The sequence below is a fragment of the Micrococcaceae bacterium Sec5.8 genome (assembly GCA_039636775.1).
Taxonomy (GTDB): domain Bacteria; phylum Actinomycetota; class Actinomycetes; order Actinomycetales; family Micrococcaceae; genus Arthrobacter.
In genome coordinates, this window is the sequence record CP143429.1 from 514,722 (window position 1) to 572,392 (window position 57,671).

42 protein-coding genes, 2 tRNA genes and 3 rRNA genes (2 of these 47 cut by a window edge) are annotated in these 57,671 nt (G+C 65.9%); 29 read left to right on the top strand and 18 right to left on the bottom strand.

The features are described 5' to 3' along the window. The 3 genes from VUN84_02470 to VUN84_02480 form a co-directional block, all read right to left on the bottom strand. Positions 1–3,948, bottom strand: partial view of an ExeM/NucH family extracellular endonuclease gene (locus VUN84_02470; GenBank protein ID XAS64566.1) — the 5' portion only. 639 nt of this gene lie to the left of the window's left edge; 3,948 of the gene's 4,587 nt are visible here — the first part of the coding sequence; the start codon lies at positions 3,946–3,948; its stop codon lies off the left edge, out of view. 391 nt (positions 3,949–4,339) lie between these two features. Continuing rightward, complete coding sequence (locus VUN84_02475) at positions 4,340–5,128, bottom strand: VOC family protein (GenBank protein XAS64567.1); 789 nt, start codon at positions 5,126–5,128, stop codon at positions 4,340–4,342. 589 nt (positions 5,129–5,717) lie between these two features. Further along, positions 5,718–5,805: transfer RNA gene (locus VUN84_02480), tRNA-Ser, on the bottom strand. Positions 5,806–5,976: 171 nt separating this feature from the next. Between VUN84_02480 and VUN84_02485 the strand changes: the two genes are divergently transcribed. The 7 genes from VUN84_02485 (at position 5,977) to VUN84_02515 (ending at position 12,407) form a co-directional block, all read left to right on the top strand. After that, positions 5,977–6,960 carry an NAD(P)H-quinone oxidoreductase gene (locus tag VUN84_02485; protein XAS64568.1) on the top strand — a complete coding sequence of 328 codons (984 nt, stop codon included), beginning with the start codon at positions 5,977–5,979 and terminating at the stop codon, positions 6,958–6,960. Positions 6,961–7,105: 145 nt separating this feature from the next. Continuing rightward, the gene (locus tag VUN84_02490) at positions 7,106–7,642 is read left to right on the top strand and encodes a PadR family transcriptional regulator (protein XAS64569.1); all 537 of its coding nucleotides are present in this window, start codon (positions 7,106–7,108) and stop codon (positions 7,640–7,642) included. A 135-nt stretch (positions 7,643–7,777) separates the two neighbouring features. Continuing rightward, positions 7,778–10,078: a carbon starvation CstA family protein gene (locus VUN84_02495; protein ID XAS64570.1), complete on the top strand. Its 2,301-nt coding sequence runs from the start codon at positions 7,778–7,780 to the stop codon at positions 10,076–10,078. Positions 10,079–10,092: 14 nt separating this feature from the next. Next, complete coding sequence (locus tag VUN84_02500; protein XAS64571.1) at positions 10,093–10,284, top strand: YbdD/YjiX family protein; 192 nt, start codon at positions 10,093–10,095, stop codon at positions 10,282–10,284. 117 nt (positions 10,285–10,401) lie between these two features. Then, positions 10,402–10,980: a bacterial proteasome activator family protein gene (locus VUN84_02505; protein XAS64572.1), complete on the top strand. Its 579-nt coding sequence runs from the start codon at positions 10,402–10,404 to the stop codon at positions 10,978–10,980. 7 nt (positions 10,981–10,987) lie between these two features. After that, positions 10,988–11,443 (top strand): hypothetical protein, encoded by a 456-nt coding sequence (locus tag VUN84_02510; protein ID XAS64573.1) that lies wholly within the window; start codon positions 10,988–10,990, stop codon positions 11,441–11,443. 118 nt (positions 11,444–11,561) lie between these two features. After that, a complete protein-coding gene (locus tag VUN84_02515; protein ID XAS64574.1) occupies positions 11,562–12,407 on the top strand; it encodes an aldo/keto reductase in 846 nt (281 codons plus the stop codon). A gap of 177 nt (positions 12,408–12,584) precedes the next feature. On the opposite strand, the gene VUN84_02520 is transcribed toward VUN84_02515, so the two are convergent. Both VUN84_02520 and VUN84_02525 read right to left on the bottom strand, forming a co-directional pair. Then, positions 12,585–12,764, bottom strand: coding sequence for a hypothetical protein (locus VUN84_02520; GenBank protein ID XAS64575.1), 180 nt, complete (start codon positions 12,762–12,764; stop codon positions 12,585–12,587). A 36-nt stretch (positions 12,765–12,800) separates the two neighbouring features. Then, on the bottom strand, positions 12,801–13,733 hold the full coding sequence (locus VUN84_02525; protein ID XAS64576.1) for a hypothetical protein: 933 nt from the start codon (positions 13,731–13,733) through the stop codon (positions 12,801–12,803). A gap of 72 nt (positions 13,734–13,805) precedes the next feature. Here VUN84_02525 and VUN84_02530 point away from each other — a divergent pair, with 72 nt between their 5' ends. Continuing rightward, positions 13,806–14,279 carry a hypothetical protein gene (locus VUN84_02530; GenBank protein XAS64577.1) on the top strand — a complete coding sequence of 158 codons (474 nt, stop codon included), beginning with the start codon at positions 13,806–13,808 and terminating at the stop codon, positions 14,277–14,279. A gap of 40 nt (positions 14,280–14,319) precedes the next feature. On the opposite strand, the gene VUN84_02535 is transcribed toward VUN84_02530, so the two are convergent. The 6 genes from VUN84_02535 to tmk all read right to left on the bottom strand — a co-directional run bounded on the left by VUN84_02535 (position 14,320) and on the right by tmk (position 20,603). Further along, positions 14,320–15,606, bottom strand: coding sequence for an MFS transporter (locus VUN84_02535; protein XAS64578.1), 1,287 nt, complete (start codon positions 15,604–15,606; stop codon positions 14,320–14,322). 135 nt (positions 15,607–15,741) lie between these two features. Continuing rightward, positions 15,742–16,758 (bottom strand): glycoside hydrolase family 16 protein, encoded by a 1,017-nt coding sequence (locus tag VUN84_02540; protein XAS64579.1) that lies wholly within the window; start codon positions 16,756–16,758, stop codon positions 15,742–15,744. Positions 16,759–17,003: 245 nt separating this feature from the next. Then, positions 17,004–17,076: transfer RNA gene (locus VUN84_02545), tRNA-Thr, on the bottom strand. Between the two features lie 94 nt (positions 17,077–17,170). After that, on the bottom strand, positions 17,171–18,751 hold the full coding sequence (locus VUN84_02550) for an alpha/beta hydrolase (protein ID XAS64580.1): 1,581 nt from the start codon (positions 18,749–18,751) through the stop codon (positions 17,171–17,173). 56 nt (positions 18,752–18,807) lie between these two features. Then, positions 18,808–19,950: a DNA polymerase III subunit delta' gene (locus tag VUN84_02555; protein XAS64581.1), complete on the bottom strand. Its 1,143-nt coding sequence runs from the start codon at positions 19,948–19,950 to the stop codon at positions 18,808–18,810. Continuing rightward, positions 19,947–20,603, bottom strand: coding sequence for a dTMP kinase (tmk, locus tag VUN84_02560; GenBank protein XAS64582.1), 657 nt, complete (start codon positions 20,601–20,603; stop codon positions 19,947–19,949). Before tmk ends, VUN84_02555 begins: the two co-directional genes overlap by 4 nt. A gap of 88 nt (positions 20,604–20,691) precedes the next feature. Between tmk and VUN84_02565 the strand changes: the two genes are divergently transcribed. Then, entirely contained in the window at positions 20,692–21,888 is a 1,197-nt protein-coding gene (locus VUN84_02565) for a PLP-dependent transferase (GenBank protein ID XAS64583.1), read from the top strand. A 9-nt stretch (positions 21,889–21,897) separates the two neighbouring features. Beyond that, the gene (locus VUN84_02570) at positions 21,898–22,254 is read left to right on the top strand and encodes a DUF2516 family protein (protein XAS64584.1); all 357 of its coding nucleotides are present in this window, start codon (positions 21,898–21,900) and stop codon (positions 22,252–22,254) included. Here VUN84_02570 and VUN84_02575 read toward each other — a convergent pair. Continuing rightward, entirely contained in the window at positions 22,239–23,063 is an 825-nt protein-coding gene (locus VUN84_02575) for a class I SAM-dependent methyltransferase (GenBank protein ID XAS65736.1), read from the bottom strand. The genes VUN84_02570 and VUN84_02575 overlap by 16 nt on opposite strands. Before the next feature lie 203 nt (positions 23,064–23,266). Here VUN84_02575 and VUN84_02580 point away from each other — a divergent pair, with 203 nt between their 5' ends. Beyond that, the gene (locus VUN84_02580; GenBank protein XAS64585.1) at positions 23,267–24,013 is read left to right on the top strand and encodes a phosphoglyceromutase; all 747 of its coding nucleotides are present in this window, start codon (positions 23,267–23,269) and stop codon (positions 24,011–24,013) included. 97 nt (positions 24,014–24,110) lie between these two features. Here VUN84_02580 and phoU read toward each other — a convergent pair whose 3' ends face one another. Then, positions 24,111–24,773, bottom strand: a complete 663-nt coding sequence (gene phoU, locus VUN84_02585; GenBank protein ID XAS64586.1) for a phosphate signaling complex protein PhoU — start codon at positions 24,771–24,773, stop codon at positions 24,111–24,113. 206 nt (positions 24,774–24,979) lie between these two features. On the opposite strand from phoU, the gene VUN84_02590 reads away from it, so the two are divergent. Continuing rightward, complete coding sequence (locus VUN84_02590) at positions 24,980–26,236, top strand: ATP-binding protein (GenBank protein XAS65737.1); 1,257 nt, start codon at positions 24,980–24,982, stop codon at positions 26,234–26,236. After that, positions 26,233–26,913: a response regulator transcription factor gene (locus VUN84_02595; protein ID XAS64587.1), complete on the top strand. Its 681-nt coding sequence runs from the start codon at positions 26,233–26,235 to the stop codon at positions 26,911–26,913. Before VUN84_02590 ends, VUN84_02595 begins: the two co-directional genes overlap by 4 nt. Positions 26,914–27,086: 173 nt before the next feature. On the opposite strand, the gene VUN84_02600 is transcribed toward VUN84_02595, so the two are convergent. Further along, positions 27,087–27,644 (bottom strand): hypothetical protein, encoded by a 558-nt coding sequence (locus tag VUN84_02600; protein XAS64588.1) that lies wholly within the window; start codon positions 27,642–27,644, stop codon positions 27,087–27,089. A 301-nt stretch (positions 27,645–27,945) separates the two neighbouring features. Here VUN84_02600 and VUN84_02605 point away from each other — a divergent pair, with 301 nt between their 5' ends. From VUN84_02605 to rlmB, 6 genes are all read left to right on the top strand, one after another. Further along, positions 27,946–28,428, top strand: a complete 483-nt coding sequence (locus VUN84_02605) for a CarD family transcriptional regulator (protein XAS64589.1) — start codon at positions 27,946–27,948, stop codon at positions 28,426–28,428. Between the two features lie 174 nt (positions 28,429–28,602). Next, complete coding sequence (locus VUN84_02610) at positions 28,603–29,421, top strand: 2-C-methyl-D-erythritol 4-phosphate cytidylyltransferase (protein XAS64590.1); 819 nt, start codon at positions 28,603–28,605, stop codon at positions 29,419–29,421. A gap of 2 nt (positions 29,422–29,423) precedes the next feature. Beyond that, entirely contained in the window at positions 29,424–29,960 is a 537-nt protein-coding gene (ispF, locus tag VUN84_02615; protein ID XAS64591.1) for a 2-C-methyl-D-erythritol 2,4-cyclodiphosphate synthase, read from the top strand. A gap of 41 nt (positions 29,961–30,001) precedes the next feature. Continuing rightward, complete coding sequence (locus VUN84_02620; protein ID XAS64592.1) at positions 30,002–30,352, top strand: hypothetical protein; 351 nt, start codon at positions 30,002–30,004, stop codon at positions 30,350–30,352. Between the two features lie 53 nt (positions 30,353–30,405). Continuing rightward, positions 30,406–31,863 carry a cysteine--tRNA ligase gene (gene cysS / locus VUN84_02625; protein XAS64593.1) on the top strand — a complete coding sequence of 486 codons (1,458 nt, stop codon included), beginning with the start codon at positions 30,406–30,408 and terminating at the stop codon, positions 31,861–31,863. 122 nt (positions 31,864–31,985) lie between these two features. After that, positions 31,986–32,972: a 23S rRNA (guanosine(2251)-2'-O)-methyltransferase RlmB gene (gene rlmB, locus VUN84_02630; protein ID XAS64594.1), complete on the top strand. Its 987-nt coding sequence runs from the start codon at positions 31,986–31,988 to the stop codon at positions 32,970–32,972. A gap of 236 nt (positions 32,973–33,208) precedes the next feature. Here the strand turns inward: rlmB and VUN84_02635 are convergent, their stop codons facing one another. Then, positions 33,209–34,012, bottom strand: a complete 804-nt coding sequence (locus tag VUN84_02635; protein ID XAS64595.1) for a carbon-nitrogen hydrolase family protein — start codon at positions 34,010–34,012, stop codon at positions 33,209–33,211. Positions 34,013–34,129: 117 nt separating this feature from the next. On the opposite strand from VUN84_02635, the gene glgX reads away from it, so the two are divergent. Then, on the top strand, positions 34,130–36,244 hold the full coding sequence (gene glgX, locus VUN84_02640; protein ID XAS64596.1) for a glycogen debranching protein GlgX: 2,115 nt from the start codon (positions 34,130–34,132) through the stop codon (positions 36,242–36,244). 21 nt (positions 36,245–36,265) lie between these two features. On the opposite strand, the gene glgP is transcribed toward glgX, so the two are convergent. Then, a complete protein-coding gene (glgP, locus tag VUN84_02645; protein ID XAS64597.1) occupies positions 36,266–38,884 on the bottom strand; it encodes an alpha-glucan family phosphorylase in 2,619 nt (872 codons plus the stop codon). A gap of 199 nt (positions 38,885–39,083) precedes the next feature. On the opposite strand from glgP, the gene VUN84_02650 reads away from it, so the two are divergent. The 8 genes from VUN84_02650 to VUN84_02685 all read left to right on the top strand — a co-directional run bounded on the left by VUN84_02650 (position 39,084) and on the right by VUN84_02685 (position 53,312). Continuing rightward, entirely contained in the window at positions 39,084–41,108 is a 2,025-nt protein-coding gene (locus tag VUN84_02650) for an alpha-1,4-glucan--maltose-1-phosphate maltosyltransferase (protein XAS65738.1), read from the top strand. After that, positions 41,105–42,901 (top strand): maltose alpha-D-glucosyltransferase, encoded by a 1,797-nt coding sequence (treS, locus tag VUN84_02655; protein XAS64598.1) that lies wholly within the window; start codon positions 41,105–41,107, stop codon positions 42,899–42,901. Before VUN84_02650 ends, treS begins: the two co-directional genes overlap by 4 nt. 1 nt (position 42,902) lies before the next feature. Further along, positions 42,903–46,607, top strand: a complete 3,705-nt coding sequence (locus tag VUN84_02660) for a 1,4-alpha-glucan branching enzyme (GenBank protein ID XAS64599.1) — start codon at positions 42,903–42,905, stop codon at positions 46,605–46,607. Positions 46,608–47,091: 484 nt separating this feature from the next. After that, positions 47,092–48,615: ribosomal RNA gene (locus tag VUN84_02665) — 16S ribosomal RNA — on the top strand. Positions 48,616–49,006: 391 nt separating this feature from the next. Then, a complete protein-coding gene (locus VUN84_02670; GenBank protein XAS64600.1) occupies positions 49,007–49,138 on the top strand; it encodes a hypothetical protein in 132 nt (43 codons plus the stop codon). A gap of 17 nt (positions 49,139–49,155) precedes the next feature. Then, positions 49,156–52,281: ribosomal RNA gene (locus VUN84_02675) — 23S ribosomal RNA — on the top strand. A 203-nt stretch (positions 52,282–52,484) separates the two neighbouring features. After that, positions 52,485–52,601, top strand: a 5S ribosomal RNA gene (gene rrf, locus VUN84_02680). The 16S, 23S and 5S rRNA genes sit together here, the layout of an rRNA operon. A 210-nt stretch (positions 52,602–52,811) precedes the next feature. Further along, the gene (locus tag VUN84_02685) at positions 52,812–53,312 is read left to right on the top strand and encodes an SRPBCC domain-containing protein (GenBank protein ID XAS64601.1); all 501 of its coding nucleotides are present in this window, start codon (positions 52,812–52,814) and stop codon (positions 53,310–53,312) included. 161 nt (positions 53,313–53,473) lie between these two features. Here the strand turns inward: VUN84_02685 and VUN84_02690 are convergent, their stop codons facing one another. Further along, entirely contained in the window at positions 53,474–54,505 is a 1,032-nt protein-coding gene (locus tag VUN84_02690) for a LacI family DNA-binding transcriptional regulator (protein ID XAS64602.1), read from the bottom strand. Positions 54,506–54,507: 2 nt separating this feature from the next. After that, entirely contained in the window at positions 54,508–56,301 is a 1,794-nt protein-coding gene (locus VUN84_02695) for an alpha-amylase family glycosyl hydrolase (protein XAS64603.1), read from the bottom strand. Between the two features lie 338 nt (positions 56,302–56,639). Between VUN84_02695 and VUN84_02700 the strand changes: the two genes are divergently transcribed. Continuing rightward, positions 56,640–57,671 carry the 5' portion of a maltose ABC transporter substrate-binding protein gene (locus tag VUN84_02700; protein XAS65739.1) on the top strand. Its footprint extends 267 nt past the window's final position, so 1,032 of the gene's 1,299 nt are visible here — the first part of the coding sequence; the start codon lies at positions 56,640–56,642; the stop codon falls past the right edge of the window.

A 57,671-nucleotide genomic window follows, 5' to 3' on the forward strand; every position in this document is an offset into this window, starting at 1 on the left:
GGCAGCGTCGTAGGTGTAGTTGACGTTCTTGGACAGGCCGAGCTGCTGGTAGGCGCGGCTGGGAACCGTGCCGTCCGGGTTGGTCTGCCATTGCTGTTCCAGGAGCGTCTTGAACTGCCCGCCGGTCAGCGAGGTGGTCCACAGGTTGTTCACGAACGGCAGGACCGCGTTGGCCTCGGCGTAGGTGATGGTGCCGTCCGGCGCGTAGTAGAGCTCGTTGCGCAGGCCGCCCGGGTTGACGACGCCTATCTCGGCGCCGCCCAGTTCCGTCGCCTTGAGCGAGTCGACCAGGGAGTCGGCGACGAGGTTGCCCAGAGTGGACTCGCTGCCGCGGTCATCGCGTGTTGCCGGGGTGGTGGCGGTGGCAGTGGTAAAAGCGGTGGTGATATCCGCGCTCACCTTGCCAACCGGCTGGTTACCGACGACCGCCGCGTCGGCCAGGGCCTTGTCAACAATGGTCTTGACGGCTGCGACCCGGGGATACGTGGCCACGAGGTCGGTGGCCGGCTGGTCCGCGGTGGTGGTGCGCTTGACGTTGCCGGCCTTGTAGCCGGTCACCGACATGCTCTTCGTGTCGATGGTCAGCTGGATCTGGCCGATGAACTCGCCGTAGTTGCCGGTCTGGACGATCGGGCGGGTCTTGCCCTCAACTCCGGGGACCGGTGCGTCCCAGGAGTACTGCTTGTGGGTGTGGCCGTTGAAGATTGCCGCAACGTCCGGGGTGACCTCGGTGACCAGCTTGGCGAAGGGGCCGCCGGCGGCGACTTCCTGTGCCAGGGTGGAGCCCTCGGGCGTGCCGGAGCCGGCGCCGTCGTGGTTTTCCACGATGATCACGTCGGCCAGTTTGTCCGCCTTGATCGTCGCGGCGACGCGGTTGATGGCCGCGACAGGGTCACCGAACTCAAGGTCGGCGATGCCGGCGGGGGTGACCAGTGAGGGCACTTCCTGCGTGACAGTTCCGATCACGGCGACCTTGATGCCGTTCAGCTCGAGCACCGTGTATTCCGGCAGAACCGGCTCGGTGGTGCCCTTCTTGTAAACGTTGGCGCCCAGGTACGGGAACGTGGCGTTGGTTCCGCCCGCGATGACGCGGTCGCGCAGATCAGCCCAGCCGCCGTCGAACTCGTGGTTGCCCACGGCCGAGGTGCGCAGCTCAAGGGCGTTCAGGACGTCGATGGTCGGCTGGTCCTTGGCGATCGCGGAGGCGAACAGGGAGGCGCCGATGTTGTCTCCTGCGGAGAGGAACGCCGTGGCGCCGGGAGCGGCAGCCGCCCGCAGCTTCTCGACGGTTCCCGCGAAGAACACCGTGTTCGAATCAATCCGGCCGTGGAAATCGTTGATGTTGAGGAGGTTCAGCTCCACACTGGCCGGCAGGGCCGGGGTAACAGGCAGATCCAGCCCCACCACCACCGGATCGTGGTCGCTCGCCCGGAACTGGTCCGGGACGTAGTAGTTGGTGACGTTGCTGTTGTAACGGCTGTACTCCAGCGCCACGGATTCCACGGAGTTGATGTTCCAGATGTCCGCGCCGGTGGCGATGGCGTTGGCGCCCGGTGAGGCGAGGATGTGGTCGAGTGAGCCCACCAGGCCGCCGAAGAGGTAGGAGTGCTTGGCGGATCCGTCGGCGTTCTTGGCTTTCTCGTCCTGGTTCACGTATCCGGCGCCCGTGAGGACGTTGATCGGGTCTTCCTTGGCGTAGGAGTTGAAGTCGCCAATCAGGAAGACCTTGTCGGTGCCCTTGGATTTCTGCAGTTCATCGGAGAACGCCAGCAGGGACTGGGCCTGGGCGGTGCGGGCGAGGTTTGAGGCGCCCTGTCCCTTGTCCGTGTCGGCGGGGGTCGCGGCTGAGCCCTTGGACTTGAAGTGGTTGGCGATCGCGATGAACTTTTTGTCCTCGCTTGCGCCGACCGGCTTGAAGACCTGGGCCAGCGGCTTGCGGGCGCTGGCGAAGGCGGCAGTGTCGTTGTGGATGATGGATTCGCCCACCGGCTCTGCTGCTGCTTTTTTGAAGATGAAAGCGGTGCGGATCATGTCTTCATCAGACAGCGGGGGTGCGTTGGCGGGGGTGCGGACGTAATCCCAGATGCCGGGCGTCGCGATGTTCAGCGAATCCACGAGCTTCGCGAGGGCATCGTCACGGTTCTTGCCGAACTGTGCCGAGTTCTCGACCTCCATCAGGGTCACGATGTCGGCGCCGGACTTGGTGATGGCGGTGACGATCTTGTCCTGCTGGCGCTTGAAGTTTTCCGCATTGGCGGCCCCGCGGAGGTTGCAGCCGTCCTTGACGGTGATGGGGTTGCCTTCACGGTCGGTGTAGAACTTGCAGCTCGCAATCTGGTCCCCCGTAGTGGGGAAGTAGTTCAGCACATTGAAGGATGCGAGCTTGAGGTTGCCGCCCACGGCCGCCGGGGCGTCCGTGCGGGTGGTGGCACCGAAACTGATTGGCTGGACCGTGTCCGCGTTGGCGGGGGTCAGCTGGGTCAGCGGCTGGAACTTCCAGGAGTTGTTCGTGTAGCTGAGCACCACATTGGTCTTGAAGCTCACCGGTGATCCGACGCGGACGGGTTCCGCGGGCGTCAGATACGGCAGCGGCAGGGCCTTGGTGGTGGCGTCCTTGAGGAAGTTGGTGGTGGCGCCGTCGTCGAGCTTGATGCCGCGGGCGGCGTTGGCGGCGACGGTGGCGGTGTACCCGGCTGAACCAAAGGGCGCGACGGCGGTGGGCTGCTCCAGCGGGGTGGTTCCGCCGGCCAGGCCGATTTCGCCGTACTGGTTCAGGGAGAAGTTGTCCGCAACCGTGACGGGCCCCTGCGGGGTAAGCAGCATGCCTTCGAGGGATTCCCGGAAGGCTTCCTCAGCCGGGAGCGCAAAGCCGGTGGCCTTGACTTCCGGCGCGGCCTCGGTGAGCTTTTTCAGATCTGCCGCGGCGGCAACGGTCACCTGGGTCATGCCGAAATATTCGCTGACCGCGCCTGTTACCTCGACGTAGTCGCCGATCTGGACGGATCCGGCCGTTGCGGACGAGAAGACGAAGACGGCGTCCGACGCCGAGTGGCTGGCCGGGGTCAGGTCGCCGCCGGTGCCGGGGGTCTGGATGTAGTAGCCGGCGAACCCTCCGGTGGGGAATGCCGCGGTGACCTTGCCTCGCGTGGTGACGGAGCTCCCGACGAGGGGACTGGCAGCGCCGTTGCCCTGGATCTCGGCGATGGTCTTGACCGTCGGGGGAGTGGCGGGGCCGGGATCGACGGGCGGATCAACCGGCGGATCGACAGGGGCGGCCACGCCGTTGGCGGCCTTGGGGGTGATGGTCGTGTTCAGGGCGAAATCTGCGGAGTTGTTGTTGCTGTCCACGCCGTTGCTGCGGTTCAGGCTCTTGACGTCGGAGTTGCCCGACGGCGCCGCTGCGGCCTGCGTTTCAAAGGTGTTGGACGTTCCATAGCCGAGCAGATCAGCGACATTGGCCGGTTCGATCACTGAGCCGGTGCCCAGGGGGTTCAACGCCGCCGTTTGTGTGGCGAGGACGATCGTCCCGGTGGTTCCGCTCGGGTTGAAGCCGGTGGCCGTGAGATCGGCCGCCGGCAGGTCAGCGGCCGTCGATGCGCTGGCGTTGGTTCCGCCCTTAATCAGGAAGTAGCCCTTGGCCGGGATGCTGCCGCTCAGTGGAACGGGGCCGCTCGGTGCCGTGCTGCCGGTTCCGGGGCGGTACTGCAGGGACCAGCCGTCCAGGGCGACCGGTGCATCCGAGGTGTTGTACAGCTCAATGAACTTGTTCTTGTAGGCTGCTCCGGCGCTGCCGCCGCTGAGGTATGCCTCGTTGATAATGACTGGCGAGGTGCCGGCCGCTGCCGGGGAGACCTCCGCGGCGAACGCCGGCACAGCGGCCAGCGGTGCTGCGATGAGCCCCGCTGACAGCGCTGTGCCCAGCGCGGTTTTCCAAGGTAAGTGTTTCATCCGCTCTAACTCTCATTGGGGCGCCCGGGTAAGGGCTGGGTGGAGGGTGTCCGGGTGATGCCACGGACCGGTCGGTCCTGCTCCTGGTCAAGCAGTTACCGGCACATCAAAACAGGAGTGAATGAACACGATGTGTCTTGCACGTGCATTCGGCGAGACGTCCCCCAGCGGAACGCGTCACAGCCGGAACCGGGGCACCAACGGTGCATCCCGGCAACGGAATGGGTGCAGCACCGGCTCAAACCGGGTTTACCGTGCCGGGCCCCATGCCCGGCCGGGCACTCCAAAAGAATACCGGCCGGTAGCCCCGGGGGAAGGGCCCGGCCGGTAATTTTTTTGCGCATTTTTTCCCAAGGCTGCCGGGGTTCCGGCGGCCTTGAGGGACGGTATATCAGGGGGCTTCCGGTACCGTCTCGGCGATGATTTTGAGCATGGCTCCAGTGGGGTCAACAAGGCTAGCAAGCCGCCCGTGCGGCGTATCAGCGGGGGCCTCGATCACCTGGCCACCCATGGCCACAGCCGCTTCGGTGGCGGCATCTGTGTCTTCCACGGCGAAGTAGACCTGCCAATGGGACGGTACCTCCGCAGGCAGGTAGCCGGCGGCGTCCATGATCCCGGCCTTCGCCGCCTCCCCGGCTCCCAGCATGGTGTAACGGAACTCAGGAGTGTCGCTCAGAACGGACGTGCCCCACCCGAACACGTCCTGGTAGAACTTCACGGCGGCGGCGTAATCCCTGGCGGAAAGTTCGTGCCACGCCGGGGCGCCGGGTTCCGCGGCGAGGCCGTAGCCCTTCATGGCGCCAGGTTGCCACAGCCCGATTGCCGCGCCGGTGGCGTCGCCGATCATCGCCATGGTGCCTTGGCCGGGCACGTCCATGGGCTCAAGGTAGACCTGTCCGCCGTGCTCGGCGGCGCTCTTGACAGCCGTCCGGGCGTCATCCGTGCGCAGGTAGGTGGACCATACGTCCGGGAACCCGGCCTGGCCCTCCTGCTTCTGCATAATGCCGGCGATCGGCTGGCCGTTCTTCAGTGCCGTGATGTATCCGCCATATTTCTCCTGGTCCCCGGTCTCAAACGTCCAGCCAAACAGTGTCCCGTAGAAGGCTTTAGCTCTTTCCGTGTCGGAGGTCATCAGGTCGATCCAGCACGGCGCTCCATTGGCGTGCTCAGGGGTTGGCATTGCGGGCTCCTTCGCTCTGCTGCGGCGGCCCGGCGGCTGACGGTCCGCACGGAGTGGGTTCTCGAGGAAACACCGGAAGCGTAGGCCGGAGCGGCCGCGGTTTCAAGGGGTCCGGGCCGCCGCACCCGCCGGCGCGTCCTTTTCGCGGCCATGAGCGAGCATGTGCGCTACCACTACCCCAGACCGCCCGCCTGACCCTTGGGGCATTCCTGGAATACGCCGCGCGTCAACGGCACTGTGGCTGGTCTTCGCTTGTTGCGGGCCTCTCTGGGGCATGTCCGCGTCGGGGGTGGTTCGCCCCCGGAAACCAGGCTCGGCCTGCTCTTCGAGCGTTCCGGCCTGCCGGCCTTTAAACCCAACTACGTGCTGTTGGACGAACAAGGCCGTCCACTGTGGATCGATCGGGCGTGCCCGCAATACCGGCTCGCGGTGGAGTACGACGGCGGTCATCACCTCACGCCCAGGCAGCAGCTCGCCGACGCTTTGCGAAACGAGCGCACGGCCGGCGCGGGCTGGAGACCGCTGGTCTGCTTTGCCCGCAAAAATGCCCCCGGTTCCGCGCTGAGCGCTGGCCCGGGGGCATTATTCGCGGAAGGTAAGAGATTCGAACTCTTGGTACGGGGTCACCGCACACTGGTTTTCAAGACCAGCTCCATCGGCCGCTCGGACAACCTTCCCTACCGAGTAGTGTTTCATAGGCAGTCGGCAGCGACAAAAACCGCGGCCGCGCCCGCGGACCGGGGTTCCTGCTTTCGCATACTGTGGAAGGAAGCGTTGCGGATTCCGGGTGCCACAGGCGCCCCCCTGCCGCAGGCTGCAACACGTTCGCTAGAAATCGGGAGTTCTCCATGAAGGCCGTCTACATCGCAAAGCCGGGCGGACCCGAGGTCCTGGAGGTCCGCGAGGTTCCGCCCCCGGTGCCCGGTCCCGGTGAAGTGCTGATCGACGTCGTCGCCGCCGGCCTCAACCGCGCCGACGTCCAGCAGCGGAAGGGATACTACCCGCCCCCGCCCGGCGCTTCGGAGGTTCCCGGGCTGGAAGTCTCCGGCCGGATCGCCGGCTTTGGCCCCAATGTCAGCAAGCCCTTCTCCGTGGGTGACAAAGTGGTGGCCCTGCTGGCCGGCGGCGGCTACGCCCAGCAGGTGGCCGTTGCTGCGGGTCAGGTCCTGAGGATTCCCGACGGCGTGGACCTCGTCACGGCAGCATCGCTGCCGGAAGTGGCGGCGACGGTGTACTCCAACCTGATCATGACGGCGCAGCTGCAGCCGGGGGAGACGGTCCTGATTCACGGGGCCACCGGCGGCATCGGCACCATGGCCATCCAGCTGGCCAAGGCCTACGGTGCCACGGTGGCCACCACGGCGGGCACCGTGGAGAAGGTCAGCACCGCCAAGGCGTTCCTCGGCGCGGACATTGCGATCAATTACGTCGAGGAAGACTTCCCGGAAAGCCTGCGCGCACAGAACGGGGGTAAGGGCGCCGACGTCATTCTCGACGTCGTCGGCGCCAAATACCTGGCGCAGAACGTGGACGCCCTGGCAGTCTATGGGCGCCTCGTGGTGATCGGGTTGCAGGGCGGCGCCACAGGTGAGCTGGACCTCGGCAAACTCCTGGCCAAGCGCGCGGCGATCATTGCCACTGCCTTGCGCCCGCGGCCCGTGGAGGAGAAGGCCGTAATCATGGACGCCGTCCGGGACGCAGTCTGGCCGATGCTGGCAGACGGCCGGATCCGCCCGCTCGTGGCCAAAACGTTTCCGCTGGACCAGGTCGCGGCCGCGCACACCTACTTCGATTCAGGGGACCACGTGGGCAAGGTCTTGCTGGTCCTGTAGTCCGCCCGGCGGCGTCGGCGTCGTCCATCGGCGGCATACCGAAATTACCCGGCGATGGAGAACGACGGTAGTGTCATTACATACGCCGTATACACGCGTCTTGGGGCGCGTGTATGCTGGCGTTCCGCCACCCTCCGGGAGCAGCATGTCCATCCGTCACAGCCTTCTGGCCCTCCTGCAGGACCGGCCGCGCTACGGCTACCAGCTCAGGCTCGAATTCGAAGACCGTACCGGATCCTCCTGGCCACTGAACATCGGGCAGGTCTACACCACGCTCGACCGCCTTGAACGCGACGGGCTGGTCAGCAAGGACGGTGCGGACGGCGAGGGCCACGTGATCTACAGCATCACGTCCGCCGGCCGGGAAGAAGTCGGCACCTGGTTCGGCTCCCCGGTGCCGCGGGCCAGCCCGCCGCGCAATGAACTGGCCATCAAACTTGCCCTGGGGCTGACGCTGCCCGGCGTGAACGTCGGCGCCGCGATCCACGTCCAGCGTGCCGTGTCCATCCGGGCCCTGCAGGAGTACACCAAGGCCCGCCGTGACATGGCGTCCCAGCAGCACCCGACTGACACCGCCCGGCTTTTGGTGCTGGATTCACTGATTTTTCAAACCGAGGCCGAGGTGCGCTGGCTGGACCTTTGCGAGGCACGGCTCATGCAGTTGACCGGTCCGCCCGCCTGAATTTCCCGCGCCGTTCGTCGCCACTTCCAGGCCGCCCGGCGCAAGGCCATACCCAGGCCTCGCCGTGCTTGGTAGGGTGCCTTGGGGCACTTCTGTTCGTGGACTTGCCCCGCTGGGGTTTCTCAAGGAGGAGACATGGGCACAATGCCGGATAGCACGCCAAAGAATGTACTGGTCGACGACGGCATCACGCCGGACCCGGCCCTTCCGCCCACCGCGGTGGATGCGACGGTGCTCGACACCGAGGACCGCAAATGGACGCCCGCGAAAATTGCGCTCTGGGCGGCGATTTCCCTGCTGGGTGCCGTTGCCTGGTTCATGCTGGCAATCGTCCGCGGCGAAACGGTCAACGCCATCTGGTTCGTGTTCGCCGCGGTGTGCACTTACCTGATCGGCTACCGCTTCTACTCGAAGGTCATCGAGCGGTATTTACTCAAGCCCAATGACCGCCGGGCCACGCCCGCGGAGTACAAAGCCGACGGCAAGGACTATGTCCGCACGGACCGCAACGTCCTGTTCGGCCACCACTTCGCCGCCATCGCCGGCGCCGGGCCCCTCGTCGGCCCGATCCTCGCCGCCCAGATGGGTTACCTCCCGGGCACCATCTGGATCATCTTCGGCGTCGTGTTCGCCGGCGCCGTCCAGGACTACGTGGTCCTGTTCTTCTCCATGCGCCGCGGCGGACGGTCCTTGGGCCAGATGGCCCGGGAGGAACTCGGCGTCATCGGCGGCACCGCCGCGCTGATCGCCACCCTGCTGATCATGGTGATCATCGTCGCCATCCTGGCCCTCGTCGTCGTCAACGCCCTGGCCGAGAGCCCGTGGGGCGTCTTCTCCGTCGGCATGACCATCCCGATCGCCCTCTTCATGGGCATCTACCTGCGCTTCCTCCGCCCCGGCAAGATCCTGGAAGTCTCCCTGATCGGCTTCGTGCTGCTGATGGCGGCCATCATTGGCGGCGGTGCCGTCGCCGCCACCGAGTGGGGCGACGCCTTCTTCACCCTGGATAAGGTCACCATCGCCTGGGCCCTCATCGTCTACGGGTTCATCGCCGCCATCCTGCCGGTCTGGCTGCTGTTGGCTCCGCGTGATTACCTCTCCACCTTCATGAAGATCGGCGTCATCGTGATGCTCGCCCTCGCCGTGATCGTGGTCCGGCCGGAAATCTCCGTCCCGGCCTTCAGCGAATTCGCCAGCCGCGACAACGGTCCGGTCTTCCCGGGTGCCGTGTTCCCGTTCCTCTTCGTCACCATCGCCTGCGGTGCACTGTCCGGGTTCCACGCCCTGATCGCCTCCGGCACGACCCCGAAGCTGATCGAAAAGGAACGCCAGTCCCGCTACATCGGCTACGGCGGAATGCTGATGGAGTCCTTCGTGGCCATCATGGCCCTCGTGGCAGCGATCTCCATCGACCGCGGGCTTTACTTCGCCATGAACGCTCCGGCCGCCCTCACCGGCACCACGGTCGAAACGGCGGCCGCCTGGGTCAACAGCCTGGGACTGTCCGGCGTCAACATCAGCCCGAGCCTGCTGTCCGAGACGGCCGCGAACGTCGGCGAAAACACTGTCGTGTCCCGCACCGGCGGGGCGCCCACCCTCGCCGTCGGTCTCGCCCACATCATGCAGCAATTCATCGGCGGCACAGCCTTGATGGGCTTCTGGTACCACTTCGCCATCATGTTCGAGGCCCTGTTTATCCTGACCGCGGTCGACGCCGGCACCCGGGTGGCGCGCTTCATGCTGCAGGACTCGATCGGGAACTTCATCCCGAAGTTCAAAGAGCACTCCTGGCGTCCCGGCGCCTGGCTCGCCACCGCCGTGATGGTCGCGGCCTGGGGGGCCGTGCTGATCATGGGCGTCACGGACCCGCTGGGCGGCATCAATACGCTGTTCCCGTTGTTCGGCATCGCCAACCAGCTGCTCGCCGCCATCGCCCTTTCCGTCTGCCTTGCGATCGCGGCCAAGAAGGGATCCTTCAAGTACCTCTGGATCATCGCCCTGCCGATGGCGTTCGCGGCCGTCGTCACCATCACGGCCAGCTACCAGAAGATCTTCTCGTCCACTCCGGCGGTCGGCTACTTCGCCAACAACGCGGCCTTCTCCAAGGCGCTCGCGGACGGCAAGACCTCCTTCGGCACAGCCAAGACCGTCCCGGCCATGGAGGCAGTGATCCGCAATACCGCCATCCAGGGCTGGCTCTCGGTGATCTTCGTGGTGCTCAGCATCATCGTCATCGCCGCATCACTCATCGCCACGTACAAGGCGTTCCGCAACGTCAAGGCCGGAGTAGTCAACAGCGACAATGAGGATCCTGCCCTGCCGTCCCGCGTCTTCGCTCCGGCCGGACCGATCCCCACCGCGGCAGAGCGTGAGCTCAAGTCAACGTGGGACCAGCTGCCGGCGGAGAAGCGGACCGCCAAGGCCGCCCACCACTGATGCGCGGGGCTCCGATGAATGCCGTCCTGGCGGGCTTCCGGGGATTCGCCCGGTACCTGGGTGGGGTGATGGGCGAGGATGCGTACGCAAAGTACCTGGCCCACCACGCCGACGCCGGGCACGGTTCCGCGCCGATGACTGAAAAGGAGTTCTGGCGGGACCAGACGGACCGCCAGGAAGCCAATCCGCAGGGCAGGTGCTGCTGATCAGTTCAAGCTGATTGGCGAGGCCTTTACCGGAGGGCGCCGCGGGGTACGAAAGTGCCCGGCGGCGCCCTCCGCGGTGTGCGGCCGATGGCTCGGGGCACGTGAGAGTATGAACCCATGAGCGATCCGCACCCAACTGACCCCGACGGCGGTGTTCCCCTGGAAGGCACTGCGCGGCCCAGGTCCGGCCAGCTCCAGGACCTCGTGGACCAGCCTGCGAAGGTCATGCGGATCGGGACCATGATGAAGCAGCTCCTTGATGAAGTTAAGACAGCCCCGCTCGACGACGCAGCGCGCATCCGGCTGGCGGAGATCCACGAACGCTCCATCAAGGAACTCGAGGACGGTCTCGCGCCGGAACTGGTTGAGGAGCTGGAACGGATCACCCTTCCCTTTCCTGCAGACGGCACCCCGTCGGACGCGGAACTGCGGATCGCCCAGGCCCAGCTGGTCGGTTGGCTGGAAGGCCTCTTCCACGGCATCCAGACTGCCCTCGCGGCCCAGCATGCCTCCCGGGAGCACGCCGCGGCCCAGGCGCAGCTCCGCCAGCTGCCACCCGGAACGGTGATCGCCCCCGGGGTGATTATCGGAGAGAACGGCGAGCCGCAACGCGCCGAAGCGCCCAGGCCCGGCGCGAAGACGCCGCGGTCTCCCGCCCTCGCGGACCCGGACCACGGTCCCGGCCAGTACCTTTAGGGCGCTTGTGGGATTCTTCAGCGCTGCCCGCCAGGGCCGCAAAGACGACGTTGAGCTCGGCAAGGGTCTCTGGCGGCGCGCCCACGACCGCTTCATCCGGGGCCTCGACCGCTACCACCAGATTCTCGAGGGAGTGGAGGACGAGGCACTCTATGTTGACCTCCTGGCCATTGCCGATGATCTCTCCGCCCTCTCGGGCCGGGTCCGGGACATCTGCGTGGAGGCCCAGCGGCGATCGCCCAGCGACGGCCTCGATATCCCGGGACGCCTGGCCGGAGTCCACCGGGCCCTGTCCACGGCCGGGAACTCCCTGGCGACGACGGCCGAGGCAGCAGCTATGCTCCGACTCGCGCTCCCCCCGGCTCCGGCGGGGGCGGAATCGGTGCGGCGCCGTGCCCAGACCGTGGCGGAGCACGTCAACGACGCGGAGCGCCGGCTCGCCGAGACCGGTGTCAATGACTAATCTGCTGCGGCCAGGGGCCTCGGTGTCCAGGGGCGGGGCTAAAATTCCCGGTTAAGCGCCTAGCTTAGCTGCGCCGTTTGCACTGGCGGTATGCCGGAGCGGTTGCAAGGATAGTTAGATGACTTTTTCACCGGTACTGACTTTCAATGACGGCAACACCATCCCCCAGCTGGGCTACGGAGTGTGGCAGGTCGAAGACGACGTCGCCGAAAAGGTGGTTGTCCAGGCTTTTGAGGCCGGATACCGCCACATCGACACCGCCAAGATCTACGGCAACGAAGCCGGGGTGGGCCGGGCGATCAAGCGCTCCGGGCTCAAGCCTGAAGAAATCTTCATCACCACCAAACTGTGGAACGCGGACCAGGGCTACGAGTCCACGCTGAAGGCGTTTGACGAATCCATGGAGCGCCTGGGCCTGGAGACCCTGGATCTGTACCTGATCCACTGGATGCAGCCGAAGCAGGACAAATACGTGGACACCTGGAAGGCCCTGATCGAGCTGCAGAAGCAGGGACGGGTCAAGACCATCGGCGTCTCCAACTTCACCAAGGAAGGACTGCAACGCCTGATCGATGAGACCGGCGTGGTCCCGGCCATCAACCAAGTGGAACTGCACCCCTTCTTCAACCAGGCTGACCTGCGCGAGTTCAACGCCTCCAAGGGCATCCTCACCCAGGCCTGGTCCCCACTGGGGCAGGGTGGCGAGCTGCTGGAAAGCGCTGTCATCGGCCAGGTCGCGGCCAAGCACAACGCCACCCCGGCGCAGGTGGTCATCGCCTGGCACCTGGCCGTCGGCAACGTGGTCATCCCCAAGTCCGTGACTGAATCACGCATCCGCGAGAACTACGCCGCGCTGGGTGTCAGCCTGGACGAGACCGACGTGCAGGCCATCAACGGCCTTGACAACTCAGCGGAAGGTGCCGGCCGCATCGGCGCGGACCCGGCAGTCTCCGACTTCGCCTAGGCCACCCCGGCTGGACCGCCGCGCCTGCCCGGTCCAACGGCCGGCGGAGCAGGCATAGACCGCGACTGGGCCTTCACCCGACATGGGTGGGGGCCCAGTCTGCTGCCCACTGACCGTCATCAGGCCGACCGGTCCAAAGTTGACTGTCGCAAGGTGTGACGGTCAAAAGAGTCCGGGCTAGGCAGCCTTGCGGTCTTCCTTCACTGGCACCGGGTCCACAATGGCCCAACCGTGCTCCTCCGCGGTTTGGCGGCTGGCGAAGCGCTCAGCCGCGGCCAGGTCATCGAACGTCTCAGTGCGGATGCGGCCGCAGTCGGTGTCCAGATACGTGACTTCGAAGTACTGGGTGGTTTCCATACTTCAAGTGTGCCGCCGGGCTCTGACACTCTGAGGTCAGCACCCCGGCGTGTTGCCAAGCCGCAGCACGCGCTCCCGCGCCAGGTCCTCGGCGCGGCTGGTTTTGTCGGCGGCCCGCGCGGTCTGCTGCGCCCGCGCGCCAGCCAGTTCCCGCCTCTTCCGGGCCGTTTTGAGTTCCTGCTCACAGCGGGCCAGCTGTTCGCGCAGATTCCGCACCGTTTCGGAGAGTTCCGTGGCCAGGGCGGTGGACTCGGCCAGCTCCTCCTGCTGCTGCCGTGCTTCCTCCGCCGCTGCCCGGGCGGCGCTCTCGGCGTCTGCGAGAGCTGCACGTGCCCGCTCCGAGGCGGAGGGCGGGACTTTGCGCGGTTCCTGCCGTACTGCGCGCAGCCGGGGTTGCTCTGCTGTACCGCCGGCATCCGGCCGGCGCGCCGGTGCCGGCGCAGGGCCGCCCGCACCGGCCACGGCCACGGCACCGGAAAGATCCACCACGTCAACGCCGTCGGCAGACAGTCCCCGGAGCAGGCGGCCGGACTGTACGGCCGCCGCGGCGCCCTCATCCGCCGTCGCTGCACGCAGTGTCGCTTCCACCTCCGTGGCGATGGCAGCGCTGATTTTCCGCCCTTGCTGTGCCGCCGCAGCCGCAGCTGCGCGGACCGCTTCGCCCAGGAGCTGGCGGCGTTCCTGCCCCAGCCGGCGCAGTTGCGCAGCGTCGAGGGAAGCCTGCGCGTCGCGCATCGACCTGCCGAGTTCGACGACGTCCCGGAGGGTCTCCGGCTGCCGGGCGGCGAGCATGTTCACAGTCCACGCCGCCACGGATGGTTTGGGCAGCGACCGTACTTCTGCGGCGAGAGAGGGCTGGTCCTTCGCGGCAGCGGCCTCCTTGACGGCAGCCGTCCTGGCGGGGATGAAGTCATCGAACGGGAGGGCGTAGAGCCGTGCCGCAACGTCCGCCAGCGTTTGCTCTCCCATGCAAGAATCATAGAAGCCCGGCGCGGCCAAGCTGCCGCCACAGGGCGGTTCGCACGCAGAAAAAGGGCACTCATGATCGAAATAGCGGGTCTACCGGCCCACATCCTGCTCGTCCACGCCGTCGTGGTCCTGGCACCCATCGCTGGCCTCGGTGCGATCGTCTACGCCGCGGCGCCACGCTGGCGGCGCTACCTGGCCTGGCCGCTGGGGGTGCTTTCGCTGCTCCTCGTTCCGGTTTCCCTGCTGACCGCTGAGGCCGGGGAACAGCTGGAGAAGGCCCGTCCGGCATCGGCCCTGGTCCGGGAGCATGCGGAACAAGGTGGCGTGCTGAAGGCCGCCTCGGTGGTGTTTTTCGCTGTCATCGCGGTGGCGCTGGTGGTGAGCTATGAGCCCATCGGCCGGCGCTTCGCGTTCCTGGGCCGGCTCCGGACCCACCCCGCAATCCGGGTGGCCGTGCTGGTCCTCGCAGCGGTGGCGGGTGCCGTCTTCATCTACCAGAGCATCATCACCGGCCACTCGGGCGCTGCGTCCGTCTGGGCCCGTTGACCGGGAGTTAAGTTGGCCCGCAGAGGTGTGCCCGGGTCCGCTACGGTTTCTCGGTCCTGCGAACCGCCACCACTAGCACCGCGAACGCCAGCACCTGCAGCAACACCACCGCCGGGATCAGCAGTTCACGTGCGTCATAGAGGGACCCGTACAGAGCCCCGCCCGCCAGCGCTCCGGCGCCCTCAAAGGCCGCGAAAACGCCGTACGCCGTGCCTTGCCGCAGTTCCGGCACCAGATCCGCGATCAACGCCTTGACGGTGGAATCCTGGATGCCTGTGGCGGCACCCCAGACGAGGACGCCGGCCAACGCCAGTCCACCCGCCGGCGATAAGGCCAGCACGGGGACAGCCGCAATCAGCGGAGGCAGTGCCAGGAGCACCCAGGCGCCCGACCGGTCGTAGAGGACGCCGGTGGCAAGGGCACCCAGCGCCGCCGCCGCCATGGCGCCCGCGTACAGCAGCGGTACGGCCGCGACCGGTACGGCCGCCGCGGTGGTGAGATGAAAAGAAATGACGCCGAAAGCTACCAGCCCGGCGCTCCACAAGAAGGCAGCGACGGCGAACAGCGCAAAGGCCCCGGTGAGCAGCGGCGGAGGATGCCCGGTAACGCCCGGAGGGCCTGCGCCCGCGGGGGCAGAGCCTGTGCCGGGAACGAAGCCGGCGGCCGCTGCTCCGGGCGGAGGGGGTCCGCCCGGTTCCGCGATGCGGCGGCGCAGCCAGGTCAGCAGGACCATGGCAGCCGCTGCCGGAACTGCCAGGACCGCGAAGGCCGCCGTCAGATTTCCGCTGACCGCAAGTACCGCGGCCACCAGGACGGGCCCAAGCAGGGCGCCGGCGAGGTCGAGGGACTTGTGGACAGCGAAGCCGCGGCCCCTGCCCACCGGGCTGGCGACCCTGGCCAGCAGCACCGTCTTGGCCGGACTGCGGACGGCCTTGCCGACGCGGTCCCCGATAATCAGTACAGACGCCACCAGCAATCCGGCTGCCCCGGCCAGGGGTGCGACGGCGAGCAGGGGCACGCAGACCGCCGTGAGCCCGTATCCGGTGATCGTGAACGTCCAGTAGCGGCGGGTGCGGTCCGCCCAGGGGCCAAACAACAACCGGAGTCCCTGCGCTGCGGCCTCCGCCGCGCCGGTCACGAGTCCGACGAGCAGTGCAGAGGCGCCGAGTTGGGCGAGCAGGGGTCCAGCCAAGGGCCGGGCGCCGTCGGAAACGGCATCGGCAGCCAGGCTGACAAGCCCAAACCCGATCACCGGCCCCCAACCAACGCGTCCCGTCCCGCCCGGTACAGGCTGGCTGGCCGCCGTCGTCCGACCCCGCCGTTCCATGAGCCCATGGTTCACCGGGACCAGGGCAAAGACAAGGGCCCGCAGCACCAGCCCGTGAACCCACCAGCCCGGGCAGCAAAAAGGACCCCACCCGGCGTGTGCCGGATGGGGTCCTCGGGCAGGACCCGTTGCCTGTTACCGCCAGGCCCGGACGTAGTCGACCTTCATTTCGGAGGCCGCTCCGTAGGCAGTGCTGGTACTCGCTTTGCCTACGTTCAGCACCAGGTACTGGGAGGCATTGCCGTCGTCGGTGGCGAAGGACTTGACCTTGACGCCGTCGACATAGACCTCGGAGACGTTGCCCTTACGCCACAGTCCGTAGGTGTGGTACGCGTTGCCCCAGCTGCCGGCAATGGTTCCTTGATTGTGGGTTCCGGACGCCGAGTGGTAATTGGACGTCAACTTTCCCTTGAGCACCTCAGCGATGTCGTTCTCACCGTTGGCCGGCCAGGACTGTCCGGTGGTCCACCATGCCGGCCAGTTGTGCAGGACGGTTCCATTGCCGGGGAAGGAGATGCGGGCCTCGGTGTAGCCGGTCCGGAATTCGTAACCGGTGGTGGCGGCGTCCTTCGGGTTTGAGGACACGAGGGCGCCGGTGCCGGCGTCCGAGAGCTTGAGCGAGAGGTTGCCGCCGCCGACCGAAACGTTGGCCGGGCTGGTCTTGACCTTGTTCATGGTGCCGCCGCCGAACCAGGAACTTGACCACTTGGTGGTGTCGAGCTTGGTTCCGTTGAAGTCGTCACTGAAGGTCGGCGACCAGGCACCGGGTACACCCAACGGTTTCAGGGACGAGACGGATGCGGCCGGCACGATCGCGGCGGCGGGTGCGGCGGCGGGTGCGGCGGCGGGTGCGGCCGCGGCTGCTGCTGCGGGGACGGGAACGGGGGCAGGCGCCGCCGCGGGGGCGGGGGCTGCTGCCGGGGCGGCTGCCACCGCGGCGGCCGGGACAGCCACCGCCGCCGGCGCGGGTGCCGGCTGGAATGTGCAGGGCGGCACGCCGTCGCTGACTCTCAGCGAGCAGGTGTACGTGCCTGCGGGGGCTGAGGGCGCCGCAGGCGCTGCCCCGGGTGCCGCCACGGCGCCGAGGGACGCTGTGAGGGACAGTACGGCTGCCGCGGCCGCACCGGTAAACAAGGTCGTGCTTATCTTCATTACTCTCCTGGAGCTCACGCTCTGTTGGTGGCGCTGTTCCACGCAGCGCTGAGGGCGCGCGCGAAACAGGAGACGCCGATTCATAGCGGCACCGAGGGTGTTCACCGGCGCACCAGACGGCTGGCCGGGTAATCCATCCAGGCAGCGACGTGCCGTCCCGGACGCCTTAAGGGCAGGCGTCACCCACAACGGGGCAAAAAAGATCGGCCCCGGCGACTGTGCCGGGGCCGTTAGATGGAGACCAGAGCTTCCTGCCAGAATCGAACTGGCGACCTTCTCATTACGAGTGAGACGCTCTACCAACTGAGCTAAGGAAGCAACCGCCTGACGCGTCCGGGTGACCCGGAGGCATCATGCCAGAGATAACTGTAATAGAGTCTTCCGGCCCGGGTCAAAGTGAGTGGTCAACGCCTCAGCAGACGGTGTTGTCGGCAGGGGCCGCGCCGTCCAGCAGGTAGCCGTCCACGGCGTTGCCGATGCAGTCATTGGACCGGCCGTAAGCTGTATGGCCCTCGCCCTTCCATGTCAGCAAAGTGGCTGTTCCGAGCTGCTTGCGCAGCGCACTGGCCCATTCCACCGGGGTTGCCGGGTCTCCGGTGGTGCCGACCACGACGATGGTGGCCGGACCCGTGTAATCCACGGGTGCCGGGGTCCGGAGGTTCCGGTAAAGCCAGTCCTTGCAGTTGACGCCGCCATAAGCGAAGTAGTAGCCGAGCGTGGGGGAGAGCTCACGCAAATTCTGTTCCTCCGCGCGCATGCTCGCGGTGTCCGAGGACATCGGGTAGTCGAGGCAGTTGATGGCGCTGAAGGCGAACGTCGAGTTCGAGGAGTAGGTGCCGTCCGGTTCCCGGTCCGCTCCGAAGTCCGAGAGCCGGAGCATCGGCGCCACATCCCCTTTCATCGCGCTGCCCAGGGCCTGTGTCAACGCGGGCCAGTTGTCATCATTGTAGAAGGGCAGGATGAAGCCGCTGACGAACATGGAGGCGTTGACTGTCCGGCCGTCCTTGGCGGTCCTCGGTTCCGCCTCAACGGCGCTGATGATGTCCCGGATCTGGCCGATGCCGTCATCCACGGTGCCGCTCAGCGGGCATCCGGTGTTGGCGAGGCAGTCCGTCACGTAGGCCCGGATGGCTTTCTCGAAAGCCTTGGCCTGGCCGCTGGTCAGCTCCTCGTAGCTGAGGGAGGGATCCATTGCGCCGTCGAGGACCATGCGGCCAACGTTGTCCGGGAACAACGAGGCGTAGGTGGAGCCGAGGAAGGTCCCGTAGGAGTAGCCCAGGTAGTTCAGCTTGCTGTCATTGAGCACACCGCGCAGGATGTCAAGGTCCTTGGCGGCACTGACAGTATCGACGTGGCCAAGCACCGGGCCGGTCTTCTCCACACACTTGGCGGCGATGGCTTTGTTGTCGGCCAGGGCTTCGGCAAGCCCGGCGTCGGTCGTGAGGTCGTAGGTCTTGGCGCGGGAGGCATCACGCTCCTGATCGGTCAGGCACGTCACCGGGGCGGAGCGTTTGACGCCGCGCGGATCGAAACCGACGATGTCGTAGCTGGCGCGCACCTTCTGGGAAATATTGGTGGACCCGGCATCCCGCACGAAGTCATAGCCGGAGCCGCCCGGGCCGCCGGGGTTAACCAGCAGGCTGCCCAGCTTGTCCTTGCTCTTCGTCGGGAGCTTCAGGGCCGCGATTTCAATGGTTCCGCCGTCGGGCTTGCTGTAGTCCAGCGGCACCGTGACCTTGGCGCATTGAAAGTCGCCTTCGCAGCGGGTCCAGTCGAGCGTCTGGGAGTAGAAGCTGCGCAAATTATCCGGCGCGGCTGCAGCGATCGACGGGTCAGCTGTTTTCTGCGCTTCGCCCGCGCCCCCTCCGCCTGAACCGAACAAAGTGCAGGAGGACAGGACGAGGGCCATCACCAGGCCGAGCGCCAGTGCGGCAGCTCCCCGCAGCCTGACCCCCCGGGGTCGGTTCGAGGCGGGCCGGAATGGTGGGCTCATGCGGTTCTCCTTGGAAATGGGACGGTGCTGATCCGGACGGGTAGGGCGGTCAGGCCTCAGATGAGGCTGGCGGCCATGGACTCGATGGTCAAAAGCGGGGCCACGTTCGACGTCGTGATCCGGGTGCGGGCCTTGTTGATGGCGTCCATGCGGGCCAGCGTGGTTTCGGCGGAGGAGCGCGAGGCGAATTCCGTGAGTTCGCTCCGAAGTTCACTGTTGACCAGTTCCACGGCGTTCCCCATCTGAATGATCAGCACATCCCGGTAGAAAGACAACAGATCAGTCAGCGTACGGTCCAGGGAGTCCGTCACCGAGCGCTTGGCGCGCCGCTTCTGGTCGTCCTCAAGCTGTTTGACCTGGCCGCGCATGGCCGGCGGAAGGGTCCCGCTTTCCGGGGCTCCGAGGGTGGCGAGCAGGGCGGCCTTTTCCGCCGCGTCGCGCTCGTCATTGGAGCTGTTGGCTTCCTCGGTGGCGATCTTGACAAGCTTGTCCGCCATGAGCACCGCGGCGGTGACCCCCCGCAGGTCCAAAGGGAACCGCACCGTCTCCAGCCGCCGTTTCCGCGCGTCGGGATCCCGGGCCAGCCGGCGGGCGATGCCCACGTGGCTTTGTGCCGCCCGGGCTGCCCGCTCGGCGACCGCAGGGTCGACGCCGTCGCGCTTGACGAGCAGGGCAGCGACGTCGGCCGCGGGTGGAAGCCGAAGGGCAACGGACCGGCAGCGGGAGCGGATGGTGACTAGAACGTCGGCCGGGGAAGGGGCGCACAGCATCCAGATGGTGCGGGGAGTGGGCTCCTCGATGGCCTTGAGCAGCACATTGGTGGTGCGTTCGGCCATCCGGTCCGCGTCCTCGACGACGATGATGCGCCAGCGCGCCGAGGAGGGCCGGTTTCCCGCCGTGGAGACCAGTTCCCGGGCCTCGTCAATGGTGATGGTGACCTTCTCGGTGCGCACAAAGGCCACATCAGAGTGCGTCTCACCAAGGATCGTCAGGCAGGCTGCGCATTCGCCGCAGCCGCGGCGGCTGAGGTCGTCCTGGTCGCAGTTCAGGGCGGCCGCAAACGCCTTCGCCGCGTTGGACCGGCCGGAACCCGGCGGGCCGGTAAAAAGCCAGGCGTGGGTCAGGCCTTCACCCTGCGCGGCCTGGCGCAACTGCGCCACGACGGCGGGTTGGCCCTGGAGGTCGTCCCAGACGCTCATGCGTCCACGCCGCGGGGAAGGGGCAGGAGGGATCCGACCCTGTCCAGGATCCGGGCAGCCAGCTGGTCAACGGGCAGGCCGGCGGGGAGAACAAGGTAGCGTTCGGGCCGGGCCGAGGCGAGATCGAGGAAGGCGTTCCGGATCGTGGCGTGGAACTCGTCGGCCTCGGATTCGAGCCGGTCCTCGGCCGCGTCGCCGGCGGTGCGCCGGCGGCGTCCCACCGCGGGTTCGACGTCGAGCAGCACCGTGAGATCCGGTTGCAGGCCCGAGGTGGCCCACTCGTTGAGGTCGCGGACGGATGCGGTGCCAAGGCGCCGGCCCGCGCCCTGGTAGGCAACCGAGGAATCAATGTAGCGGTCGGTGAGGACGATCTCGCCGCGTGCCAGAGCCGGGCGGATGACCTGGGCCGCGTGGGCGGCGCGGGAGGCGGCGAAAATCAAGGCTTCGGTATGCGCGTCGATATGGCCGTGGCCGTGGTCCAGGACCAGGGAACGCAGTTTCTCCCCGATCGGGGTGCCGCCCGGCTCGCGGGTCCGCAGCACCTGAAGGCCGCGGGATTCGAGGGCCCCGGCCAGCTCCGCTGCCTGCGTGGACTTGCCGGCGCCGTCGCCGCCTTCGAAGGCGATAAAAAGTCCGGGGTTCTGGGTAGTCACTGTTCTAGCGTACCGACTATCGCCGGCAGCGACGCGTCCCGGCGTCGTACTTTGGCGGCTCCGCAGCGCATCGAAGTACCCTGTGACCATGAGTCTTACCGAAGAACAGGCGGCGGCGCTGTCCGCCGAAACGGTCGTTGTGGCGGCCGGCCGGCCATCACGGGAACGCGATGAACCGGTGAACCCTCCGATTGTGCTCTCCTCGACGTATTTCGGCACGGGGCCGCTGGGCGACGGCGACCGCGGCTACGGACGCTACTCCAACCCCACCTGGGACCCCTTTGAGGAAGCCCTCGGCCAGCTCGAAGGTGCCGACCTCCCCGGCCTGCTCTACGCCTCCGGCCTGGCCGCCGTCAGCTCAGCCTTGTCGCTGGTGCCGGCCGGCGGGGTGCTGGTCATGCCGTCCCATAGTTACGCCGGATCCCTGGTCATGGCCACCGAACTCGCCGGGAAGGGCTTCCTGGAACTGCGCACCGTGGACATCACCGACACCGACGCCGTCCTGGCGCAGCTCGCACCGGCGGACGGGCGGCCCGCCAGCATGCTCTGGCTGGAGAGCCCCACCAACCCGATGCTCGGTGTCGCGGACATCCGGGCCCTGACGGCCGCCGCGCATGCCGCGGGCGCCATGGTGGTCACCGACAACACCTTCTCCACCCCCCTTGTGCAGCAGCCGCTGGCCCTGGGATCGGACGTCGTCCTGCATTCGGTGACGAAATACCTCTCCGGCCACTCCGACGTCGTGCTGGGGGCGCTCGTGACCTCCGACGCCGGCCTGCGCGCCACGCTGCTGCACCACCGCACCATCCACGGCGGGATCGCCGGGCCCTTCGAGGCGTGGCTGGCGCTGCGCGGACTGCGCACCCTGGCGCTGCGGGTGGAGCGCTCGCAGGCTTCGGCAGCGGTCCTCGCGGAACGGCTCAGCACGCACCCCCGGGTCGGCGGCATCCGGTTCCCGGGCCTTCCCACGGATCCCGGCCACGGACGGGCCAGGAGCCAGATGAAGGGCTTCGGTTCGGTGCTGTGCCTTGAAATGGCTCCCGTGGAGGGGGCCGCCGGCCGCCTCAGCGGCGCCGATGCCGCGGACCGGATGATCAGGGCCCTGAAGCTGTGGCTGCCGGCCACTTCCTTGGGCGGCGTGGAGTCGCTGATCGAACGGCGGCGCCGGCACACAGCCGAGCCGGCCAGCGTGCCGGAGAACCTGGTCCGGTTGAGCGTGGGAATCGAAAACGTCGAGGACCTGTGGGCCGATTTGGAACAGGCCCTCGCCGGCTTGGGCGGCTAGGCTGGGGGCATGGACGGACGCGCGCTTATTTTCTATGTCGAAACCGGGATTTACTTTCTCCTGGCCCTGGTAGCCCTTGCCCTGGAGGTGTGGGCGTTCTTCGACTGCCTGCGGCACAAGGGAAACGCTTTTGAAGCCGTGTCCAAGCGCACCAAAACTTTCTGGCTCGCTCTCACCGGCGGTGCCATGGCTGTGGGCCTGCTCTCCGTGGTGGGCGGCGGCGGCGGAGGCCTGCTCGGCCCGCTGGGATTGTTCGGACTTGTCGCCGTGACGGCTGCGTCCGTCTATCTTGCCGACGTCCGGCCTGCGGTGAAGGATGCCGGCCGTGGCGGGAACCGCAACACGGGCCCCTACGGACCCTGGTAGGGCGCGACGGCGTCCCAGCCCACCGTGAGTTCGCCCAGGCGCCACCGGGACGGGCCGTCCTGAACCGGCCAGCCGGCACCCCGGAGTGAACGGCACATGGCCGTCCAGCGCTGCTGGTTCCCGAAAGCGGCCAGTGGCGCAGCTTCCAGCCAGGCCTGGTCCATTGCCTGCAGGAACGTATGGATTCTCTCGCCCGGGATGTTCCGGTGGATCAGTGCCTTCGGCAGCCGCTCGGCGACGTCCGAGGGCAACGCAAAACTTCCGAACCGCATGGACAGACTCAGGCTCAAGGGCCGCCCGGCGTCCAGTGCCACCCAGGTGACCCGGCGGCCGATTTCGTCGCAGGTGCCGTCAATGAACAGTCCCTCCGGGGCGAGCCGGCCCTGCACCAGCCGCCAGATGGCCTCGACGTCCGCTTCCTCGTACTGCCGCAGCACATTGAATGCCCGCACCAGGACGGGCCGTCCGGCCACCGGCAGTTCGAAGCCGCCCAACTGGAAGCTCAGTCCCGGCCGTTCCAGTTCGTTGGCCAGCCGGACCCGTTCAGGTTCAATTTCCACGCCCACCACGCGCACGTCCGGGCGGATCACGGACAACCGCTCGAAGAGTTCGACGGCGGTGGCCGGGGACGCGCCGTAACCCAGATCGACGACGAGGGGATCGGCGGCCGTGCGCAGCCGCCAGGCCTGCGGGCCGGCCAGCCAACGGTCCAGGCGCCGCATCCGGTTGGGGTTGGTGGTGCCGCGGGTGATGTTGCCCACCGGCCTGCCGGCGCGGGATGCGCCCTTGGCCGCACCTCGTTTTTCCATGACATGGGTCTGCGGGGGCGCCACCCGCTCAGCTTTCTGCACCACGAACCAACCCTATCCTCCAACGCGATCCTTCGACACGCTGGGTCACTCCCGGCGCACGCCGCCCCGGGAGGGGTGCGGGGTGTGATCCCGTGGTGGCCCGAGGCGCGGGCTTTGTAACGCTCGGCGCCGGCGGGGACCGCTCGGCTAGGATGAAAACCATGACTTATAAGCTGATTCTGCTGCGCCACGGCCACAGCGAATGGAACGCCAAGAACCTGTTCACCGGCTGGGTGGACGTTGACCTCAACGACCAGGGCCGGGCCGAGGCGGTCCGCGGCGGCGAGCTTCTCGTGGAGAACAACATCCTCCCCGACGTCCTGTACACCTCTTTGCTGAAGCGGGCCATCAACACCGCGAACATGACCCTGGACAAGGCGGACCGCGGCTGGATCCCCGTCAAGCGGGACTGGCGGCTCAACGAGCGCCACTACGGCGCGCTGCAAGGCAAGGACAAGGCCCAGACCCTCGCGGAATACGGCGAAGAGCAGTTCATGATGTGGCGCCGGTCGTACGACACCCCGCCGCCGCCCCTGGACGATGACTCCGAGTTCTCCCAGGCGCACGATCCGCGCTACGCGGACCTCGGCGATGCGCTGCCCCGCACCGAATGCCTCAAAGATGTCCTGGTCCGGCTCCTGCCCTACTGGGAATCGGACATCAAGGAGGACCTTAAGGCCGGCAAGACCGTCCTGGTCACGGCGCACGGCAACTCACTGCGTGCCCTCGTCAAGCATCTGGACGGCATCAGCGATGAAGCCATCGCCGGTTTGAACATCCCCACCGGCATCCCGCTGGTCTACGAACTGGACGAGAACTTCAAGCCGCTTACCCCCGGTGGCACGTATCTTGACCCTGCGGCCGCTGCCGAGGCCATCAAGGCCGTCGCGAACCAGGGCAAGAAGTAGCTCCGGACGCACTTTCTACCCGGACACGACGGCGGCCGGCCACCTTCCACGGTGACCGGCCGCCGTCGACCTCTGCGCCGCTGTTACGGCGGGAGGGTCAGCTGTGTTCGATGCCGTTCGGCTGCCAGGCGCCGGTGACCAGGTACGTGACTTTCTGCGCCACGGACACGCCGTGGTCCGCGAACCGCTCGAAGTAGCGGCTGGCGAGGGCGACGTCGACAGTGGTCGCGGGGGATTCCTGCCAGTCGCTGCGTGCGATCGCCTGGAAGACGCTCAAGTGCAGATCGTTCACGGCGGAGTTGGCTTTCAGGATGTCCCGGGCCACTCCAAGGTCCCGGGTTTCCAGCAGCACGGTGAGCTTCCGGGCGATCAAGAGGTCGTGCTCGGCGAAACTCTTGAACGTCTCGCGCAGCTGGGCGGGAACCACGGTGGCCGGGTAGCGCAGGCGGGCCAGCTGGGCGAGGTGGCGGGCGAGGTCGCCCATCCGCTCCAGGGAGGCGCTCATCCGGAGCGAGCCCACGATCATCCGCAAGTCGCTGGCCACGGGGCCCTGCAGGGCGAGGATGTCGATGGCGCGCTCGTCGAGGCTGTTCTGCAGGAAGTCGATGCGTGCATCGGCGGCGATGACGTCCTCGGCCAGATCGATGTCGGCGCCGTCGAAGGCAGTGGTGGCCTTCTCAATGGCTTCGCTGACCAGCGTGGAAATTTCGACGAGCTGTTCACCCACTTGGGCGAGCTCCTCCTGAAAAACCTTGCGCACGTGTGCGTCCTTTCCTTGGAAATATGGCCGCCGCTGCGGCGGCAGGCCCATTTCGGTTCACCTCTCGGCGCTTCAACTGTCCAGTCTTCCAGCGTCGGGTGAACTGTTACTCCCCAATAGGTGAACGTTAGCTGAACCGCAGGCGCGATAGGGGGAGATTACAGTTTCCGGCGCGGGCCACAGCATAAGCTGGACCTGTGGACCCAATGCTAATCGGCGTGATCGCCGGCCTGATCGGCCTCTCGCTTGGCGTCTTCGGTGTGCTCGCGTTCCGGGTCAGCGAACAGCAGCGAAAGCTGGTGGACGTGGAATATGAGGAACCCGCGCTTCCCGATGGCGCCGCCGAGGTGCTGGCCGCCGTCGGACGGGCGTTCGTCGTGGTGGACGCGATCGACGGTGTGGTCCGGGCAAGCCCCGCCGCGTACGCCTACGGCCTGGTGCGCGGCCATACCCTGGTGCACGAGCAGCTGCTGGAGATGACGGCCAAGGTGCGCCGCGACGGGGTCATCCTCGAGCGGCTCCTCGAACTGCCGCGCGGGCCGCTGGGCCAGGGAACCATCGTGGTCCAGGTGCGGGCGGCCGTGATCGCCGAGGATTACATCCTGCTGCTGGCCGATGACCGGACTGAGGTCACCCGCACCGAGGAAGTCCGGAACGACTTCGTTGCCAACGTCTCCCACGAGCTGAAGACGCCGGTGGGCGCCATCTCGTTGCTCGCGGAAGCGCTCGAGTCCTCCGCCGACGATCCGGAAGCCGTGCGCCGGTTCGCCAAGCGCACCCACAAGGAATCGGCCCGCCTGGCAGCCCTGGTGCAGGACATCATCGAACTCTCCCGGCTGCAAGGCTCCAACGTCGCCAAGCAGGGCCGGGCCGTGGACATCAACACCGTCGTCGCCGAGGCGGTGGACCGCTCCCAGTTGCCGGCGGAAAGCAGGAACATCGAACTCGTCGTGGGCGGACGCTCGGACGCGATGGTCTACGGTGACCAGGACCAGCTGGTGACCGCGCTGCGCAACCTGATCGATAACGCCATCCGCTACTCACCGGAGAACACCCGGGTGGGCGTGGGCATCCGTGCCAAGGAAGGGCTCGTGGCCGTCTCGGTCACGGACCAGGGCGAAGGCCTCAGCCCCGAGGACCAGGACCGCGTGTTTGAGCGCTTCTACCGGGTGGACGCCGCCCGGTCCCGCCACACCGGGGGCACGGGCCTTGGCCTGAGCATCGTCAAGCACGTAGTCGCCAACCACGGCGGCGAGGTGACGCTCTGGTCCAGGCCCGGCCAGGGTTCCACGTTCACGATCCGGCTCCCTGAGCTGGAAGGACAAGACGCCGACGGCGTTGCGGAGTCCCGCGAACCGGCGAACCGGGCGGCTGCCCGGCCCGCGGGTGCCGGGCCAGCCCAGCACCCCAAACCCCCACGACGGGACGCCGCCGGCGCCCACGAGCAAGGAGCTACCGCTTGAGCAGGATTCTGATTGTCGAGGACGAGGAGTCGTTCAGCGACCCGCTGTCCTATCTTTTGGGCAAGGAAGGCTTCGAGGTGGAGGTGGTGGACAACGGCCTGGACGCCATCAGCGAATTTGACCGCAACGGCGCTGACCTGGTGCTTTTGGACCTGCAACTGCCCGGACAGTCCGGCACGGAGGTCTGCCGGCAGCTGAGGCAACGCTCCTCCGTACCCGTCATCATGCTGACGGCGAAGGACGCTGAAATCGACAAAGTGGTGGGCCTGGAACTGGGCGCGGACGACTACGTCACCAAGCCCTACTCCTCCCGGGAGCTGGTGGCCCGTGTCCGGGCCGTGCTCCGCCGCCAGGGTGAGCCCGAGGAGCTGGTAGCGAGCACCGTGCAGGCCGGACCGGTCCGGATGGACATTGAGCGCCACGTGGTCACCGTCAAAAGCGAGCAAGTGTCCCTGCCGCTGAAAGAGTTCGAGCTGCTGGAAATGCTGCTGCGGAACTCCGGCCGCGTCCTGACCCGCGGGCAGCTGATCGACCGGGTCTGGGGCTCGGACTACGTGGGGGACACCAAAACCCTGGACGTCCACGTCAAACGGCTCCGCAGCAAAATCGAGCCGGATCCCTCGGCGCCGCGGCACCTGATCACGGTCCGCGGGCTGGGCTACAAGTTCGAACCCTAAGCGGGACAAGCGCGGAGGCGTGTGCCGGGCCGGGCACTCACGGCCCGGCACAGGCGGCAGCACCACAGACGGCAGTAACACTGGCGGCAGCACCACAGACGGCAGCACCACAGACAAAGGGAGGCGCACCCGGACCGGGTGCGCCTCCCTTTGCGTGGAGAACCGTGCGCAGACTAGTGGTTCGCGCTGCTCGTCGGCGCGGGGGTGGACGTCGGCGTGCCTGATTCGGTGGGCTCGCTGCCGGCCGGGAGGTACTGCTTGTAGTCAGAAATCGTTGCGTCCAGCACCGGGACCTTGAATTTGGCGTTCTGGTTGGTGGCGTCTTCACGGATGCTGACCTCGACGAGGGAACCCGGCGCGCCGCCTGTGGTGTCCAGGATGGCCTCGTCCGTGGAATCGTTGAGCAGAGTGTAGGCGTTCTGCTTGACCGGAATCCGGGTCTGCGATCCGCCGGCACCCAGAATGGTCAGCGTCACGTCCTCGGAGGAGGAGTTGTACACGGCGCCGATCACGCGGCCGGGCTTGTCCTCCCCGGCGGAAATGATCATCATGTTGCGCAGCTGCAGCGGACCGACGCTGGCCTGGGTTCCATCGGACGCAGCGTACTGCGCGTTGGTCGACTGGGGGTTGGTATAGCCACAGCCAGTTACGGACAGCAGGCCAACGGCCAGAGCAGCCGTTGCCATTGCCAGCTTGCCGCGCTGGCCCCGGTTCGTCGCAGAGAAACCCACGTCACGCACTCCTTGAGAGTCTTGGAACATTCTTCAGCCATAGCCTATCGGCAATCCACGTCAAACATTGATTCGGCGGCTACATAAAGCCGCCGGCCCGGTGGGTCGCGGACGGCTCAGAGGGCTTGGTCTGCGCCCTTGGCAACGCCGACGTCATGCACTAATATCCGCGTTCGTCAAGGGGTCTGGAGGCACCGATTGGGCCTATTTTCCGCGGATTCATGCGGTTCTTGGCTGCGATCCGTGCCAGTCGTATGCCTTATTCGTGATAAACTGGTCTGCGGGAAAGGGGAATGTCCACATGGTTTTTGAGGTCGGCGAGACAGTAGTTTACCCTCACCACGGTGCAGCCAAAATTGAAGAAATCAAGATGCGCACTGTCAAGGGCGAAGAGAAGATGTATCTCAAGCTCAAGGTGGCTCAGGGTGATCTGACCATTGAAGTTCCAGCAGAAAATGTTGACCTTGTTGGGGTCCGGGACGTAGTGGGCAAAGAAGGCTTGGAGCATGTGTTTGAAGTGCTGCGGGCTGAGTTCACTGAAGAACCCACCAACTGGTCACGTCGTTACAAGGCAAACCTGGAAAAGCTTGCTTCCGGTGACGTCATCAAGGTGGCAGAAGTCGTCCGCGACCTCTGGCGCCGCGATCACGACCGGGGTCTCTCCGCAGGGGAGAAGCGCATGCTGGCCAAGGCCCGCCAGATTCTGATTTCAGAACTGGCGTTGGCTGAAAAGACCGACGAAGAGAAGGCCGCAAGCGTTCTCGACGAGGTTCTGGCTTCCTAGGCACCAGACACGAATCGAACCCCGGTAGCGTAACAACTGCCGGGGTTTCTTTTGCCCGTTTTTGCCCGCCCCTCCGGTTGAGCTATCACCTTCGGTCCCTAAACCGGCGGCAGAAGGACCCGAAGTGATAGCTCAGTGGCTGGCGGGGAGCTGCCGGGACGTAGTCTTGTGCGCATGGACTCTGCACCCAAAACACCCGTCACCGCGGTCATCGTCGTGGCCGCCGGCTCCGGCCAGCGCCTGGGCTACGGCATGCCCAAAGCCAAGGTCCCGCTCGGCAGTGAGAGCATCCTCACCCATGCCCTGCGTGGCGTCGCCGCAGCAGGCATCGCGCAGCAGATCTGCGTGGCCATCCCGCCCGGCGACCAGGAGCTCCGCGGCGTCTGCGAGGCGTTTGTCCGGGACCTCGCAACGGAGCGCCCCGGCGCGGCCGGTGCGGCCGGCGCCGGCCAGCTGCCGGTTGTCAGCGTTGTGGACGGCGGTGCCACCCGCGGGGACTCGGTCCGCGCCGCCCTGGCAGCGCTTCTCCCGGGCACGGACGCCGTGCTGGTCCATGACGCCGCCCGGGCTTTGGCGCCGGAGTCGGTCTTCCACCGGGTGTCCCAAGCCCTGGCCGCGGGCGCGCTGGCTGTTATTCCGGTCATTCCCGTGGTGGATACCGTCAAAACGGTGGAACCGACCACGGGCGACGCCGCCGCGATCGCCCCGGAGCTCGTCACCGGCACCGTCGTCCGGGAAACCCTCCGGGCCGTGCAGACCCCGCAGGGTTTCGAGCTGGCCACGCTCCGTCGGGCGCACGACGCCGCAGCAACTTTCGACGCCGGCCAGGCAGCCGCCGTCACCGACGACGCGATGCTGGTGGAACTTCTCGGCGTCCCGGTCCACGCGGTGCGCGGAGCCAGCCAATCGCTGAAGATCACCACTCCGCTGGACCTGATCTTCGCCGAGGGACTCCTGGAAGGACCGCTGGGCGTCCGCTGGGTGGAAGGATGAGCATGTCCGGAACCAACAACACCCCGCTTCCGGTCCTTCCGCGGACCGGAATCGGCATCGACGTCCACGCCTACGCCCCTGCGGACGCGCCCCAACCGCTCTGGCTCGGGGGCTTGTTCTGGGACGGGGAACGCGGACTGTCCGGCCACTCCGACGGCGACCCCGTCGCGCACGCCGCCGCCGATGCGCTGTTCTCCGCCAGTGGCCTCGGTGACCTCGGCACGCACTTCGGCACCGACCGCCCCGAATACGCCGGGGCCTCCGGGGTGACCCTGCTGGGCGAGGCCGCACGGATAGTGCGCGCCGCCGGCTTTGAGATCGGTAACATCGCCGTGCAGTTTGTCGCCAACCGGCCCAAATTCGGTCCGCGCCGGGAAGAATCCCAGCAGGTCCTCAGCGACGCCGCAGGCGCCCCGGTCAGCGTCTCGGCGACCACCAGCGACGGGCTCGGTTTCACCGGCCGGGGAGAAGGCATTGCTGCCACGGCCACCGCCCTCGTCTACCCCGTCCGCGCGGAGTTCCCCCCGCCGGTCGCCTAGGCTTAATGGACCGTCCCTCCCCGCCACACCAGGAGACCCCCGTGAAAAAGCTGCTGCCCGCCGTCGCCGTTCTGAGCGGACTGCTGCTGAGCGGGTGCACCGCAGCGCCCAGGATGAGCGTTCAGGAAAGCTGCGCGTTCCTGAACCAGGACACCTTCGTCCCCTCCGGCAACCAGCAACAACAGGCAGAGCAGATCTCCCAGCACTACCGGGAGGTCGCGGACAAGGTGGCGCCCGAAGTCGCCGAACCGATCCAGCACATGGCGGACATCATGAAACAGGTGGCGGGCACCTCCCTTGGAGCCACCAGCGCCGAGCAGACCAAACAGCTTACCGAGCAGACCAAACAGCTTACCGAGCAGAACAACAGGATCGGCGGGTTCTGCAAGTAGGCGCCCACGTCCGTGAGCCGGGGGCCCGGAGGCGTATCGGCTAATCTGGAGCGGTGACCCTGCGCTTCTATGACACTGCCTCCGCCGAAGTCCGCGACTTCGTCCCCCTGGTTCCCGGCAAAGTGAGCCTCTACTACTGCGGCGCCACGGTGCAGGGCATGCCCCACGTGGGACACATCCGCTCGGCCATCGCCTTCGACCAGCTGACCCGCTGGCTCCGGTACCGGCACTTCCAGGTCACGGTGGTCCGCAACGTCACCGACATCGACGACAAGATCCTGGCCAAATCCGCAGACTCCTTCGGCCCCGGCTTCGAGGAGGGGCCCGGCGCCGTCCGGAATGAACCATGGTGGGCTTTGGCGTACCGGTACGAACAGGAATTCCTCAAGGCCTACGACACCCTCGGCGTCTCCCGCCCCACCTACGAGCCGCGCGCCACCGGCCACATCCCGGAGATGCACGCCCTGATCCAGCAGCTGATTGACCGGGGCCACGCCTACCCCGCGCCGGACGGCTCCGGGGACGTCTACTTCGACGTCCGTTCCTGGGACAAGTACGGCTCGCTGACCCGCCAGAAGATCGATGATATGCAAGGGGCCACGGACGCTGACCCGCGGGGGAAGAAGGACGCGCGGGACTTCGCGCTCTGGAAGGGCCACAAAGAGGGGGAACCCACGACGGCGAGCTGGGCCTCGCCGTGGGGCGCCGGCCGCCCGGGCTGGCACCTGGAATGCTCCGCGATGGTCACCAAGTACCTCGGCACCGGGTTCGACATCCACGGCGGCGGCCTGGACCTGCGCTTTCCGCACCACGAAAACGAGATGGCCCAGTCCCAGGCCGCGGGCCACAGCTTCGCGAACTTCTGGATGCACAACGGCATGGTCACCTACGCCGGCGAGAAAATGTCCAAATCCATCGGCAACACGGTCAGCCCGGCCGAAATGCTGGAACTGGCTTCACCGCGCGTCGTCCGCTACTACCTCGGCCAGGCGCAGTACCGCTCCGTCCTGGACTACCAGCCGGGTTCGTTGCAGGAGGCCGCCGCAGCGGTGGAACGCATCGACGGGTTCATCAGCCGCGCCGCCCGCGCCCTGGCTTCCGCGGACGGGAGCTTTGTCTTCGGCAGCCACGGAACGGTTCCGGACGGTTTTGCCGCGGCGATGGATGATGACCTGAACGTGCCGCAGGCCTTGGCTGTGCTCCACGAAACGGTCCGCGCCGGCAACACAGCCCTCACCGCCGGCGAATTCGACGCCGCCCGGCAGTCGCTGGTCAGCGTCACCGACATGTTGCGGGTGCTTGGCCTCAACGACGCCGCGGCGCCCGCAGCGGATGAGCAGGGCAACACCGCCCTCGGCGTCCTTGTCCAGGCGCAGCTGGCGGCCAGGGCCCAGGCCCGCGCCACGAAGGACTGGGCCGCGTCGGACGCCATCCGCGACACCCTCGCCGCCGCCGGCGTCGTGGTCGAGGACGGCCCGGACGGTGCGAGCTGGAGCCTGAAGCGCGGCTGACCCGGCACCGGATCGGACCCCGGCCCGGACCCTGTCATCCTCTGCGGTCGAGGATTTAACTCGAGTCAGTAGACTGGAGTTCAGACTTATTCACGAATCGCGTATTTAAAAGGGTGAAACTTATGGCCAACAACGGTCGCCGGTCGGTCAAAATGAAGAAGGGTCCCAGCGTCGGAACTGGCGGCCACGGCCGCAAGGCCCTCGAGGGCAAGGGCCCCACTCCCAAAGCGGAGGACCGCCCGTACCACAAGGCCCACAAGAGCAAGCAGCTCGCGGAACGCTCCGCGGCCAAGCGTCCGGGAGCCCCGCGCAACCCCGGTGCACGCTCCGGGCCCAAAGGCCGCGCCACTGAGGAAGTCGTCACCGGGCGCAACTCGGTGGTCGAAGCCCTCCGCGCCGGCATCCCGGCGAAGGCCCTGCACGTCGCGATCCGGATCGAGATGGACGACCGCGTCAAGGAGTCCCTGAAGCTGGCGGCCGAGCGTGGCATCCCGCTGCTCGAGACCGGCAAGCCCGAACTGGACCGGATGACCGATGACGCCATCCACCAGGGCCTCGTGCTGCAGATCCCGCCCTACGAATACCAGGACGCCTACGAGCTCGCCGAGGAGACGCTGGAGAGCTGGAAGAAGGGCCACGTCGCCAACGCGCCCCTTTTCGTCGCGCTCGACGGCATCACCGACCCCCGCAACCTGGGCGCGATCATCCGCTCGGTTTCGGCGTTCAGCGGCCACGGCGTCATCGTTCCCGAGCGCCGTTCCGTTGGCGTCACCGCCTCGGCCTGGAAGACCAGCGCCGGAGCGGCCGTCCGCGTTCCCGTGGCCCGTGCCGCCAACCTGAACAACACGCTGAAGGCCTTCAAGAACATGGGCATCTATGTTCTGGGGCTCGACGGCGACGGCGACGTCTCCCTGCCCGACCTCGCCCTGGCCACCGAGCCGGTCTGCATCGTTGTGGGTTCCGAAGGCAAGGGCCTTAGCCGCCTGGTCCGTGAAAACTGCGACCAGATCGTTTCCATCCCGATCGACTCGGCCATGGAATCGTTGAACGCCTCCATGGCGGTGGGCATCTCCCTCTACGAGATCTCCCGCCAGCGCACCGCTAAGTAGTCCCGCGGGGTCCCGTCACGGATCCGTCGTCGTGGGCAGGTCCGCTGGAACCGGAGTATTGCCGTCGCTTAGACACCTCCCTTCGCTTCGCTCAGCCGCGGGCGGCCTTACTCCGCTCCGGTCGGCGATGCGCTCCTTGGCAAGACTCCGGTACCGGCCCTGACGCTCCCTCACGTGACGTGAGGGAGCGTTTCGGGTTAAGTCGCAGAAGGTGAGGGAGCGTCGTTCCTGCGCGGTCAGAACTTGTGGCGGTTGGCGAGGACCGGGAGCTTGGCGCGGGCTTCCTGGACGACGGCCGGATCCAGGTCCGCGAACAGCAGGCCGGGGGCGGCGTCGAGCTCTTCGAGGACATCACCGAAGGGGGAGACGACCACTGAGTGCCCGACACCGGTGGGCGCAGTCCCCCTGGTCTCGATGCCCTGGCTGGCCGGGTCCCCCTGGCCGCAGGCGAGGACCACGGTAGTGGAGTCCGCCGCACGGGCACGGGCCAGGAGCTTCCATTGCTCGGCCTTGCCGGGGCCGGGCCCCCACGAGGCACAGACGATGTTCACGGCGGCGCCGCGGTCCGCGTTTTCGGTGAAGAGGGCAGGGAACCGGATGTCGTAGCAGGTGGCCAGCCCGAACGTCACGCCGCCGTATTCGAAGGTGACGGGCTCGGCGCCGGCATCGACGGTGTCCGATTCCGCGAAGCCGAACGCGTCAAAGAGGTGGATCTTGTCGTAGCTGGCCTCGACCCCACGTCCGGTGACCAGGAGGGTGTTGCGTACCTTGGCGCCGTCGTCGGCTGTTCCCGGGGTGAACATGCCCGCGATGATGACGACGTCCAGGTCAGCGGCGATGGCGCGTACCCGCGATGCCCACGGGCCGTCCAACGGCTCGGCGATCTCCAGCAACGAATGGCCGAACGAGCGCATCGTGGCCTCCGGAAAGACCACGAGCTCCGCACCGCCGGCTTTGGCCCGCGCCGCGTAGTCCGCCACGAGGGCAAGATTGGCGGCAAGGTCGCGTCCGGTAATAATTTGAGCAAGTGCAATCCGCACCTTTACCTCCCATGTCGACGCTTGTTAAAGTATGCAACCAGCACTGTGCAAACACTGCGAATCGTCCGCCCCGAGAATCCGGGAACCATTTGTTTGGTCCCGCTAAACTTTAAGCAAATGGTCACACCCTACATAGACCCAGCCTCCACCGTAGACGCGTCACGGCCGTTTCCGCGCGGAATCAGCGTTCCAAGCACCGGTTTTCCGGTGACGGACGACCCCCCGGGTGCCGGCGCGAATGTGGCTGTGTACGCGCCCGGCGTAACCACCCTGGAGATCGCCTACCAGCCCCCCGGCGGCGCCTGGCAATTGAAAACCCTCCCGAACGTGACCGACGGAGTGCACCACGGCATCGTCGAAGACATGCCGGCGGGGTCGCGGTACGGCTTCCGCGCCACCCCGGACCACGAAGCCCTTCCGCTGTCCATGCCTGCCCCGGATTTCGACGCCGACGGCGTGCAGCCGTTGCTGCTGGACCCCTATGGACAGGCCGTGGACGAGCGCCAGGACTTCATCACCAGCGTCCGGATGGACGGCGCCTTCGATTGGGGCACCGACCGCAGCCCCCGGATCCCGTGGCGCAACACCATCATCTATGAGGCGCACGTCCGGGGCCAGACCAAACTGCACCCCGACGTCCCCGAAGACCTCCAGGGCACCTACGCAGGGCTGGCGCACCCCGCCATGATCGAGCACCTGATCGCGCTGGGAATCACCGCCGTCCAGCTCCTTCCGGTGCATTTCCACGTGGACGAACCGCACCTGCAGAATCTCGGCATGACGAACTACTGGGGTTACAACACCGCCGCGTTCTTCGCCCCGCACCCCGGGTACGCCACCGGGGCCGCGCAGGCCGCCGGTGCCCAGGCCGTCCAGGACGAGTTCAAAGGCATGGTCAAGCTCCTGCATGCCGCAGGACTGGAAGTAATCCTCGACGTCGTCTACAACCACACGGCGGAGGGCGGCACGGACGGCCGGACCCTCAGCTTCCGCGGCCTCGGCGAGATGACGTACTACCGCAACGACGGCCACGGCAAATACGTGGACACCACCGGCTGCGGCAACAGCCTGAATTTCGGTGAGCCCCGTGTCGTCCAGCTGGTGCTGGACTCCCTGCGCTACTGGGTAAATGAGTTCCACATCGACGGCTTCCGCTTCGACCTCGCGGTGACGCTGGCCCGCAACGCCGCCAACGAGTTCGATCCCCGGCACCCGCTCCTGGTTGCCGTCGGTGCCGACCCGGTGCTGTCCGCCACCAAACTCATCGCCGAGCCCTGGGACATCGGCTACGGCGGCTGGCAGACCGGCCGCTTCCCGCCCGGCTGGGTCGACTGGAACGACCACTTCCGCGACGCCGTCCGCAGCTTCTGGCTCGCCGACCGCGCCGCGATCGACGCCGGCGGGCAGGGCAGCTCGGTGGCGCGCCTCGCGGATGCCCTTTCCGGCTCCGCCAGTCTGTTTGAACCTTCCGGCCGGTCCCGGCTGGCGTCGGTCAACCTCGTCACCGCCCATGACGGGTTCACCCTGGCCGACCTCGTGTCCTACGACCGTAAACACAACGAAGCCAACGGCGAACAGAACCGTGACGGCCACGGCGACAACCGCAGCTACAACCACGGCTTCGAAGGACCCACGGAGGACGAGGACATCCTCGCCCGCCGCGCACAGTCCAGCCGCAACCTCATGGCCTCGCTCATGATCTCCCAGGGCGTCCCCATGATCACCGCCGGCGACGAGATCGGCCGCACCCAGCAGGGCAACAACAACGCCTACTGCCAGGACAACCCCATCACCTGGATCGACTGGACCAGCACCCCTGAGTCCCATTCCATGCTGCGCACCACCAAACGCGTGATCCGGCTTCGCAAGGAGTTCCTCGCCGGGCAACCGCACGACTACCCGACACGGGAAAAGCAGTCCTACTTCCACTGGTTCGACGAGCGCGGCGAGCCCATGGCCGGCGAACGCTGGCAGGACCCGGGCCACCGGGTAGTGCAGCTCCTGCTCGGCTCCGACGACGGCCACGTCGACGGGCTCGTGGTGGTTAACGGCGGCGCCGCCGACGTCAAGGTCACACTGCCGCGGCTGAACAAAGCGGAAGGCACCGGTACGCGCCTCTTTGAGCTTCGCCTGACCACGTCCGAGCTTCACGACCGGCGCCAGGGCGTCCGGGTCGCCGCGGGGGAGCGCGACGTGGTGCAGGCCCAGTCCATCAACATCTACCGCACGTAGGCGGCGCCGCCGCCCGCGGGCCTAGGCGTTGACGATCAGGCCCAGTTCCGCCTTCGATGCCAGCCCCGCATGCTTGGGAAGCACCCGGACGGTGTACCCGAAGGAACCCGACCGGTCGATCACCACGGTGCCGCTGAAAAGGTGCCGTCCCTTGCCGAGGTCCTCCACGGACTTCAGCTCCGCCAGGGTGATGTCGGCGAGTTCATCGCTGTCCACCGCCTTGCCGTAGGCCACCTCGATGGACACATCGTCCGGGCTGAGCTCGTGGAGGGCGATGTAGGCGTTGACCTGGAGGATGTCGCCGATCTGTGGATCTTCCGAAACGCCCACCGAGTCGACGTGTTCCACCTGGATCTGCGGCCAGGCGGCCCGGACCCGTGACACCCACGCGGCGAGGGCTTTGGCTTCGGCGAAATGGTGTGCCGAGGCGCGCCGGCCGGCGACCGCCGCCGGGCGGTACAGCACGTTGACGTAGTCCTTAAGCATGCGGTCCGCGGAAACCGCCGGGCCCAGGTGTGACATGGTGTGCTTGATCATCGAGACCCAGTGCGTGGGAACGGCCTGCGGCCCGGGCGCCGAGGGCCCGGCCGCGCCCGCGCGGTCCGACACGGTGAGTCCGTAGAAGCGGGGCGCCACCTGCGTCTCCAGCAGCTCGTACAGGGCCGCCGCTTCGATGTCGTCGCGTTCCTCGGGGGACGCGTCGTTGTTGGCGGTGGGAATCGCCCAGCCGTTCTCGCCGTCGTACATTTCATCCCACCAGCCGTCCAGCACGGAAAGGTTAAGCGAACCGTTGAGGGCCGCTTTCATGCCGGAGGTGCCGCAGGCTTCGAGCGGACGCAGCGGATTGTTCAACCAGACATCGCAGCCCGGGAACAGGGTACGTGCCATGGCAATGTCGTAATTGGGCAGGAACGCAATCCGGTGCCGCACCGCCGGGTCATCGGTGAACCGGACCAGGTCCTGGATCATCTTTTTACCGGCATCGTCGGCCGGGTGCGACTTGCCCGCAATCACCAGCTGGATCGGGTGCGTCTTGTGCAGCAACAGGGCCTTGAGCCGCTCGGGTTCGCGCAGCATCAGGGTGAGCCGCTTGTAGGTGGGCACCCGCCGGGCGAAGCCGATGGTCAGCACGTCCGGATCCAGGACCGCATCCGTCCACGCGAGCTCGGCGTCGGCCGCGCCGCGCTTCTTCCAGGCCGCCCGGAGGCGCCGCCGGACGTCCTCCACGAGCGAGACCCGCATCTCGCGGCGCAGGGCCCAGACGTCCTCGTCACTGACGTTGTACGTGAGATCCCAGCGGCCCTGCGTCTCGGCGTCCGGGCCAAACTGTTCGCGGGCCAGTGCGGACACCCGCGGGTCCACCCACGTGGGTACGTGCACGCCGTTGGTGACCGAGGTGATGGGCACCTCGGAGTGGTCGAATCCGGGCCACAGCGCGGAGAACATGCCGCGGGAGACCACGCCGTGCAGCTTGGCCACGCCATTGGCCCGCTGGGCGAGCCGCAGCCCCATCACGGCCATGTTGAACACAAACGGATTGCCGTCGGTGTAGTCCTCCCGGCCCAGGTTCAGGATTTTTGCCACCGGAACGTCGGGGGCCAGGCCGGCGTCGAAGAAGTGCTGGATCTGCGACACCTCAAAGCGGTCAATGCCGGCGGGGACCGGTGTGTGGGTGGTGAACACGGTGGACGCGCGGCCGGCAGCCAACGCCTCGTCCCAGCTCAACGGCTCCGCCGCGGCCATCATTTCCTGGATCCGCTCCACCCCCAGGAACCCGGCATGGCCCTCGTTGGTGTGGAAGACCTCCGGGGCAGGGGCCCCGGTGAGCCGCTGGAACGCCCGGAGGGCTTTGACCCCGCCCATGCCGAGCAGGAGCTCCTGCTGCAGGCGGTGGTCCCCGCCGCCGCCGTACAGGCGGTCAGTGATGCCGCGGGCGGCCTCGTCGTTGCCCGGCACGTTCGAGTCCAGCAGCAGCAGCGGCACGCGTCCGACGTCGGCACGCCAGACGTGCGCCAGCAGCCGGCGGCCGTTGGGCAGCGGCAGCGAGATCTGGAGGGGCTTGCCGGTGCCGTCGTCGGCGGCCTCGCGGAGCAGGGTCAAGGGCAGCCCGTCCGGGTCAAGCACCGGATAGGTTTCCTGCTGCCACGCGTCGCGGGATAGTGACTGTTTGAAATAGCCGGCCTGGTAGAGCAGCCCGACGCCGATCAGCGGCACGCCGAGGTCCGAGGCAGCCTTCAGGTGGTCGCCGGCAAGGATACCGAGACCGCCGGAGTACTGCGGCAGCACCTCCGTGATGCCGAATTCGGGGGAGAAGTAGGCGATGCACGCCGGCGCGTCCGCGCCGAGGCTCTGGTACCAGCGGGGCTGGTCGAGGTACCGGTCAAGGTCCGCGGCCGCGGCATGGACCCGCTTCACCACCTCCAGGTCCGCCGCGAGCCGCTGCAGTTCCTCCCTGCTGACCAGCCCGAGGAACGACACGGGGTCGTGGTCGCTTTCCGCCCAAATTTTCGGATTCAAGCCCTCGAACAACGCGCGCGTCGGCCGGTGCCAGGACCACCGAAGGTTGGTGGCCAGCCGGGCCAGCGGCCGGATCGGCTCGGGAAGAACGGTACGGACGGTAAATCTGCGGATTGCCTTCACCTGCGAAACACTAACCGAGAACTCGGAGGCTCGGAACCGGTTGAGGTCTCTTTTGCATAAATGACGGTCCGGGTCCCTTAAACAGCCCGGAAAAAGTGAGCAGCCTTAGCATTCCGGCCGATTTGTCGATAACGTCGAGCCTGTGACGACTAACTCGCGAACCAGTGCCGTGTCCAAGCAGAAGCCCAAGGCCCCGATTATGGAGGGCCTTCGCTTTGGCCGTTTTCCGATTACCGCCGTGCAGCCTGTGGTGGACGGCGGGAAATTTCCTGCCAAAGCCGTTGTGGGCGAAACCCTGGTGGTAGGTGCCACCGCGTTCCGCGAGGGCCACGACCAGCTCGGCGTCAGCGCCGTCCTGCTCGACCCCCGCGGCAAGGAACGCCAGCGCGTCCGGCTGGCCCCGGCCCGCGGCGTGCGCGGCCTGGGAACGGACCGCTGGGAAGGCCTTTTGACCCCTGCCGGCACCGGCGCCTGGTCCTTCGTGATTGAGGCCTGGCACGACCGCTACGGCACGTGGCACCACAACGCCGAAGTCAAAGTGGAAGCCGGCATCGATGTCGAGCTGATGCTCGCCGAGGGCGCCGCGCTGCTCACCGAAGCGTCCGAGGACCCGTCCCGCCCGTCCGCTGACCGGCGGACGCTGCGGATGGCCGTCGTCGGACTTAACGACGCAGGCAAGAGCGCCGAGGAGCGCCTCGCCGCCGGCTTCAGCGCGGAGGTGGCTGCCGTCGTCGAACGCCAGCCCATCCGCGAACAGGTCACCATCTCCGAGCAGTACCCCCTCCTGGTCGAGCGTGAACTCGCCGGCCGCGGAGCCTGGTATGAGTTCTTCCCCCGGTCCGAGGGCGCCGTCCGCAACCACGAAACCGGGGAATGGACCTCCGGCACCTTCCACACTGCCGCGAAGCGCCTTGACGCCGTCGCGGCCATGGGCTTTGACATCATCTACCTGCCGCCCATCCACCCGATCGGCATCCAGCACCGCAAGGGCCCGAACAACACCCTGCTGGCCGGACCGCACGATCCGGGTTCACCCTGGGCCATCGGTGCCAAAGAAGGCGGCCACGACGCCATCCATCCGGACCTGGGCACCTTCGAAGACTTCGACGCCTTCGTGGCACGGGCCGGTGAACTGGGCCTGGAAGTGGCCCTTGACCTTGCACTGCAGGCCGCCCCGGACCACCCCTGGGTGGAAAGCAACCCCGAGTGGTTCACCACGCGGGTCGACGGCAGCATCGCCTACGCCGAGAACCCGCCGAAGAAGTACCAGGACATCTTTCCGCTGAACTTCGACAACGATCCGGCGGGCCTGTCCAACGAGATACTGCGCGTCGTCTTCCTTTGGGTGAGCCACGGCGTCAAAATCTTCCGCGTCGACAACCCGCACACCAAACCTGTGTGGTTCTGGGAGTGGCTGATCGCCAAGGTCAACAAAAAGCACCCCGACGTCGTCTTCCTCGCCGAGGCCTTCACCCGCCCGGCCATGATGCACGCGCTCGGACGGGCCGGCTTCCAGCAGTCCTACAGCTACTTCACCTGGCGGAACACCAAGGAAGAGCTGGAGGAGTACTTCCAGGAAGTCAGCCACGAATCCCCGGCGTACTTCCGGCCCAACTTCTTCGTCAACACCCCCGACATCCTGACCGAATACCTGCAGTACGGCGGCCCGCCCGCGTTCAAGATCCGGGCCGCGCTGGCTGCCACCGCGAGCCCCATCTGGGGCGTCTATGCCGGCTTCGAACTCTTCGAGCACGTGGCCCGGCCCGGTGCCGAGGAGTACATCGATAACGAGAAGTTCGAGTACAAGGCCCGGGACTGGGACGCGGCGGCCGAGTCCGGCCGGACGCTGGCCCCGTACCTGACCCGGCTCAACGAGATCCGGCACGCCCATCCGGCCCTGGGGGACCTGCAGAACCTGACGGTGCACCAGAGCACGGACAACGCCACGGTCGTTTATTCCAAGCACAAGACCCTCCCCGACGGCACCAAGGACACCCTGATCGTCGTCGTCAACGTCGATCCGCACGGCATCCGCGAGAGCACGGTGACGCTGGATCTGGCGGCGCTGGAGCTGGACCCGGAGGACCTGACGCACAACGGCCGCTTCATGGTGGATGATCTGTTGACCGGTGAGAGCTGGGAATGGGGAGAGTACAACTACGCTCGGCTGGACGCCCATGTCGAGCCAGCGCACATTCTTAGCATCCGGAGGCACCACCAGTGAGTTTCAGCCCGTCAAACCCCAACCAGCACTACAGCTCGAAGGGATCTTATGAGTTGAACGCGCCGGGCCTGCAGCACGATCCGCACTGGTACCGCAAAGCGGTTTTCTACGAAGTGCTGGTCCGCGGATTTGCCGACGGCAACGGCGACGGCTCCGGGGACTTCCACGGCTTGATCGAGAAGCTGGATTACCTCCAGTGGCTGGGCGTCGACTGCCTCTGGCTCCCGCCGTTCTTCCAGTCACCGCTGCGCGACGGCGGTTATGACATCTCGGACTACAACTCCGTGCTCGATGAATTCGGCACCATCAGCGACTTCAAACGGCTCGTCGCCGAGGCCCACGCCCGCGGCGTACGCGTCATCATCGACCTGCCGCTGAACCACACCTCAGACCAGCACCCGTGGTTCCAGGAATCCCGGAAGGACCCGGACGGCCCCTTCGGCGACTTCTACGTCTGGAGCGACACGGACGAGAAATACGAAGACGCCCGCATCATCTTCGTGGACACCGAGGAATCCAACTGGACCTTCGACCCGATCCGCCGGCAGTTCTTCTGGCACCGCTTCTTCAGCCACCAGCCGGACCTGAACTTCGAGAACCCCAAGGTCATCGACGCGCTCTTCGACGTCGTGCGGTTCTGGCTTGACCAGGGCATTGACGGCTTCCGCGCCGACGCCATCCCCTACCTCTTCGAGGAAGAGGGAACCAACTGCGAAAACCTGCCGCAGACGCACGAGTTCCTCCGCAAGCTGCGCAAAATGGTCGACGAAAGCTACCCGGGCCGGGTCATCATTGCCGAGGCCAACCAACCTCCCGCCGAAGTCGTCGAGTATTTCGGCACCGAAGAGGAACCGGAATGCCACATGGCCTTCCACTTCCCGATCATGCCGCGGCTCTACTACGCGCTGCGGGACCAGAAAGCCGCGCCCATCATCGAGACGATGAAGGACACCCCCGCGATTCCCGAAGGCGCCCAGTGGGGCACCTTCCTGCGCAACCATGACGAGCTGACCCTGGAAATGGTCACCGCGGACGAGCGGGCTGCGATGCTCGGCTGGTATGCGCCGGACCCGCGGATGCGCGCCAACATCGGCATCCGCCGGCGGCTCGCGCCGCTGCTGGATAATTCCCGGTCCGAGATCGAGCTGATCAACGCCCTGCTGTTGTCCCTGCCCGGCAGCCCGTTCCTGTACTACGGGGACGAGATCGGCATGGGCGACAACATCTGGCTCGAGGACCGCGACGCCGTCCGCACCCCGATGCAGTGGAACCCGGACCGCAACGCCGGGTTCTCCAACGCGGACCCCGGCAAGCTGTACTTGCCGGTCATCCAGTCACTGGTCTACAACTACTCCATGGCCAACGTCGAGGCCGAAGCGGCCCACTCGGGTTCGCTGCTGCGCTGGACCCGCCAGATCCTCAGCGTCCGGAAGAACCACCCCGCCTTCGGTCTGGGCGGCTTCGAGCACGTCGAAGCCGACCACGACGTCGTGCTCGCCTACCTCCGCGAGCTGCCGGAAGGCAACGCGGCCGGGGAAGACGGCGAGACTATTCTGTGCGCCTTCAACCTTTCCCAGCATCCCGTGGCCACCACTTTGCGGGTTCCGAGGTTTGCCGGACGCGGCCTCCGGGACGTGTTCGGCGGCCAGGCGTTCCCGGCGATCTCCGACGACGGAACCCTGACACTGACCCTGGGCAGCCACGACTTCTTCTGGCTTCGGATCCGTTCTGCCGCCTCCAACCCGTCATCGCCCTACACCCAGGCCATGCCGATCCTGTCCATCGAAGGCTGACATGACCCGACCCACCCTTACCCCGGCTATGAGCGGATTGCTCGGCGACTGGCTTCCGCGCCAGCGCTGGTTTCCGGTCAAAAGCGCGGCCTTCAGCGTCGAGCCCGCAGGGGCGCTCAGCCTCGACGGCGGCCCCGCCCTCGACTCCGGCATGTCCGGGCTCGAGGTGTTGCTGCTCGCCATCAAGTACCCGACGCCGGATGGTGACCGCACCGACGTCGTGCAGGTCCCGCTCAGCATCCGCCGTTCGCCCTTAACCGGAGCTGACGCGGCCCTGATCGGGCAAATCTCGGAGGCCGCACCGGCCGGGGAGTCCGCACAGGCCGGCGCACCCGGCACCCTCTGGGTCTATGACGGCGTCCACGACCCCGCGTTCGTTGCAGCATGGCTTGACCTGATGCGCGGCCGCGGCAGCACCCCCTCGGGGAACGCCGCCGGCCACCTCGTGGAATCCGGCTACCGCCTGCCGCTGGCCACCGGCGTCGTCAAGGTCCTCTCCGGGGAGCAGTCCAACAGCTCTGTCATTGTCGACGACGGCGGATCCGCCGCGATCCTGAAGTTCTTCCGGGTCCTGTCCGCAGGCCACAACCCGGAAGTGGAGATCGGTGCCGCCCTGACGGCCGGACGTACTTTCGAAGTGCCGGCAACGCTGGGCTGGGTCACCGGCGAGTGGGAATCACCGCCCGGACAGGGCGCCAGCCCAGCGCTCGGAGAGCTGGCCGTGGCACACGAATTCCTTGCCGGCGGACTGGATGCCTGGCGGCTCGCTGTCGACGCAGCGGGCGGCGGCAGGGATTTCAGCGCCGAAGCCCACGGGCTCGGCGCTGCCACGGCCACCGTGCACCGCCGCCTGGCCGAAGCGCTCGGTGTCAGCGGCGAATCCGTCCCCGGCCGTGACATCGCGCCCGGCGTCGCCGAACGGGTGCGCCAGTCCTGGGCCCAGGCCGGGGACGCTGTCGGCCCTTACGGTGCAGCGTTGGACAGCCTTCTGGTGCGCCTTGAAGGCAGCAGCGCCGGGACCTTGCAGCGGATCCACGGCGACCTGCACCTTGGCCAGATCCTCCAGGTTCCCGGCGGCGCCGGCGCGGGGCCGCGCTGGGCCATCCTGGATTTCGAAGGGGAACCGCTCCGGCCGATCTCCGAACGGAACTTCCCGGACGTTCCGCTGCGCGATGTGGTCGGCATGCTGCGATCCTTCGACTACGCCGCCGGCGCAGCTGAGCGTGAGCAGGCCGACGCGAACGTTCCGGAAACCTGGGTGGACGACTGCGCCGAGGCTTTCCTGGCCGGTTACGCCGAGGTCATCCCCGGCGGCATCGACCGCGACTCGCCCCTCTTCGTGGCGCTGTGGCTCGATAAAGCCCTCTACGAAGTCATTTACGAACTACGGAACAGGCCGGACTGGCTCTCCATTCCCGTCCAGGCATCACGTCGTCTCCTCGGAAGTACAGGCTCCGGCGTCCCAGCCGAAGCCGCAGCGGAAGGTATTAAAATGGCAGGTTCAGCACGTAACGATCGTCCCGGAGGTCCACTGCCGGTGGACGCGGACACCCTCGCGAGGGTCGCCGCAGGGGAACACCACGCGCCGCACTCCATCCTTGGCGCGCACCTCGATGACAACGGCCATGTCACCGTCCGCACGGTCAAACACCTGGCCGAGGCCGTCTCCGTCGTGACTGCGGCCGGCACCTTCCCGATGACGCACGAGTCCGGCGGCATCTGGGTGGCCGTCCTGGAGCCGGCGAATGAGGGCCACGTGCCGGACTACCGGCTGGAAGTTACCTACGAAGGCCAGGAGCCCGAGCCGGCCGATGACCCCTACCGCTACCTTCCGACCGTCGGTGAACTCGATCTCCACCTGATCGGTGAAGGCCGCCACGAGCGGCTGTGGGATGTCCTGGGCGCCCACGTCCAGCACTACAAGTCCAGCCTCGGCGACGTCGACGGCGTATCGTTCGCCGTGTGGGCGCCCAACGCCCAATCGGTCCGCGTCAAGGGCGACTTCAACGGCTGGAACGGCCAGCAGCACTCGATGCGGTCCCTCGGCTCTTCCGGAGTGTGGGAAGTCTTTATCCCCGGGGTGGCAGCAGGGGCACGCTATAAGTTTGAGGTCCGCACCAAGCACGGAAACTGGCTGGAAAAAGCCGATCCCCTGGCCTACGGCACGGAAGTCCCGCCCCTGACGGCGTCGCGCGTCGTGGAGTCCGCTTACGCGTTCAAGGATGCGGAGTGGATGGAAAGCCGGGCCGGACGGGATCCGCACAACTCGCCCATGAGTGTGTACGAAGTGCACCTTGGCTCCTGGCGGGTCGGGCTCAGCTACCGGGAACTCGCCAAGGAACTGGTCGAGTACGTCAAGTGGCTCGGCTTCACCCACGTGGAATTCATGCCGGTGGCGGAGCACCCGTTCGGCGGGTCCTGGGGCTACCAGGTCACGTCCTACTTCGCCCCGACGTCCCGCTTCGGCCACCCCGACGAGTTCCGGCACCTGGTGGACGAACTGCACCAGGCCGGCATCGGCGTGCTCCTGGACTGGGTTCCGGCGCACTTCCCCAAGGACGAGTGGGCCCTGGCCCGGTTCGACGGGGAAGCCCTGTACGAGCACTCCGACCCGCACCTCGGCGAACACCCCGATTGGGGAACGTTGATCTTCGACTACGGCCGCAGCGAAGTCCGTAACTTCCTCGTCGCGAACGCCCTCTACTGGCTGGACGAATTCCACATCGACGGGCTGCGCGTGGACGCCGTCGCCTCGATGCTCTATCTGGACTACTCCCGCGAGGAAGGCCAGTGGAAACCGAACCGCTTCGGCGGACGCGAGAACCTCGAAGCCATCTCCTTCCTGCAGGAAGTCAACGCCACGGTCTACAAGACGCACCCCGGCGCGGTCATGATCGCCGAGGAGTCCACGGCGTTCCCGGGCGTCACCGCCCCCACGAGCCAGGGCGGCCTGGGCTTCGGCATCAAATGGAACATGGGCTGGATGCACGACTCCCTCAAGTACCTGGCGGAGGAGCCCTTCAACCGCCGCTGGCACCACGGCACCGTCACCTTCTCCATGGTGTACCACTACACCGAGAACTTCCTGCTGCCGATCAGCCACGACGAGGTTGTGCATGGCAAGGGTTCCATGCTGCGCAAGATGCCGGGGGACCGCTGGCAGCAACTGGCGAACCTGCGCGCCTTCCTGGGCTACCAGTGGGCGCACCCGGGCAAGCAACTGATTTTCATGGGCACCGAATTCGGCCAGGAATCGGAATGGTCCGAACAGTATGGACTGGACTGGTGGCTGGCCGAAAACCCGGCGCACCGAGGGATGCAGCTGCTCACCAAGGACCTCAACGAGCTGTACAGCTCCACTCCGGCCCTGTACGAACAGGACAACGATCCGGCCGGATTCCAGTGGATCAATGGCGGTGACGCCAACCGCAACGTCCTGACATTCATCCGCCGGGACGCCGCAGGCAACCCCCTGGTCTGCGCCTTCAACTTCTCCGGCGCACCGCATGCGGACTTCCAGCTCGGGGTGCCCGCTGCGGGGGAGTGGCGCGAAGTGCTGAACACCGACGCGGACACCTACGGCGGGTCCGGTGTCCTGAACGCCGGAGCCCTGACGGCCGCGGACGTCGCCATCGACAGCCAGCCGGCCACCCTCACCGTCACGCTGCCGCCCCTGGGCGCCGCGTACTTCAAGCCGGTGGACTGACACCGGAACCGGCCTGCTGACCGCCCGTCGGCAGGGTCCGGCGGCGAAGCCCGGGATCCCCGTGATCCCGGGCTTTTTCGTACCCTGCAGCGGGCCGCCGTGCGGCCCTTTTGTCAGCGCGGCAAACTGGTGGTAGAGTTTATTTCCGCGCTGCTCCCCGGAGTTGATCCGCCACCAAGACCACGAAGCCTCACGGCCAGACTGGACCTGGACGGCAAATTGACAACGGTGAAGCAGCCCGGTAAGTTTGGGAAGTTGCTCCGGAGCGATCCATGGCCTGTGGTTGTGGTGGTGCCGGGTGTGTCTGTTGTTTGAGAACTCAATAGTGTGCCAAGTTTGTTGATACCAATTTATTGTATTGAATTGGTTGAATTGACTGGATTGCGCCACCCCGTGGTGTGGTCTGGTTTTTACAGCTGGTTTCAAATTTTGTGCAGCTGGCGCGTCCCGTTTTCCCGGGGGTGTTGGTTGTGTCTGTTTTACTTCAACGGAGAGTTTGATCCTGGCTCAGGATGAACGCTGGCGGCGTGCTTAACACATGCAAGTCGAACGATGATGCCAGCTTGCTGGTGGATTAGTGGCGAACGGGTGAGTAACACGTGAGTAACCTGCCCTTAACTCTGGGATAAGCCTGGGAAACTGGGTCTAATACCGGATATGACTCCTCATCGCATGGTGGGGGGTGGAAAGCTTTTTTGTGGTTTTGGATGGACTCGCGGCCTATCAGCTTGTTGGTGAGGTAATGGCTCACCAAGGCGACGACGGGTAGCCGGCCTGAGAGGGTGACCGGCCACACTGGGACTGAGACACGGCCCAGACTCCTACGGGAGGCAGCAGTGGGGAATATTGCACAATGGGCGAAAGCCTGATGCAGCGACGCCGCGTGAGGGATGACGGCCTTCGGGTTGTAAACCTCTTTCAGTAGGGAAGAAGCGAAAGTGACGGTACCTGCAGAAGAAGCGCCGGCTAACTACGTGCCAGCAGCCGCGGTAATACGTAGGGCGCAAGCGTTATCCGGAATTATTGGGCGTAAAGAGCTCGTAGGCGGTTTGTCGCGTCTGCCGTGAAAGTCCGGGGCTCAACTCCGGATCTGCGGTGGGTACGGGCAGACTAGAGTGATGTAGGGGAGACTGGAATTCCTGGTGTAGCGGTGAAATGCGCAGATATCAGGAGGAACACCGATGGCGAAGGCAGGTCTCTGGGCATTAACTGACGCTGAGGAGCGAAAGCATGGGGAGCGAACAGGATTAGATACCCTGGTAGTCCATGCCGTAAACGTTGGGCACTAGGTGTGGGGGACATTCCACGTTTTCCGCGCCGTAGCTAACGCATTAAGTGCCCCGCCTGGGGAGTACGGCCGCAAGGCTAAAACTCAAAGGAATTGACGGGGGCCCGCACAAGCGGCGGAGCATGCGGATTAATTCGATGCAACGCGAAGAACCTTACCAAGGCTTGACATGAACCGGTAATACCTGGAAACAGGTGCCCCGCTTGCGGTCGGTTTACAGGTGGTGCATGGTTGTCGTCAGCTCGTGTCGTGAGATGTTGGGTTAAGTCCCGCAACGAGCGCAACCCTCGTTCTATGTTGCCAGCGCGTTATGGCGGGGACTCATAGGAGACTGCCGGGGTCAACTCGGAGGAAGGTGGGGACGACGTCAAATCATCATGCCCCTTATGTCTTGGGCTTCACGCATGCTACAATGGCCGGTACAAAGGGTTGCGATACTGTGAGGTGGAGCTAATCCCAAAAAGCCGGTCTCAGTTCGGATTGGGGTCTGCAACTCGACCCCATGAAGTCGGAGTCGCTAGTAATCGCAGATCAGCAACGCTGCGGTGAATACGTTCCCGGGCCTTGTACACACCGCCCGTCAAGTCACGAAAGTTGGTAACACCCGAAGCCGGTGGCCTAACCCCTTGTGGGAGGGAGCTGTCGAAGGTGGGACTGGCGATTGGGACTAAGTCGTAACAAGGTAGCCGTACCGGAAGGTGCGGCTGGATCACCTCCTTTCTAAGGAGCACCTACAGCCACCTTGCCTCATGTATGTGAGTGTGGAGGGGTTGTCAGGAGTACGCCCGTTGCGCAGACGTAAGTTCTGCGGCGGGTGCTCACGGGTGGAATATCAACAAATAGCGGCCGCTGGTTTTTCCTGCGGCACTTAGTACGGTTCTGCACTTGTGTGGTTCCTGGAACGGTGTGCGGGGGGTGCTGGTGGTTTAGTGTTTGGCACACTGTTGGGTCCTGAGGCAACAGGACCGGTGGGGGGATGGCCTTTTGGGGTTGTTGTTCTGCCGGGACTTGTGTTTCTGGTTTCCTGGCTGCAGCGAGCACACGGTGTCGCCCCTTTTGCGGGGGTGCGTGTGGGGTGTGTGGTTTGGGGTTGTTGTTTGAGAACTACATAGTGGACGCGAGCATCTTTTATAAAGAAGCAATTTCCAAGAATATGAACCTGGATCTGGCTGCGCGTGGTGGCATTCCCTTTGTGGGGGTGTTGTTGGGTGTGGCTGGTTTTCGTGGTTCTCTCGAAAATTAGCGTTTTTGATCTTTTGTGGTCAAGTTTTTAAGAGCACACGGTGGATGCCTTGGCATTAGGAGCCGAAGAAGGACGTAGGAATCTGCGATAAGCCTGGGGGAGTCGATAACCGGACTGTGATCCCAGGGTGTCCGAATGGGGAAACCCCGCCAGGGGCGCGAGTCACCTGGTGACCCGCATCTGAACACATAGGGTGCGTGGAGGGAACGCGGGGAAGTGAAACATCTCAGTACCCGCAGGAAGAGAAAACAATAGTGATTCCGTCAGTAGTGGCGAGCGAACGCGGATCAGGCTAAACCGTTCCATGTGTGATAGCCGGCGGGCGTTGCATGGTCGGGGTTGTGGGACTTCCCATTCTGTCTCTGCCGGGACAGTGGGGTGTGTAGTGCAGGCATAGGTGAACGGTCTTGAAAGGCCGGCCAGAGAGGGTGTGAGCCCCGTAACCGAAATGTTGTGTACCGCCCGGGGAGTATCCCAAGTAGCACGGGGCCCGAGAAATCCCGTGCGAATCTGTCAGGACCACCTGATAAGCCTAAATACTCCCTAATGACCGATAGCGGACCAGTACCGTGAGGGAAAGGTGAAAAGTACCCCGGGAGGGGAGTGAAACAGTACCTGAAACCGTGTGCTTACAATCCGTCGGAGCAGCCTTGTAGCTGTGACGGCGTGCCTTTTGAAGAATGAGCCTGCGAGTTAGTGTTACGTCGCGAGGTTAACCCGTGTGGGGAAGCCGTAGCGAAAGCGAGTCTGAATAGGGCGTTGCAGTGGCGTGATCTAGACCCGAAGCGAAGTGATCTACCCATGGCCAGGTTGAAGCGACGGTAAGACGTCGTGGAGGACCGAACCCACTTCAGTTGAAAATGGAGGGGATGAGCTGTGGGTAGGGGTGAAAGGCCAATCAAACTTCGTGATAGCTGGTTCTCCCCGAAATGCATTTAGGTGCAGCGTTGCGTGTTTCTTACCGGAGGTAGAGCTACTGGATGGCTAATGGGCCCTACAAGGTTACTGACGTCAGCCAAACTCCGAATGCCGGTAAGTGAGAGCGCAGCAGTGAGACTGTGGGGGATAAGCTTCATAGTCGAGAGGGAAACAGCCCAGACCACCAACTAAGGCCCCTAAGCGTGTGCTAAGTGGGAAAGGATGTGGAGTTGCGAAGACAACCAGGAGGTTGGCTTAGAAGCAGCCATCCTTAAAAGAGTGCGTAATAGCTCACTGGTCAAGTGATTCCGCGCCGACAATGTAGCGGGGCTCAAGTACACCGCCGAAGTTGTGGATTTCAGATAGTAGCCAAGCCCTTGTGGTTCAGGCGTCTGGAGTGGTAGGGGAGCGTCGTGTGGGCAGTGAAGTCGCGGTGTAAACCAGCGGTGGAGCCTACACGAGTGAGAATGCAGGCATGAGTAGCGAAAGACGGGTGAGAAACCCGTCCGCCGAATGATCAAGGGTTCCAGGGTCAAGCTAATCTGCCCTGGGTAAGTCGGGACCTAAGGCGAGGCCGACAGGCGTAGTCGATGGACAACGGGTTGATATTCCCGTACCGGCGAAAAACCGTCCATGTTGAACAGGGGATACTAACTGCCCGAGACCTGCCCGATCGCCCTTGTGGTGTGAGGGTTTTGGTGGAGCGCGGGACCTGATCCTGGGAGGCAAGCGTATTAACAGGTGTGACGCAGGAAGGTAGCCAAGCCGGGCGATGGTTGTCCCGGTCTAAGGATGTAGGGCGAACGGTAGGCAAATCCGCTGTTCATGATGCCTGAGACCCGATGGGACCCCCGTCAAGGGGGGATTTGGTGATCCTATGCTGCCGAGAAAAGCATCGACGCGAGGTTTTAGCCGCCCGTACCCCAAACCGACACAGGTGATCAGGTAGAGAATACTAAGGCGATCGAGAGAATTATGGTTAAGGAACTCGGCAAAATGCCCCCGTAACTTCGGGAGAAGGGGGGCCCCCATCGTGATGGACACCAGCTGTCCGGAGCGTGCAGGGGCCGCAGAGACCAGGGGGAAGCGACTGTTTACTAAAAACACAGGTCCGTGCGAAGTCGCAAGACGATGTATACGGACTGACTCCTGCCCGGTGCTGGAAGGTTAAGAGGACCGGTTAGCCGCAAGGCGAAGCTGAGAATTCAAGCCCCAGTAAACGGCGGTGGTAACTATAACCATCCTAAGGTAGCGAAATTCCTTGTCGGGTAAGTTCCGACCTGCACGAATGGAGTAACGACTTCCCCGCTGTCTCAACCATAAACTCGGCGAAATTGCAGTACGAGTAAAGATGCTCGTTACGCGCAGCAGGACGGAAAGACCCCGAGACCTTTACTATAGTTTGGTATTGGTGTTCGGAGTGGCTTGTGTAGGATAGGTGGGAGACGTTGAAACCCGGACGCCAGTTCGGGTGGAGTCATCGTTGAAATACCACTCTGGTCACTTTGGACATCTAACTTCGGCCCGTAATCCGGGTCAGGGACAGTGCCTGATGGGTAGTTTAACTGGGGCGGTTGCCTCCTAAAAAGTAACGGAGGCGCCCAAAGGTTCCCTCAGCCTGGTTGGCAATCAGGTGTCGAGTGTAAGTGCACAAGGGAGCTTGACTGTGAGAGAGACATCTCGAGCAGGGACGAAAGTCGGGACTAGTGATCCGGCGGTACATTGTGGAATGGCCGTCGCTCAACGGATAAAAGGTACCTCGGGGATAACAGGCTGATCTTGCCCAAGAGTCCATATCGACGGCATGGTTTGGCACCTCGATGTCGGCTCGTCGCATCCTGGGGCTGGAGTAGGTCCCAAGGGTTGGGCTGTTCGCCCATTAAAGCGGTACGCGAGCTGGGTTTAGAACGTCGTGAGACAGTTCGGTCCCTATCCGCTGCGCGCGCAGGAAATTTGAGAAGGGCTGTCCTTAGTACGAGAGGACCGGGACGGACGAACCTCTGGTGTGTCAGTTGTACTGCCAAGTGCACCGCTGATTAGCTACGTTCGGATGGGATAACCGCTGAAAGCATCTAAGCGGGAAGCTCGCTTCGAGATGAGATTTCCATACACCTTGTGTGTGAGAGGCCCCCAGCCAGACCACTGGGTTGATAGGCCGGATGTGGAAGCGAGGACTAACGACTCGTGAAGCTGACCGGTACTAATAGGCCGATAACTTACACCACACACCACCCGGGCAAACGATTCAAAAGCGTTTGCACCACCGGGAGGTACAAAGATAACAAGACTGCACGCGTCCACTATGTGGTTCCCAACCAACAAACCCGTTGCTTGCGAACACAACAAAATAACAACACCACAGTTGTAACCAAAAGTTTCCCACCACCACCCCCCCCACGGGGCCCCTGGTACGGTGCGGAGAAAAAGTTACGGCGGTCATAGCGTGGGGGAAACGCCCGGTCCCATTCCGAACCCGGAAGCTAAGACCCACAGCGCCGATGGTACTGCACCCGGGAGGGTGTGGGAGAGTAGGTCACCGCCGGAACACCATTAAACGGTCGAGAGCCCCTAACCACCAGGTCAGGGGCTCTCCCGCATTTAACCCCCAAAACCAAACGGCACCCCGACAAGAACACCCCGACGCACCAGGGTCCCCAGGCCACACGGCAGGCCGGAACCCCGACAGGGGCGCACCCTCCCCGGGCAGCCGCGGGTGCACCGGGGCGGGCCGGGGCCGCGGGTAGAGTTGATGCCCATGGACAACCTCTTCAGCCACGCCGCCTCTGACGCTGCCGGCACGCCGGAGCCAGCCGCGGCGGACGGGCTCGACCCCGTCGTCTACACCGTTATGGTCCCGGGCGCTGTGGCTCGGGCCTTTGTCGGTTTCACCGAACACACCCACCTCTGGTGGCCGCTGGCGGAGCATGGCGTCTTCGGCGCAGGCTCCTACGTGGAATTCGAGGAGAACCTCGTCCTGGAGACCTCTGACGACGGCAGGACGGCCATCTGGGGGTCCATCGATGACTGGCAGCCGCCGCTGTCCTTCCATGCGAGCTGGCACCCCGGATCCTCCGCCGTGTGGTCCACAGAGCTGCGGGTCGCGTTCCGGGCCGTTGAGGACAGTACAGAGCTCCGCCTGGTCCACAGCGGCTGGGAAGGCGCGGAAGACCCCGCCGAGACGCGGGCCGGATACGCCGCCGCCTGGCCCGGAGTGCTGGACCGCTTCGTCCGTTTCATGGGTGGCGCCGGCGTCTGAGTGTCCCCGGACTTTCGACCGCTCGGGAGCGTTCCTGCCCAGTTGCTCAGAAGGCCGGTGCCTGGCACCCGAGAGTTCGCCCGGAGTCCCGGCGTTTCAGCCCCAGGGGTCGGGCCGGGAACCGGGCAGGAACGCGGCGGCGGGGCGCGAAAGCCGCAGGTTCAGCGCGGCAGCACCATATCCACCGGTGGAATGGCCGTACTCGACCGGATCACGAAGCGCGTCGGGTACTGCGTGTCGGCTGCCTCGGTGTCCCCCACACCGTCGAGCCCGTGCAGGAGGCGGCGGACCGCCAGGGCACCCTGGCCGCGCGCGTCCTGATCGATGGTGGTCAGTCCGAAGACTTCGCCCAGTTCGTGACCGTCAATGCCGATCACTGAGAGGTCATGGGGGACAGTCAGTCCAAAGTCGCGGGCAGCCAGGATGGTACCGATCGCCATTTCATCCGACGCCGCGAACACTGCCGTCGGCCGGTCCGCGGAACCACCAAGCAGCTGCCGGGCGCTGGCGTAGGCTCCCTGGATGGTGAAGTCGGCGGAGACTTGCCACTCGGGTCGGATTGCCAGTCCCGCGTCATTCATGGCCCTCTTGAAACCGGCCTGGCGGGTACCGGGCAGGCGGAAGTCCTGCTCGTAGGCGGCGTCGCCGGTCATGTGGGCGATCTTGCTGTGGCCCAGCTGGATGAGGTGGCGGGCCGCGGCCCGGGCGATGCCCGAATCGTCGATGCGGATGGTCGAGGCCCCGGGCAGCGGGCCGCCGATCCCGACGATGGGCCGGTGGATCGCGAGCAGCTGCTGGATTTCGGCCCCGCTGAGTTCCAGCGACACGGCAATTACCGCATCCACCCGTTTGCGCAGCAGGAAGTCGTTGAGCACGCTGTGCCGGCGTTCCTGCCCCCCGCTCACGTTGTACAGCGTGAGATCGTAGCCTGCGTCCAGGAGGGTTGCAGAGACGCCCTCCACCACCGAGGAGAAGTACCACCGGTGCACGGACGGAACCACGACGCCGACGTTGTGGTTCCGCCCGGACGCGAGGCTGGAGGCGTGGTAGGAGAGGACAAAACCGAGCTCGGCTGCGGCAGCCTGGGCGAGTTCACGGCTGCGTGCCGAGACATTGCCTTTGCCGCTCAAGGCCCGCGAAACGGTGGCTATGGAGAGGCCAGCGCGCTCCGCGACGTCCTTGATGCCGGGCATTCTTAGCTCTCCGCGTCCTCGATGTAGATTTCCAGCCAAACAGTTTCTCCTGAGCCTAACCGATGCCCGGAGCCGGGCAGTTCAGCTGGCTGGGATCCGTCCGCCGGGAAGCCCTGCGAGCTGCGCAGCAGGATCTGGCCGGCGGGCAGTTCAACGGGTTCCGGCCCCGCATTGAGCAGCACCAGAGTGGTTCCGTTGACATAGGCCAGGCAGGTGTCGGTGCACCAGTCCTCCGCCCAGGCCAGCGACCCCTGTCCGAGTCCCAGCTCCCGCCGCGCGGCCAGCATGCGCCGGTAGAGATTGAGGTGCGACGACGGTGAGGCGGCCTGGGTGTCACGAGCCAGTCCCGCGAAGCTCGCCGGCTGGGGGAGCCATGGTGCCGCGCCGTCCCCGAACCCGGCATGGATCTCGCCTGCACGCCACGGCAGCGGCACGCGGCAGCCGTCGCGGCCCAGGCGTTCGCCGCCGGTGCGGGCGAACGTGGGGTCCTGCCGCTGGTGGTCCGGGATGTCGATGCCGTCCGGCAGACCGAGCTCTTCGCCCTGGTACAGGTAGGCGCCGCCGGGCAGCCCGAGCATGAACATGGAGGCGGCCGCGGCCCGGGAACGACCCAGGGCCTCGTCCGGCTGCGGATCGAAGCTGCCGATCCCGTCGCCGTCGCGCGGTGTGTGGCCGTCGTAGCCGAAGCGGGTGGCGTGCCGCACCACGTCGTGGTTGGAGAGCACCCAGGTGCTGGGGGCCCCGACGGAGTCGAGCGCCGTCAGGGACTCCGTGATGACGCCGCGCATGCGGTGGACGTCCAGGCCGGTGTGCAGGTACGGGAAGTTGAAGGCCTGGTGCATTTCGTCCGGCCGGACCCAGTCGGCCAGGCGGGGGAGCGGATCCACGTTCGCTTCGGCGCAGAGGATGCGGTCCGGGCCGTATTCGGCCAGGATCCGCCGCCACTTGCGGTAGATCTCATGCAGGGCGGGCTGGCCGAACATCGGCGCGTCGTGGCCGGGGAACCCGTCGCAGCTGTTGCCGTCGGCGCGGCCGCCCCATTCGGGCAGCCCCGGTGCCTTGACCAGGGCATGGGCCACGTCCACCCGGAAGCCGGAGACGCCGCGGTCCAGCCAGAACCGCAGGACCCGTTCGAATTCCTCGTGCACGGCGTCATTGTCCCAGTTGAAGTCCGGCTGCGAGGTGTCGAACAGGTGCAGGTACCACTGTCCCCAGGTGCCGTCCGGCTCGGTGATCCGGGTCCAGGCCGGCCCGCCGAAATGGGACTCCCAGTTGTTCGGCGGCTCCTCGCCGAACGGTCCCCGGCCGTCGCGGAAGATGAACATGTCCCGTTCGGGGCTGCCGGCGGACGCGGCCAGGGCGGCCTGGAAGGCGACGTGCTGGTCCGAGCAGTGGTTGGGCACGAGATCGACGATCAGCCGCAGGCCTAGACGCGTGGCCTCGGCCATCATGGTGTCGAAGTCCGCCAGCGTGCCGAACAGGGGGTCGACGTCGCAGTAGTCACTGACGTCGTAGCCGGCGTCGCGCTGCGGTGAACGGTAGAACGGGGAGAGCCAGACGGCGTCGATGTCCAGGTCGGCCAGCTTCGGGAGCTCGGCGGTGATCCCGGCGAGATCGCCGATGCCGTCGCCGTTGAGGTCGCGGAACGAACGCGGGTACACCTGGTAGATGACGGCCGAGCGCCACCAGCCGGGGAGATGGTCTGCAGGGTGCACCGGCGTCAGGGGGCTGGTCAGGGGGCTGGTCAGGGTTCCGGCCAGTTCGGCGGGGACGGTAAATGCTGAGTCAACGGACATGCCGGTAATGATAGAGCCGAACCGGCCGAATTGAAAACGCTTCCAGCCGCAAACTTCGCGCGTCGTTCGGCGCCTGCAGGAGAGCGCCCTCTGGCCAGGGCCCCCGTCAGGTCACTGAACGGCGGCTGGGCGCGGGTGCCGCGGCTATCCCGGTTCGATTCGGCCGCAGACGTTACCCGCCGGTAGTGTGACTTTTCAAAGTCATGATCACCGTGTACTTTGGAAGCGCTTGCAGCTGTGAGCCACATCACCGACGATGCCACCGGGCCCCGGACTCTTCACCTGAGCTTTCCGACGGGGTCTTCTGCGTGGATGCAGGATTCATGAAAGGGACACCAATGAAGGTGCAGAACACCCTCACAACCGGGACCAGCCGCCGGGTCTTCACGGCCGGCGCAATCTCCGTAGTTGCCGCGCTGGCACTGAGCGCCTGCGGCGGCGCTGCAGCCACCGCCCCGGCAACCGCGACGGCCAAACCGGACCTCAAGGCCTCCGGGGCCAGCACCATCACCATGTGGGTCGATGCCGAGCGCTCACCCGCGCTAAAGGACATCACCGCCAAGTTCCAGGCTGACACCGGCATCGAAGTCAAGCTCGTGGTCAAGGACTTCGCCGCAGTCCGCGACGACTTCATCACCCAGGTCCCCACGGGCAAGGGCCCGGACCTGATCGTCGGCCCGCACGACTGGCTAGGCAAGTTTGTCCAGAACGGTGTCATTGCCCCGGTTGAACTCGGCGACAAGAAATCCGGTTTCCAGGACTCCGCCGTCAAGGCCATGACCTTCAACGGGTCCGTCTACGGTGTCCCGTACGCGATCGAGAACGTCGCGCTGCTGCGCAACACCGACATGGTGCCCGCGGCCGCCAAGACCTTCGACGAGGTCATCTCCAACGGCAAAAAGGCCGTCGCCGACGGCAAGGCGCAGTTCCCGTTCCTGGTCGGCATGGATCCCAAGCAGGGCGATCCCTACCACCTGTACCCGCTGCAGGCCTCCATGGGTTCGCAGGTCTTCGGCCTGGCCGCCGACGGCGGTTATGATCCCAAGCAGCTCCTGATCGGCGACGCCGCCGGTGTTGAGTTCGCCAAGAAACTGGCCGCGTGGGGCGATGCCGGCGAGAAGATCATCAACTCCAACATCACCGGTGACATCGCCAAGGAGAAGTTCCTGGCCGGCGAGTCCCCGTACTACCTGACGGGCCCGTGGAACGTTCCGGACGTGCAGAAGAAGGGCATCAAGTTCGCTGTGGACGCGCTGCCGGCCGCCGGTGACAAGCCGGCCCAGCCGTTCGTCGGCGTGAACGGCTTCTTCATCAGCGCCAAGAGCGCCAATGCCCTGGCCACCAACGAGTTCGTGACCAACTACCTGACC

What these genes read in the sequence shown, in the direction of transcription:
- VUN84_02475 (XAS64567.1), bottom strand. Translation starts at nt 5,128, where the DNA reads ATGCCAACCCCTGAGCACGCCAATGGAGCGCCGTGCTGGATCGACCTG.
- VUN84_02485 (XAS64568.1), top strand. Translation starts at nt 5,977, where the DNA reads ATGAAGGCCGTCTACATCGCAAAGCCGGGCGGACCCGAGGTCCTGGAG.
- VUN84_02490 (XAS64569.1), top strand. Translation starts at nt 7,106, where the DNA reads ATGTCCATCCGTCACAGCCTTCTGGCCCTCCTGCAGGACCGGCCGCGC.
- VUN84_02495 (XAS64570.1), top strand. Translation starts at nt 7,778, where the DNA reads ATGGGCACAATGCCGGATAGCACGCCAAAGAATGTACTGGTCGACGAC.
- VUN84_02500 (XAS64571.1), top strand. Translation starts at nt 10,093, where the DNA reads ATGAATGCCGTCCTGGCGGGCTTCCGGGGATTCGCCCGGTACCTGGGT.
- VUN84_02505 (XAS64572.1), top strand. Translation starts at nt 10,402, where the DNA reads ATGAGCGATCCGCACCCAACTGACCCCGACGGCGGTGTTCCCCTGGAA.
- VUN84_02515 (XAS64574.1), top strand. Translation starts at nt 11,562, where the DNA reads ATGACTTTTTCACCGGTACTGACTTTCAATGACGGCAACACCATCCCC.
- VUN84_02520 (XAS64575.1), bottom strand. Translation starts at nt 12,764, where the DNA reads ATGGAAACCACCCAGTACTTCGAAGTCACGTATCTGGACACCGACTGC.
- VUN84_02525 (XAS64576.1), bottom strand. Translation starts at nt 13,733, where the DNA reads ATGGGAGAGCAAACGCTGGCGGACGTTGCGGCACGGCTCTACGCCCTC.
- VUN84_02530 (XAS64577.1), top strand. Translation starts at nt 13,806, where the DNA reads ATGATCGAAATAGCGGGTCTACCGGCCCACATCCTGCTCGTCCACGCC.
- VUN84_02535 (XAS64578.1), bottom strand. Translation starts at nt 15,606, where the DNA reads ATGGAACGGCGGGGTCGGACGACGGCGGCCAGCCAGCCTGTACCGGGC.
- VUN84_02540 (XAS64579.1), bottom strand. Translation starts at nt 16,758, where the DNA reads ATGAAGATAAGCACGACCTTGTTTACCGGTGCGGCCGCGGCAGCCGTA.
- VUN84_02550 (XAS64580.1), bottom strand. Translation starts at nt 18,751, where the DNA reads ATGAGCCCACCATTCCGGCCCGCCTCGAACCGACCCCGGGGGGTCAGG.
- VUN84_02555 (XAS64581.1), bottom strand. Translation starts at nt 19,950, where the DNA reads ATGAGCGTCTGGGACGACCTCCAGGGCCAACCCGCCGTCGTGGCGCAG.
- VUN84_02565 (XAS64583.1), top strand. Translation starts at nt 20,692, where the DNA reads ATGAGTCTTACCGAAGAACAGGCGGCGGCGCTGTCCGCCGAAACGGTC.
- VUN84_02570 (XAS64584.1), top strand. Translation starts at nt 21,898, where the DNA reads ATGGACGGACGCGCGCTTATTTTCTATGTCGAAACCGGGATTTACTTT.
- VUN84_02575 (XAS65736.1), bottom strand. Translation starts at nt 23,063, where the DNA reads ATGGAAAAACGAGGTGCGGCCAAGGGCGCATCCCGCGCCGGCAGGCCG.
- VUN84_02580 (XAS64585.1), top strand. Translation starts at nt 23,267, where the DNA reads ATGACTTATAAGCTGATTCTGCTGCGCCACGGCCACAGCGAATGGAAC.
- VUN84_02590 (XAS65737.1), top strand. Translation starts at nt 24,980, where the DNA reads ATGCTAATCGGCGTGATCGCCGGCCTGATCGGCCTCTCGCTTGGCGTC.
- VUN84_02605 (XAS64589.1), top strand. Translation starts at nt 27,946, where the DNA reads ATGGTTTTTGAGGTCGGCGAGACAGTAGTTTACCCTCACCACGGTGCA.
- VUN84_02610 (XAS64590.1), top strand. Translation starts at nt 28,603, where the DNA reads ATGGACTCTGCACCCAAAACACCCGTCACCGCGGTCATCGTCGTGGCC.
- ispF (XAS64591.1), top strand. Translation starts at nt 29,424, where the DNA reads ATGTCCGGAACCAACAACACCCCGCTTCCGGTCCTTCCGCGGACCGGA.
- rlmB (XAS64594.1), top strand. Translation starts at nt 31,986, where the DNA reads ATGGCCAACAACGGTCGCCGGTCGGTCAAAATGAAGAAGGGTCCCAGC.
- glgX (XAS64596.1), top strand. Translation starts at nt 34,130, where the DNA reads ATGGTCACACCCTACATAGACCCAGCCTCCACCGTAGACGCGTCACGG.
- VUN84_02650 (XAS65738.1), top strand. Translation starts at nt 39,084, where the DNA reads ATGGAGGGCCTTCGCTTTGGCCGTTTTCCGATTACCGCCGTGCAGCCT.
- VUN84_02660 (XAS64599.1), top strand. Translation starts at nt 42,903, where the DNA reads ATGACCCGACCCACCCTTACCCCGGCTATGAGCGGATTGCTCGGCGAC.
- VUN84_02685 (XAS64601.1), top strand. Translation starts at nt 52,812, where the DNA reads ATGGACAACCTCTTCAGCCACGCCGCCTCTGACGCTGCCGGCACGCCG.
- VUN84_02690 (XAS64602.1), bottom strand. Translation starts at nt 54,505, where the DNA reads ATGCCCGGCATCAAGGACGTCGCGGAGCGCGCTGGCCTCTCCATAGCC.
- VUN84_02695 (XAS64603.1), bottom strand. Translation starts at nt 56,301, where the DNA reads ATGTCCGTTGACTCAGCATTTACCGTCCCCGCCGAACTGGCCGGAACC.